At 58.2% G+C, this 57,671-nt stretch carries 44 protein-coding genes, 4 tRNA genes and 1 pseudogene (2 of these 49 running past the window's edge); 28 read left to right on the plus strand and 21 right to left on the minus strand.

Annotated elements, in window-relative coordinates; genetic code table 11:
* On the plus strand, nt 1–145 hold the 3' portion of the coding sequence (locus tag ACX9NZ_RS03420; RefSeq protein ID WP_317440586.1) for an LTA synthase family protein. 2,000 nt of this gene lie to the left of the window's left edge; only the last 145 of its 2,145 coding nucleotides appear in the window; its start codon lies off the left edge, out of view; the stop codon is at nt 143–145.
* Between the two features lie 35 nt (nt 146–180).
* Here ACX9NZ_RS03420 and ACX9NZ_RS03425 read toward each other — a convergent pair whose 3' ends face one another.
* Both ACX9NZ_RS03425 and ACX9NZ_RS03430 read right to left on the minus strand, forming a co-directional pair.
* Nucleotides 181–936 carry an ABC transporter ATP-binding protein gene (locus tag ACX9NZ_RS03425; RefSeq protein ID WP_407495970.1) on the minus strand — a complete coding sequence of 252 codons (756 nt, stop codon included), beginning with the start codon at nt 934–936 and terminating at the stop codon, nt 181–183.
* A 10-nt stretch (nt 937–946) separates the two neighbouring features.
* Complete coding sequence (locus ACX9NZ_RS03430; RefSeq protein WP_407495972.1) at nt 947–1,771, minus strand: ABC transporter permease; 825 nt, start codon at nt 1,769–1,771, stop codon at nt 947–949.
* A gap of 369 nt (nt 1,772–2,140) precedes the next feature.
* On the opposite strand from ACX9NZ_RS03430, the gene ACX9NZ_RS03435 reads away from it, so the two are divergent.
* Nucleotides 2,141–3,106: a hypothetical protein gene (locus ACX9NZ_RS03435; protein WP_407495974.1), complete on the plus strand. Its 966-nt coding sequence runs from the start codon at nt 2,141–2,143 to the stop codon at nt 3,104–3,106.
* A 141-nt stretch (nt 3,107–3,247) separates the two neighbouring features.
* On the opposite strand, the gene ACX9NZ_RS03440 is transcribed toward ACX9NZ_RS03435, so the two are convergent.
* Both ACX9NZ_RS03440 and ACX9NZ_RS03445 read right to left on the minus strand, forming a co-directional pair.
* On the minus strand, nt 3,248–3,859 hold the full coding sequence (locus ACX9NZ_RS03440; protein WP_407495976.1) for an Abi family protein: 612 nt from the start codon (nt 3,857–3,859) through the stop codon (nt 3,248–3,250).
* A 41-nt stretch (nt 3,860–3,900) separates the two neighbouring features.
* Nucleotides 3,901–4,212, minus strand: a complete 312-nt coding sequence (locus ACX9NZ_RS03445) for an Abi family protein (protein WP_407495978.1) — start codon at nt 4,210–4,212, stop codon at nt 3,901–3,903.
* A gap of 441 nt (nt 4,213–4,653) precedes the next feature.
* On the opposite strand from ACX9NZ_RS03445, the gene ACX9NZ_RS03450 reads away from it, so the two are divergent.
* Complete coding sequence (locus ACX9NZ_RS03450) at nt 4,654–5,646, plus strand: IS1595 family transposase (RefSeq protein WP_459389437.1); 993 nt, start codon at nt 4,654–4,656, stop codon at nt 5,644–5,646.
* Nucleotides 5,647–5,704: 58 nt separating this feature from the next.
* On the opposite strand, the gene ACX9NZ_RS03455 is transcribed toward ACX9NZ_RS03450, so the two are convergent.
* Nucleotides 5,705–6,475 carry a hypothetical protein gene (locus ACX9NZ_RS03455; RefSeq protein ID WP_407496378.1) on the minus strand — a complete coding sequence of 257 codons (771 nt, stop codon included), beginning with the start codon at nt 6,473–6,475 and terminating at the stop codon, nt 5,705–5,707.
* A gap of 617 nt (nt 6,476–7,092) precedes the next feature.
* Between ACX9NZ_RS03455 and ACX9NZ_RS03460 the strand changes: the two genes are divergently transcribed.
* Both ACX9NZ_RS03460 and ACX9NZ_RS03465 read left to right on the plus strand, forming a co-directional pair.
* Nucleotides 7,093–8,862, plus strand: a complete 1,770-nt coding sequence (locus tag ACX9NZ_RS03460) for a phosphotransferase (protein WP_118653357.1) — start codon at nt 7,093–7,095, stop codon at nt 8,860–8,862.
* A gap of 3 nt (nt 8,863–8,865) precedes the next feature.
* Nucleotides 8,866–9,807, plus strand: a complete 942-nt coding sequence (locus tag ACX9NZ_RS03465; protein ID WP_118653359.1) for a DMT family transporter — start codon at nt 8,866–8,868, stop codon at nt 9,805–9,807.
* 68 nt (nt 9,808–9,875) lie between these two features.
* On the opposite strand, the gene ACX9NZ_RS03470 is transcribed toward ACX9NZ_RS03465, so the two are convergent.
* The 4 genes and pseudogenes from ACX9NZ_RS03470 to ACX9NZ_RS03485 all read right to left on the minus strand — a co-directional run.
* Nucleotides 9,876–12,944 (minus strand): N-acetylmuramoyl-L-alanine amidase, encoded by a 3,069-nt coding sequence (locus ACX9NZ_RS03470; protein WP_304292371.1) that lies wholly within the window; start codon nt 12,942–12,944, stop codon nt 9,876–9,878.
* Between the two features lie 106 nt (nt 12,945–13,050).
* Nucleotides 13,051–14,436 carry a UPF0236 family transposase-like protein gene (locus tag ACX9NZ_RS03475; protein ID WP_407496381.1) on the minus strand — a complete coding sequence of 462 codons (1,386 nt, stop codon included), beginning with the start codon at nt 14,434–14,436 and terminating at the stop codon, nt 13,051–13,053.
* 55 nt (nt 14,437–14,491) lie between these two features.
* On the minus strand, nt 14,492–14,887 hold the full coding sequence (locus ACX9NZ_RS03480) for a phosphotransferase (RefSeq protein WP_317440064.1): 396 nt from the start codon (nt 14,885–14,887) through the stop codon (nt 14,492–14,494).
* 721 nt (nt 14,888–15,608) lie between these two features.
* Nucleotides 15,609–16,214, minus strand: a pseudogene (locus ACX9NZ_RS03485) (NTP transferase domain-containing protein); the annotation flags it as partial.
* 57 nt (nt 16,215–16,271) lie between these two features.
* Here ACX9NZ_RS03485 and ACX9NZ_RS03490 point away from each other — a divergent pair.
* Together ACX9NZ_RS03490 and ACX9NZ_RS03495 are read left to right on the plus strand one after the other, a co-directional pair.
* Entirely contained in the window at nt 16,272–17,483 is a 1,212-nt protein-coding gene (locus tag ACX9NZ_RS03490) for a lipopolysaccharide biosynthesis protein (RefSeq protein WP_118653755.1), read from the plus strand.
* A 9-nt stretch (nt 17,484–17,492) separates the two neighbouring features.
* Nucleotides 17,493–18,341 (plus strand): LicD family protein, encoded by an 849-nt coding sequence (locus ACX9NZ_RS03495; RefSeq protein ID WP_118653756.1) that lies wholly within the window; start codon nt 17,493–17,495, stop codon nt 18,339–18,341.
* 397 nt (nt 18,342–18,738) lie between these two features.
* Here ACX9NZ_RS03495 and ACX9NZ_RS03500 read toward each other — a convergent pair whose 3' ends face one another.
* Together ACX9NZ_RS03500 and ACX9NZ_RS03505 are read right to left on the minus strand one after the other, a co-directional pair.
* On the minus strand, nt 18,739–19,101 hold the full coding sequence (locus ACX9NZ_RS03500; RefSeq protein WP_158574824.1) for a DUF2304 domain-containing protein: 363 nt from the start codon (nt 19,099–19,101) through the stop codon (nt 18,739–18,741).
* A gap of 1 nt (nt 19,102) precedes the next feature.
* A complete protein-coding gene (locus tag ACX9NZ_RS03505) occupies nt 19,103–19,789 on the minus strand; it encodes a glycosyltransferase family 2 protein (protein WP_118653831.1) in 687 nt (228 codons plus the stop codon).
* 193 nt (nt 19,790–19,982) lie between these two features.
* Between ACX9NZ_RS03505 and ACX9NZ_RS03510 the strand changes: the two genes are divergently transcribed.
* Nucleotides 19,983–21,188: a glycosyltransferase family 4 protein gene (locus ACX9NZ_RS03510; RefSeq protein WP_158574825.1), complete on the plus strand. Its 1,206-nt coding sequence runs from the start codon at nt 19,983–19,985 to the stop codon at nt 21,186–21,188.
* Here the strand turns inward: ACX9NZ_RS03510 and ACX9NZ_RS03515 are convergent.
* A complete protein-coding gene (locus ACX9NZ_RS03515) occupies nt 21,183–21,392 on the minus strand; it encodes a hypothetical protein (protein ID WP_407496460.1) in 210 nt (69 codons plus the stop codon). The genes ACX9NZ_RS03510 and ACX9NZ_RS03515 overlap by 6 nt on opposite strands.
* Here ACX9NZ_RS03515 and ACX9NZ_RS03520 point away from each other — a divergent pair.
* The 3 genes from ACX9NZ_RS03520 to ACX9NZ_RS03530 all read left to right on the plus strand — a co-directional run bounded on the left by ACX9NZ_RS03520 (nt 21,307) and on the right by ACX9NZ_RS03530 (nt 25,562).
* Entirely contained in the window at nt 21,307–23,442 is a 2,136-nt protein-coding gene (locus tag ACX9NZ_RS03520) for a DUF6541 family protein (RefSeq protein ID WP_407496452.1), read from the plus strand. The two genes, ACX9NZ_RS03515 and ACX9NZ_RS03520, sit on opposite strands and share 86 nt — an antisense overlap.
* Before the next feature lie 73 nt (nt 23,443–23,515).
* Nucleotides 23,516–24,595, plus strand: coding sequence for an acyltransferase (locus tag ACX9NZ_RS03525; protein WP_317439995.1), 1,080 nt, complete (start codon nt 23,516–23,518; stop codon nt 24,593–24,595).
* A 7-nt stretch (nt 24,596–24,602) separates the two neighbouring features.
* A complete protein-coding gene (locus ACX9NZ_RS03530) occupies nt 24,603–25,562 on the plus strand; it encodes a glycosyltransferase (protein WP_304292365.1) in 960 nt (319 codons plus the stop codon).
* 59 nt (nt 25,563–25,621) lie between these two features.
* On the opposite strand, the gene ACX9NZ_RS03535 is transcribed toward ACX9NZ_RS03530, so the two are convergent.
* Nucleotides 25,622–25,804, minus strand: a complete 183-nt coding sequence (locus ACX9NZ_RS03535) for a hypothetical protein (RefSeq protein WP_304292364.1) — start codon at nt 25,802–25,804, stop codon at nt 25,622–25,624.
* Nucleotides 25,805–25,963: 159 nt separating this feature from the next.
* On the opposite strand from ACX9NZ_RS03535, the gene ACX9NZ_RS03540 reads away from it, so the two are divergent.
* The 4 genes from ACX9NZ_RS03540 to ACX9NZ_RS03555 all read left to right on the plus strand — a co-directional run bounded on the left by ACX9NZ_RS03540 (nt 25,964) and on the right by ACX9NZ_RS03555 (nt 32,595).
* Nucleotides 25,964–26,254: a hypothetical protein gene (locus ACX9NZ_RS03540; RefSeq protein WP_407496385.1), complete on the plus strand. Its 291-nt coding sequence runs from the start codon at nt 25,964–25,966 to the stop codon at nt 26,252–26,254.
* Nucleotides 26,255–26,820: 566 nt separating this feature from the next.
* Nucleotides 26,821–28,086 carry a glycosyltransferase family 2 protein gene (locus ACX9NZ_RS03545; protein WP_317439997.1) on the plus strand — a complete coding sequence of 422 codons (1,266 nt, stop codon included), beginning with the start codon at nt 26,821–26,823 and terminating at the stop codon, nt 28,084–28,086.
* A 55-nt stretch (nt 28,087–28,141) separates the two neighbouring features.
* Nucleotides 28,142–31,162 (plus strand): DUF4422 domain-containing protein, encoded by a 3,021-nt coding sequence (locus ACX9NZ_RS03550; protein ID WP_407496387.1) that lies wholly within the window; start codon nt 28,142–28,144, stop codon nt 31,160–31,162.
* A gap of 326 nt (nt 31,163–31,488) precedes the next feature.
* Complete coding sequence (locus ACX9NZ_RS03555; RefSeq protein ID WP_317439999.1) at nt 31,489–32,595, plus strand: glycosyltransferase; 1,107 nt, start codon at nt 31,489–31,491, stop codon at nt 32,593–32,595.
* Here ACX9NZ_RS03555 and ACX9NZ_RS03560 read toward each other — a convergent pair.
* Both ACX9NZ_RS03560 and ACX9NZ_RS03565 read right to left on the minus strand, forming a co-directional pair.
* Nucleotides 32,592–35,075 (minus strand): YfhO family protein, encoded by a 2,484-nt coding sequence (locus ACX9NZ_RS03560; RefSeq protein WP_459389430.1) that lies wholly within the window; start codon nt 35,073–35,075, stop codon nt 32,592–32,594. The two genes, ACX9NZ_RS03555 and ACX9NZ_RS03560, sit on opposite strands and share 4 nt — an antisense overlap.
* Nucleotides 35,068–36,033 carry a glycosyltransferase family 2 protein gene (locus ACX9NZ_RS03565; RefSeq protein WP_317440000.1) on the minus strand — a complete coding sequence of 322 codons (966 nt, stop codon included), beginning with the start codon at nt 36,031–36,033 and terminating at the stop codon, nt 35,068–35,070. The genes ACX9NZ_RS03560 and ACX9NZ_RS03565 overlap by 8 nt, the downstream gene beginning before the upstream one ends.
* Nucleotides 36,034–36,476: 443 nt before the next feature.
* On the opposite strand from ACX9NZ_RS03565, the gene ACX9NZ_RS03570 reads away from it, so the two are divergent.
* From ACX9NZ_RS03570 to ACX9NZ_RS03630, 13 genes are all read left to right on the plus strand, one after another.
* Entirely contained in the window at nt 36,477–38,111 is a 1,635-nt protein-coding gene (locus tag ACX9NZ_RS03570; RefSeq protein ID WP_302742556.1) for a DUF4012 domain-containing protein, read from the plus strand.
* Between the two features lie 47 nt (nt 38,112–38,158).
* A tRNA-Arg gene (locus ACX9NZ_RS03575) sits at nt 38,159–38,232 on the plus strand.
* A 390-nt stretch (nt 38,233–38,622) separates the two neighbouring features.
* Nucleotides 38,623–38,886: an HPr family phosphocarrier protein gene (locus tag ACX9NZ_RS03580; protein ID WP_118653769.1), complete on the plus strand. Its 264-nt coding sequence runs from the start codon at nt 38,623–38,625 to the stop codon at nt 38,884–38,886.
* 134 nt (nt 38,887–39,020) lie between these two features.
* Complete coding sequence (gene ptsP, locus ACX9NZ_RS03585; protein ID WP_407496391.1) at nt 39,021–40,724, plus strand: phosphoenolpyruvate--protein phosphotransferase; 1,704 nt, start codon at nt 39,021–39,023, stop codon at nt 40,722–40,724.
* A gap of 160 nt (nt 40,725–40,884) precedes the next feature.
* Complete coding sequence (locus tag ACX9NZ_RS03590) at nt 40,885–41,817, plus strand: 1-phosphofructokinase family hexose kinase (RefSeq protein WP_407496393.1); 933 nt, start codon at nt 40,885–40,887, stop codon at nt 41,815–41,817.
* A gap of 163 nt (nt 41,818–41,980) precedes the next feature.
* Nucleotides 41,981–43,414 (plus strand): CCA tRNA nucleotidyltransferase, encoded by a 1,434-nt coding sequence (locus ACX9NZ_RS03595; protein WP_407496395.1) that lies wholly within the window; start codon nt 41,981–41,983, stop codon nt 43,412–43,414.
* A 184-nt stretch (nt 43,415–43,598) separates the two neighbouring features.
* On the plus strand, nt 43,599–45,296 hold the full coding sequence (locus ACX9NZ_RS03600; RefSeq protein ID WP_407496397.1) for an ABC transporter substrate-binding protein: 1,698 nt from the start codon (nt 43,599–43,601) through the stop codon (nt 45,294–45,296).
* Between the two features lies 1 nt (nt 45,297).
* Entirely contained in the window at nt 45,298–46,311 is a 1,014-nt protein-coding gene (locus ACX9NZ_RS03605) for an ABC transporter permease (RefSeq protein WP_407496399.1), read from the plus strand.
* Nucleotides 46,298–47,203 carry an ABC transporter permease gene (locus ACX9NZ_RS03610; protein ID WP_407496401.1) on the plus strand — a complete coding sequence of 302 codons (906 nt, stop codon included), beginning with the start codon at nt 46,298–46,300 and terminating at the stop codon, nt 47,201–47,203. Before ACX9NZ_RS03605 ends, ACX9NZ_RS03610 begins: the two co-directional genes overlap by 14 nt.
* A gap of 9 nt (nt 47,204–47,212) precedes the next feature.
* Nucleotides 47,213–48,943, plus strand: a complete 1,731-nt coding sequence (locus ACX9NZ_RS03615) for an ABC transporter ATP-binding protein (RefSeq protein ID WP_407496403.1) — start codon at nt 47,213–47,215, stop codon at nt 48,941–48,943.
* Between the two features lie 99 nt (nt 48,944–49,042).
* Nucleotides 49,043–49,116: transfer RNA gene (locus ACX9NZ_RS03620), tRNA-Gln, on the plus strand.
* 25 nt (nt 49,117–49,141) lie between these two features.
* A tRNA-Glu gene (locus ACX9NZ_RS03625) sits at nt 49,142–49,218 on the plus strand.
* Between the two features lie 37 nt (nt 49,219–49,255).
* Nucleotides 49,256–49,332: transfer RNA gene (locus tag ACX9NZ_RS03630), tRNA-Glu, on the plus strand.
* A 400-nt stretch (nt 49,333–49,732) separates the two neighbouring features.
* On the opposite strand, the gene ACX9NZ_RS03635 is transcribed toward ACX9NZ_RS03630, so the two are convergent.
* From ACX9NZ_RS03635 to ACX9NZ_RS03660, 6 genes are all read right to left on the minus strand, one after another.
* Nucleotides 49,733–50,968, minus strand: coding sequence for an ABC transporter permease (locus ACX9NZ_RS03635; protein ID WP_304291914.1), 1,236 nt, complete (start codon nt 50,966–50,968; stop codon nt 49,733–49,735).
* Complete coding sequence (locus tag ACX9NZ_RS03640) at nt 50,965–51,705, minus strand: ABC transporter ATP-binding protein (RefSeq protein WP_304291916.1); 741 nt, start codon at nt 51,703–51,705, stop codon at nt 50,965–50,967. Before ACX9NZ_RS03640 ends, ACX9NZ_RS03635 begins: the two co-directional genes overlap by 4 nt.
* A complete protein-coding gene (locus ACX9NZ_RS03645; protein ID WP_304291918.1) occupies nt 51,705–53,189 on the minus strand; it encodes an efflux RND transporter periplasmic adaptor subunit in 1,485 nt (494 codons plus the stop codon). Before ACX9NZ_RS03645 ends, ACX9NZ_RS03640 begins: the two co-directional genes overlap by 1 nt.
* Before the next feature lie 127 nt (nt 53,190–53,316).
* Nucleotides 53,317–56,496 (minus strand): ABC transporter permease, encoded by a 3,180-nt coding sequence (locus tag ACX9NZ_RS03650; RefSeq protein WP_407496406.1) that lies wholly within the window; start codon nt 56,494–56,496, stop codon nt 53,317–53,319.
* Nucleotide 56,497: 1 nt separating this feature from the next.
* A complete protein-coding gene (locus ACX9NZ_RS03655; RefSeq protein ID WP_294158912.1) occupies nt 56,498–57,178 on the minus strand; it encodes an ABC transporter ATP-binding protein in 681 nt (226 codons plus the stop codon).
* A gap of 220 nt (nt 57,179–57,398) precedes the next feature.
* Nucleotides 57,399–57,671, minus strand: the end of a protein-coding gene (locus ACX9NZ_RS03660; protein WP_294123500.1) for a sensor histidine kinase. Its footprint extends 897 nt past the window's final position; only the last 273 of its 1,170 coding nucleotides appear in the window; its start codon lies beyond the right edge, outside the window; its stop codon occupies nt 57,399–57,401.

Genomic DNA, 57,671 nt, shown 5'->3' on the forward strand with positions numbered 1-57,671 from the left:
AAGCGTGGGGGCAATCAACCTGCTGGGCTATATTGGAGCCGATGGATTGAGGTATGAGCTCGGCACCGATAGCCCCTATCGTGAGACGATTGCGCAGATGCAAGCGATTCAGTACCTAAGGTTTACGGAGAAGCTTGGCCAGTAGTTTAAGTGTGACTGCGCTTGTCTTTCATTCACAGCCTACGCGAACTGCGCCCGATACGCCTTGCAGACCTCGTCCACGGGGCCGTCCATGCGCAGGTCGCCCTTCTCGATCCACACGGCGCGCTGGCAGATGCGCTCCACCTGGTCCATGGAGTGGCTCACGAACAGTACCGTCACGTTGCCGTCCTCGATGAAGTGCTGGATGCGGCGCTCGCACTTCTCCTGGAAGAACACGTCGCCGACGGAGAGCGTCTCGTCCACGATGAGGATGTCGGGCTCGGTGATGGTGGCGATGGCGAACGCGATGCGCGCGACCATGCCGGAGGAGAAGTTCTTCATGGGCATGTCCACGAAGTCGGGAAGCTCGGCGAAGTCGATGATCTCTTGGAAATGGGCGTCGATGAACTCCTCGGTGTAGCCGAGTAGGGCGCCGTTGAGGTAGATGTTCTCGCGCGCGGTGAGCTCGAGGTCGAAGCCCGCGCCGAGCTCGATGAGCGGCGCGATATTGCCGCGGACGATGCACTCGCCCTCGCTGGCCTCGAGCACGCCGGCGATCACCTTGAGCATGGTGGATTTGCCGGAGCCGTTGGTGCCCACAAGCCCCACGACCTCACCGGGCTTCACTTTGAAGGAAATATGCTTAAGGGCGCGGAATTCGTTGAAGAACAGCTCGTGCTTCATGAGCTTGATGAAGTACTCCTTGAGGCTGTTGAGCTGCTCGGATGCCATATTGAAGATCATCGTTACGTCGTTGACCTCGATGGCGTATTCGGAAGATGCGGTGGTTGCCATTGATGTGTCCTTAGACGTAGAGGATGAACTTGTGCTGGGATTTGCGGAAGACGAGGATGCCGATGGCGAGCATGACGACAGACCAGGCGGCGCAGAGGGCGAGGATCTCGGGCGAGGGGTTCTGGTTCCACAGGAAGATGTCGCGCATGAAGGTCACGAAGCCGTACATGGGGTTCGCCTTGACGATGCCGATAACCCACAAGGGGGCACCCTTGTCGATGAGCAGCTGGAAGTCCCAGAACAAGGGCGTGAGGTAGGTCCACGCGGTGAGGATGACGCTCCACAGGTGGATGACGTCGCGGAAGAACACGGCGAGCGACCCGATGATGAGGCCGATGCCGATGCAGAAGATGATGAGGAGACCCAGGCACACGGGCAGCCAGATAAGGTGCCAGGTGGGCATGACGCGGAACCACAGCATGACGAGCGCGACGGCGACGAGCGAGAAGGCGAAGTTCACGAGCGCGAACAGGACCTTCTGCACAGGGAACACGAAGCGTGAGATCTTGACCTTTTTGAGCAGCGGGGCGGCGTCGAGGAACGACGTGAGCGCGGCGCTGGTGGAGTCGGACATGAACGAGAACGTGATGTTGCCCAGGATGAGGTAGAGCGGGAAGTTCTCGATGCCGTTGCTGAACAGGAACGAGAACACGATGCTCATGACAACCATCATGAGCAGCGGGTTCAGCACCGACCAAATGACGCCCAGCACGCTGCGGCGGTATTTGAGCTTGAAGTCCTTGGTGACGAGCTGCTTCAAGATAAAGCGGTTCTTCTCTGTTTCGTTCTTGGCATACGGCTGGATGGTCGTCGCAGAAGTGGGGGAATCAGCCACGAGCGATGCTCCTTGACTTGACGGTTGCAAATTCGACATTCAAGTTTACCATGCGTCCGCTCCAGGCACCGTATCTGCACGGGGCGTTGTGGTAATGGCATCGAGTTAATTCTTTTCATCTGCTGATGCCCCTGCGACTGCAATGGGAATTATTAAGAGTTGGGATTCGGTCCTTCTTGCTTTTAAGAGGCGTTTCTCATATTAAAAAGAAATTTAACAGTCACCTAGATAGGTGATAGATAGCGCGGCCCGCAGGGCCGCGCTACCCTTATGCGTGCCAAACAGAGAATGTGCCCGAGCGCCCACCCGGATCTTTGTTTGGCGACAATCCCTCCGGGTGGGCGCTCGGGCGGATGGGACGATCCCGCCATGAAGCACGCGAACCCCTACGCCGGGCTCGTCGGGTCGCTGACGCCCGCCGAGCTGGAGGACCTGTCCGACGCCGTCGAGGAGCGCAGGCTCCGAGACGAGACCGGCTTCGGCACGCTCGCCGAGGCGGCGGAGATGTTCCGCCCGTCGCCTCCCTGCCCGCGATGCGGCGCCTCTCCGGCCTGGAGGGACGGATTCGAGCCCCCGGGGGTGCGGAGGTGGAGGTGCCCGGCGTGCGGCGCCAGGTCCACGTCGCTGACCGGCACCGTCCTCGAGGGCTGCAAGAAGCCGCTCGCGACCCGGGTGTCCTTCATCAGGCCGGCGCTGTTCGCCGTGCCGCCCGGCGCCTGCGCGGAGGCCTGCCGCATCGGCCGCCACACCGCCCGGGAGCGGCGCCGCCGCCCGTTCGCCGCCGTCGACGGCCACCGGGACCGCATCGTGCTGCGGGGCCGCGTCTGGGTCGACGAGACCTACGTCAACGACACGGACCTCCCCAAGAGATACGGGCAGGCGCGCAAGCGCGGGCTGTCCAAGCAGAAGCTGTGCATAGCGGTGGGCATCGACGCCCGCAGGGAGCCCGTCGCGGTGGTCTGCGGGCACGGCAAGCCCTCCGGCGCCCGCATCAGGGCGGCGCTCGGGGGTCACGTCGCGGAGGGCGCGACGCTCGTCCACGACCGCGAGAGGGCCCATAACGTCCCCGTCAGGGAGAACGGCCTTGCGGACGAGTCCTACAAGGCGGACGCGCGGGACCCGGAGTACCTTGAGGCGATGGAGCTGGTGAACAACCTGCGCTCGTGGCTCAAGCGCTACCTCTGGCGCTTCACCGGCATGGACCCCGAGAACCTGCAGTCCTACCTGAACCTCTACGTCTACTTCTTCAGGGTCAAGCGCGACGACGAGAGGTGGCCCAAGATCGCAAGGGTGGTCCGCCATCTGCTCATGGCCGAAGCGAGGTTCCGCAGGTGAGGGGCGTTCTCCTATCACCTATCTGGGTGACTGTTAGAAAAAGAAAAAGGGAGATCGACTGGTCAATCTCCCTTACGGCTATTTGCCGTTTATTGATGATGACTCTAATTCAAGAGTTCCGAGCTGTCAAGTTAAGAACTATTATCGACTCATGAGATATCGCTCGGTTGCGACGAGTTTCTGTCTGTCTCCTGTACCAACAATTCTAATATATCTGTCGGTTCCAATTTCCTCCTGTAAATCTCTCAACAGGTTTCTGCAGTCTCTCAGAAATGACCTTGCGGGTGTCGTGCGCTGAGAGACTTTGAATCCGATAATTGTGACGAGAGAGATATAGTCAATGAGTGTATCGAATCTGGGCTCATATGAAAGTCCTAACTCGTTTTTTAGAAGCGCGCCGGTAATGTGAAGATGCTTGTTCTGTTTTCCCAATTTGGCATGCGGGCTAAACCGCGCATCGAACACAACCAGATTATGAGCAATCGCATTTCTAAGAGGGCGAAGGGTTTCAATAATGGATGCGAGAAGTTCAAGATTGGAACCGTCGAATCCAATGTCTTTCAATATGACCTGAGTGGTTTGTGGAGGGAGGCTTTGGCAGAGCTTGTATAAATTTCCGAGAGTCATGCTTTCAAAAATACTCCAGAGGGGAGCGTCATCATCTCGATCGACATAGTGTTTTACATGGCTATCTGAATACCTGTTCTTGACGATACCGATTAAGGTGGTTTTGAGCTGTAATTTATTTAGCATTGCGGTCTTATTGATTGTGCCGTTGGGTAATTTGCAGTCACTCAGGCCATTTTTAGAAATGATGACAGGGAAGGGTCTTGTAAGTTTTCTACAATGCGAGCAAGAATAATGTTCTTAAGTGCGGTTTCGATATACATAATCTGTGGGTAGAATGCTGACTTAACCCGAGCATCGAAATGATAAACATATTCAAGGTCTGCAAAAGATCTAAGCTCAAGTTTTGCATCGGGTCTGCGAATATAGCGGTAGCCCTTGTATCCATGGAAGTATCCCATGTTGCGTAGACGAATCTTGCGGCTGCTGCCGTACAGGTCTTTCATGCCGTGGTCATCTCGGAGGTGTTTCATGAGCATATTGAGAGTGTTTCCTCGTTTCATTTTCACTCCAGTCTCCGAGAGTGTCGCCAATTACAATAGCAATGGGTGTTTCTGTTCAATCCTATTTGCAGTATAAGATTCGATTGAAGAAAAATAAATCGATTCGATGCGTAAAGGGATGCGCTGTGCTTCATCTTTATGTCTCTCCAAGTCCGATCTCGTGTCGCGCTTCGAGTTGGGGTGGATGTGATGGGGTTGCGGAAGTGTGAAAGAGTCTTTGTTTGGAGCCTCTCTTTTGGCTAGGTGGGCAATACTTAATAAAGCAAACCGCTATTAGACCAAGTTGGATACGGGTGACCCCCTAAACGTGTCCGCGCGCCCCTCTAAGATGGAAGTCGCCAGACAAACCCATCGGAGAAGGAGCGCGCGTTGTACGACATGATACTACAGGGGGCACGGTCCCTGGGCGTCGAGGGCATGGAGAGGCTCGTCGCCGACCTGAAGGCCTCGATCCTGTCGGCGCTGGCCGGCGGCTCGCCGGGAGCCTGGCCGGACGCGTGCCCGAGGTGCGGGTGCGCCCGCGTCGTCAGGCGCGGGCGCGGCGCCGGCGGCTCCCAGCGCTGGCTGTGCCGCGGCTGCGGGAGGTCGTTCTCGGCGTCGACCGGGCGCGTGCTCGCGCTCTCCAAGCTCCCCGCCGCCACCTGGGCCTCCTACGTCGAGGGGATGGCCGCCGGCGAGAGCCTGGCGCGCCTCGCCGCGCGCTGCGGCGTGTGCGTCAAGACCAGCTGGTTCATGAGGATGAGGGCCCTCGAGGTGATGCGCTCGCAGCTCCAGCCGATGCGCGGCGGCGACGGGGTGTCCGCGCAGGCCGACGAGCTGTACCTGAACGAGTCGTTCTCGGGCAGGAGGTCCGGGATGCCGAGGGAGCCGCACGCCAACGGGCACGGGGTGCGCTCCCGCGGCATATCGTCGCTGAAGGTCGCCGTCGTCACCGTCGTCAACGACCTGGGCGACTGCACCGCGGTCCTCGCCGCGCGCGGCCGCCCCGGCGCCGAGCAGATCCGCGCGGGGCTGGCGCCCGCGTGCGTGGCGGGCTCGGAGGTGTCCACCGACATGCACTCCTCGTACGCCGCGCCGCTCTCCGAGGCGGGCGCGGCGTCGCACAACCGCTACGGCGCGGCAGACGCGGGCGAGGACGAGCTCGGCATGGTCAACGCGCTGCACGAGCGGCTGCGCGGCTTCCTCTGGAGGTTCAGGGGCGTCTCGACCCGGCGCCTGCAGAGGTACCTGTGGTGGTTCTGCTGGGAGGAGCAGGTCAGGCGCTCGGACGCCTCGCGGGAGGCGATGCTTCGCTCCCACGTGGCGAACGGCTCGTACGAGTCGACGCGCCGGGACCTCGAGGAGGAGCCGCAGCCGTTCTGGGACTTCTGGGAGTCACGGGACGAGTCCGACGTATCCAAATTGGTCTAATAGCGGTTAAAGCAAAAGCGCGTGCTTTGCCTAACGGTGTCCCAGCTGCACAAGCTGTTTAACTCATATCGGCGAAAAACTGACTCAAATCCTGGAGCTCAATACTTGCACTTAAACGTATCGGGAACTCGCGCGGTTCTGCAATTTGTTTCTTGGTCAGTATAAAACGATATTCCTGCTCCTTGTCGAAGAACACGTCTTTGCACAGTAGGGAGCGAAAAACGTATTGGGATTGAAAGGAATAGGTAATTTTTCCGTCTTTCTTTAGTGGGGGCACATCCTGCATCAGATACTTGAAGTAGTCCAAACTGTTTACAGGTCCATATTCACTCTGGATGCCAGTCAAATCATAATATTTCACCAAGTCGGAAATGCATCCTTCTCCAACAGAAGAGCAAACGTCTTTAACAAAGCGTTCAGGTTCTTTTATGATTGCTACTGTATCTGCTTTGGGAAAATGAGAACTTATGTTTTCTCTTATTTCGTGCGATAACCGAATAAAAATACTGCCGTCTTCTTTTTCCATGCTGTCTTTTTCAAAGCAGGCAAAAACACAGAAGACCGGAAGTAAGTCGGCGGGTTCGAAATACAGGGGTATCGCACCATTTTTCATGGGCGGAAGCAAAACAGAGGCATCACCTTTAGCTAGCTTAATTTGATTGGCTATAAGCTCCGTGCCGCCTTCTAAGCGATCTCCCTGGCCTTTGATGGCATGCTGCATCTCAAAAGCACGTAGTGTTTGAGCGTTGGAGAAGTATAAATTGCCTTGCTGCATTCGTTCTAGATACCTACGTTCACCAAACTTTAAAAATGCAATTATTCTCTGCATACATTCCTCCGTCATTACGCGTCTATCAGTTCAGTTGATGTTGTATTGATGCTATGAGGGTGTTCGTTTAAGAATTTTATATTAATGCGCTTCCATTCAATAAGCGCTATCTAGAAACGATAGTACCTACAGTTCCTCGATTTCTGGCTTTATTAAAGGGCTGAATACTCAAGCGGTATGCAAGTCATCGAGTTTTCATGTGGAGTTAACCGAAGCCGTATCATATAACCGCACTGATGCTTTCCCTGCTTTGCGTGCATTTGGACGTCTCGAAACCCATCGACTTGTTCTCCGGCGCTTTTGCTTTGATTTTTGAAGTAATGATTGAACAAGTTAATTTGATGATGGAGGTTCATATGAACGATTCGATGATGCTTCTCATGTTGGCGGCTGGCTTAAGTGGAGGTTCCGGACGTGATGCCGTTGGGCAGGATTAGCGTACTTAAGCCGTGGGTTCGATGCCCAAGCCTCCACCACTTTTGGCAAGATGCCATTACCCACGTCATCCGTTGTGCTAAATTCAGTTTAACTGTTCAAATCTATAAATCTAATATTGATATCTGAACACTGTTCAGTATACTGAACTGAGATACTAGTTCTGAACATAGGAGTCCGCCATGCCCCTCTCGAGAAGATCATTTGAGGTTCTAAACCGTATTCGTGAGTGCTCTGGATGTGGCCAGCGAGAGATCGCCGAGAAGACTGGTCTATCTCTGGGTACTGTCAACGCTGCAGTCAGAGATCTTGCGAAACAGGGCCTTATTGACGGTGCTGAGATAACCGATGCTGGATTCGAGGCCTTGCATCCATACAAAGTCGATAATGCCATCATCCTGGCTGCCGGCCTCTCTAGTCGCTTTGCACCCATCTCCTATGAAAAACCCAAAGGTCTCTTGCGGGTTAGGGGAGAGGTACTTATTGAGCGTCAGATTGAGCAGCTCCGAGATGCAGGTGTCTCCGACATTACAGTCGTGGTGGGTTATAAAAAGGCGTATTTCTTCTATCTTGAAAGTAAGTACAGCGTGAGTATTGTCGTTAACGATGAGTATGCTTCGCGCAACAACCATTCTTCGCTCTATCGGGTTCGCAATCGGCTGGGGAACACTTACGTCTGTTCCTCTGACGACTATTTCACGACTAATCCTTTTGAGCCGTACGTCTGGCATGCATATTACGCTGCTCAATGGTCGGAGGGCTCAACGAGCGAGTGGTGTATGAAGACGGGTTCTCATGACCGTATCATTGACGTCTCCGTAGGCGGCTCCCACGCTTGGTACATGCTTGGGCATGTTTATTTCGATCGAGCCTTCTCTAAACATATGGTTGAAGTGCTCGAATCGGAGTATGACAAGCCCGAAACGATTGACAAGCTTTGGGAGGATTTGTTCATCGACCATATCAAGGAATTTGATATGGTGATTCGTCCGTATGATGATGGCATTATTAATGAGTTTGACTCTCTCGATGAGCTTCGTGTTTTCGATCCGGCTTTTATCGAAAATGTCGATTCCGATATCTTCGATAATATCGTCCAGATTCTAGGCTGTTCAAAGAGCGAGATTCATGATGTCTATCCGCTTAAGCAGGGGCTTACAAATCTTTCCTGCCATTTCGCGACAGACTCCGGTGAGTATGTGTATCGTCATCCAGGCGTGGGAACTGAATTGCTGATTGACCGCGAGGGAGAGGTTGCAGCGCAGAAGGTTGCGCGTGAACTTGGACTTGATGGCACGTATATTTTCGAGGATCCCAAGCGTGGTTGGAAAATAAGCAAGTTTATTCCTAATTGTCGAAATATCGATCCACATGATGCCGGGCAGGTCGCAAAAACTATGCGCATGGCTCACGATCTCCATGCATGCGATGTGATTGTCGACAGGCATTTTAATTTCTTCCGAGAAGCCAAGCGATACGAAGCCTTGCTGCTCGAAAAGGGTCCGATTGATATCCCCGGCTATCATGAACTTGCCGTTCGCTTCGACAGGCTCGCATCGCATGTTAATGAAGACGGGGCACCCGTTTGCCTTTGCCATAACGATTTCTTTGAGCTTAATTTCCTCGTTGACGAGGACGACGCCTATTACCTTATTGATTGGGAATACGCCGGAATGAGCGATTATGCCAACGATTTCGGTACATTCTGCGTGTGCTGTCAATTGTCCGAGAAAGAAGTGGATAAGGCTCTAGTTGCGTATTTCGATCGTGAACCCACCTTGGAGGAGCGTCGTCATAATCTCGCACATATCGCGCTTGCCGGCTGGTGTTGGTATCTTTGGTCGCTTCTCAAAGAAGCCGAGGGTGATTTTGTGGGTGAATGGCTTTACATCTACTACAACTACGCAGTTCTTTATATCGACAAGGCGCTTGCTCTGTACGGGGAGGAGTAGAACATGAAGTACGGTCTGTTCAGCGGTGTTCTATGGGGACTCGATACAGTGATTCTTGGAATCGGGCTTGCCCTTGCACCATATATTGGATCAGTGGAGGCGCTTGCTTTTGCCTCCATCGTCGGTTCGTTTTTACATGATGCGTTTTGCGCTATATGGTTGCTTGGTTATATGGGCGTACGCCATCGTTTTGCCGACACCCTTAACGCCCTCAAAACAAGGTCGGGGAAGGTCGTGATGGCTGGTGCCCTGCTTGGAGGCCCTATTGGAATGACGGGGTATGTGGTTGCCATTGCCAATCTGGGGGCCGCTTACACTGCCATCATCTCTGCTTTCTATCCAGCAGTTGGTGCATTTCTCGCGTTCCTGCTGCTTAAAGAGAAGATGACCAAAGGTCAGATTGTTGCCCTATTTGTGGGTCTCTTTGGCGTAATGGCCATGGGACTGTTGTCTGCCGGTGACTCTCAGGTTGTAAATGCTCCATTCGGATTGCTTGGCGCTCTCTTGACCGTTGTCGGTTGGGGTTCTGAGGCTGTCTTATGCGCATGGGGCATGAAGGACGACTCTGTTGATAATGAGACGGCTTTGCAGATCAGAGAGACGACATCCGCCCTTGTATACGGGCTGATTGTTTTGCCCGCCATGGGGGCCTGGGGCTTTACTTTGCAGGCCATTCCAAGTTTGGCGACTGGCTACATCGCGCTCGCTGGCTTGGCGGGGGCTGCTTCATATCTCTTCTACTACAAGGGTATCGCGGTGATCGGTGCCTCTCGTGCGATGGCGTTGAATATTTCTTATTCTGCCTGGGCGGTACTGTTCGGCCTTATTCTGCTGGGGGCGGTTCCAACTATTTCTACTATTATCTGCTGCATGGTAATTCTTGTGGGTACGATCCTTGCAGCGTGCGACTGGAATGAGCTATTTGGAAAGAAAGCAGTTCGGTAATCTCGAATTGAGGAGTGGCCTTAGGACGGGGCCGTCGTGCGATGTACGCGACGGCCCCTGTTGGTAGCCTAGAATATTGACATGATCATCGTGACGATTTTAATCCCATATTCTTTGCTTGACGCCCATCCAACATGATGGGGGTTTTCTTGGATGCCAAGATGTTGGACGTAGGGGGAGCTTCCTTTTTTAACCAAGTTGAACCGTGGATCAACGCAGGCGTTAGTGAGCACAGGATTTTCCTGAGCATATGCTTTGAGGTGCTGTACTTGCGCCCTGAGCCCAGTTTTTACATCTTTAAAGCTTGCTGGCTTTCCACCCCCGTCTGTTGCTCCGAGTCCACCAAAGTTGTATTGGTCGATGGTAACCGCTCCTCCGAATCTAAGGTAACCGGTCTCTAGCATCGCCTGACAGAAAAGGACACGAGGGTCAACGCCTTCTGCGCTTGCCTCATCGTACAAGATGTTGCAAAAGGCCAAAATGGAGTCTGCTCCGCCCTTAGAGAGTGCTTTTGTTGGATATTGAGCAGCTGACATCGTATATGCGGCGACCATCTTTTTGACTGTCGCGCCTTTGTTGGGGCTCGAGGCAATAATGGGCATCAAGGCTTGCGATTTTTGCGAGTCCCATTGGCCGCCGGCTGAGAAGTATTCATACTTTCCGTTTATGAGATTCCAGCCAGTTGCCATAGCTCCGCTCGCGTGCATATAGTAACGCGAGTCGTTGTAGTCTTGCCAGCCTGTTAGCATTGCTCCATTTTGGTCGTGGTAATACCACGTTCCGCCTAATAGCGACCAACCCGTGACCGGAATCCCCACATGTAAGAAATACCACGTGCCATCGATAAGCTGCCAGCCTTCCCCATAGCCGATCCAAGCGCCCGAGGGGGCGAACTGGGACCATGCACTGCCGTCGAACCCCCATCCAGTTGCCATGGCGCCAGATGAACTAAAGAAGTACCACGTACCGTTTATGGTGTGCCAGCCGGTTGTCATTGCGCCAGAATCATGAAGAAAATACCACGTATCCCCAAGCTTGAGCCATCCGGTCGCCATGGCGCCGGACGCGTAGGAGTAATACCATGAGCCGTCAGCGATGTACCAGCCCGTTTTCATCGCACCGCTTGCCTGATCGAGGTAATACCACGTTGGCCCTTGGTTGAGCCATCCAGTTGCCATAGCTCCTGAGCCGTGGAGGTAGTACCATGTTCCGCCTATGCTCTGCCACCCGGTAAGCATCGCGCCAGACGAATTGGAGTAGTACCAAGAGCCATCAACGATGTACCACCCGTTGAGCATCACATTTGTTTGAGGGTTGAGGTAGTACCAAGTTCCCCCTATGTTCTGCCACCCGGATAGTGCCTCGCCGGATCCGTCAAAAAGATACCAATTATTGTCTACAAGCTGCCAGCCCGTTTGCATCGCGCCAGAAGGTGCAAAATAATAGCGTTTGTCGGCAATCGTTTTGAGCCCGGTTGCCATGGAGCCGTCACTGCTCAACCAATACCAATTTCCACCTTGGAAGAGCCAGCCGGTTCTTTTTTCACTGTTAATGTAGTAAAACCACGTATCGCCTTCAAGATGCCAGCCATTCTTGATGATGAGCACACCGTCAGACCCGAACTCCCATTTCTTGCCATCAACGATCTGGACGCCCGTTGCCATGTGTCCATCGGGGAAGAAGTGATATCGTTTTGCATCGATATTTTTCCAGCCAACAGCCATGTCGCCATTATAGTTGAGGTAATAGGTGGTTTTGCCTTTGGTGAGCCAACCTCGGTGCATGAAGGCATTTACGGGATCGAGGTAATACCAATTCCCGTTAATGGCTTGCCATCCGGTCAGACAATTGCCGCTTCCATCAGCGTAGTACCAAGAGCCTGCCGCCATAAACCAGCCGGTTTGGACTTTACCAGCAACATGGTACTGCCATGCGCCGTTCGTGTACCTCCATTCTGAAGACCCTCGTTTTGCAAGGCCATAAGTTTGGGCTAAGCCCTCCGCATCCGCTTCACCCATATTGTGCAACCATGTGTCGCTGCTGAGCTTGTTGATGTCTGCAGGATTATCAATAAACGCATGTTCAACTATGATTGCGGGTATGCCGGCGCTGCGAGCATGGCGGAGAATTGCGTAGTAATCTGCCATCGATCCGTCGGCGTACGATCCGCCCGTGCCGTAATCGCGCATCTTAATACCGCGGTTGGTCAGGCCTAGACCAACCAGTTTATCGAGGATGTTCTGTGCGAGAGTTTTTCCCTGGCCATGCGTCTCTTCATATTTCCAACTACTGGTGTTTGGATAATAAACTTCGGCTCCGTTGCCCCCACCGGAGTTGATATGAAGACTTACGATGACATCTGCGCCGTTACTAATTGAATTTGTGACACGATTCTGTAGATCCTCAGACGTGTTTGATCCTACGGAGGCGTCCGTTGTTCGGGTCATGTAGACCCCCACGCCGCTGTAGGTATCGAGCGCAGATTTGCAATAGCTGGCAATTTTGAGCGTAAGATCTTTTTCACGCAAATTGAAATATACGGCACCTGGATCATAGCCGCCATGTCCGGGGTCTAATGCAATGATGAGATTGTCTTTTGAAAGAGAGCGTGTTGTCTTTTCAGACGACGCCGCAGCGAGTACTTCGTTTGCATCCTCTACAGAGGTACTTAGCTCATTGTGCTCATTGAGGGTATACATGACAAGCTCATCGCTTGGTGCAGTAGACAGTTTGGTCTTTCCGTTAACTACACCATCGAAACTAACGCTTTGTGTCTCGCTGTCGGCGATACTGATTTCCGCTTGCCCTTCGATGGACTCGAATGTCACGGAATCAAGATAATAAGGTGCGCTTTTGTCAATAGGTATGCTGAACAGGGCGGCATTCCCGTTTATTGCCGATGCGGCCGTTCGATACGAATCGTCGTAGACACGATATCCAAGTGAGGCATGGGTAAGCTTTATATCTTCATCAGCTATGATGGCGATATTCTGAATTCCTCCCACTGGGACTTCCGCATGATCTATGTATACAAAACCAATACCAATATCTTGTGCAAAAGCTTGGTTGGGGAGAATGGTTAGAAGCATGAGCAGCAGTGGGATAAAGGCGGCTTTGGCACGATTTCGTATCTTCATTCGATGCTCCCATTCAATGGTCTCGGATGCGAGACTAATTATACGGCACCGCTTCGATCGGGGGATATGGAGGGGCTATACTTAGTCGGCATAAAGCAAGTGTTGGTCACCATCCCAGCGGGGCGCCGACGGCCTCGTAGCGGACGTCGGCCCTGAAGCCCTTGAGGGACGCGGCGAGCGGGTACTCCCAGCCCTTCCCCTCGGATTCTACGCGCCCGCCCGCCCGCCGGGCAAGGTGCCTCGCGAGCTTGCGCTCCCGCCGCTGCCGGCGTCGCGGGGACTGCTCCGACTCGCGGGTGCGGGGAGGCAGCGCGAACCCCGACCCGAGCCAGCTGCGCAGCCGCGCCATCGCGTCGGCGCCGGCGGGCGACCACGCGCACGGGAACGAGCCCATGCGCACCTTGCACATGTGCTGCTGCTCGGCCTCCATGGCGCCCATCGACGGGCCGCCCCCGATCTCGGCGGCGTGGCGGCGCAGGTAGGCGGCGACCCCCTCGGCGCCGGACGCCGCCGTCCCGGCCCCGACCATCGCCTCGATGGCGCCGGCGCACGCATCCGCCCCCTCCGACCTCAGGACCGAGACCAGCCGCGACCCGTCGGGCGACGGCGCGCAGCGGCCCACCGCCCTGAAGACGTGGAACGGGTCGATGAAGCCGGCGACGTCGGCGAACGGCATGGAGGCGGCGCCGTTGACGTACTGCGCCTCGCCGTCGGTCCCGAGGCGCACGCGCTCGACGCGCGCCAGGTCGAAGCGCGAGCCTACCTGCGCCACGGCCCGCCCCCGGAAGTCGCCGGGCGCCTCGCCCACGCACCCCAGCCTCACGGGCTCGACCCCGCGCCCCTCCTCCTTGCCGGCGTAGGCCACCACGGCCTTCACCTCGGCCATCGACCCGTCGCGCATGCGCACCCACGTGCCGTCGGCCTCCACGAGCACCTCCTCGGCCGCGGAGTCGGCGCGGGGCGCCACCCCGTCGCGGAACAGGTCGCGCGCACGGGCCCGCTCGATCCCGGCCACGGCCTCCCCGGCCGACCTCACCGAGTCCATCACCGTCGTCGCCGACACGGGAGAGCCGCCCGCGATGGCCATCAGCTCGGCCGTGCGGGCGAACGGCACGTCGGCCCCGCAGGTGGCCAGGAACGAGCGCGCCGACGGGCTCACGCGGTCGCCGGCGGGCAGGTCCAGCTCCTCGTCGAGCGGGTAGCGGGTGAGGCCTGCGCCGTCGACGAGCACGGTGCGGCGGAAGCGGACGTCGCCGCACATCGTGGCGAGGGCGCGCGGCCTGCGCGAGTGCACGCGGAGGCCCTTCGGCCGGGACGCCGCGAGCTCGCGGTCGCGCGCCTCGAGCGCGCGGGACATGGCCTCGGCGCAGCTGGCCAGCGCGACCGACCTCGCCTCGGACTCGAACGCCCCGAAGCCGCCGGGCCCCTCCCTCAGCATGTCCAGGAACGCGGCCTCGAACGCCGCCACGGCGGCAGGTGCGGTAAGATTCATCTCGGGTCTCCTCTTCCTCGAATCTCGACAATCCGAAGGTAAGGGAGGCCCGCCCTCATTTCAAACCAACAAAAACTTTATGCCGTCCTTCGAGGGCGGCGTCGACTTCCTGTTCGCCGAGCTCGCAGCAGACGCAGAAGGTTCCGAAGTCGTTTGCGTAGTCGCTCATGCCCGCGTACTCCCAGTCGATGAGGTAGTACTTGCCCGATGCGTCGATGAGAAAGTTGAGCATGAAGAAATCGTTGTGACAAAGACAGGCGGGGGGCGTTGTCTGCCCGGATGAAAGCTTCGAGTCGATCGACCTTTGCCGCCATCTCGTGGTATCCGGGGATATCGATCGGGCCCTTTTCGAGTAGTAGACGCTTGTATCGCTTGGCCTCATCGTAGAAGTCGAAAGTGCGCTCCACGGCCACATCGCTGTCGTGCAGGGCCCGTGCCATCTGCATGGCATGGGCTACTTGCGCGCAATTGCGGGGATCGAGCTGCGAGCAGTCGGGGATGAAGCGGCTGATCTTCCAGCCGCGGGTGGGGTCTTCGTAGATGAAGGTATCATCAAGGCCGAGTTTCTTGGCGACGGTTTGCGCGGCGACCTCGCCTTCGCGATCGATGAGGAGCTCCGTTCCCACGCCTGGATGACGGTACACGTATTCACCGGCATCGGTTCTAAAGTGGCAGGACAGGTTGGTGAGACCCTGCTTGAGTGGGTACACGTCGCGTATTTCTGCCTTCGTGCAGCCAAGAACCTGCACGATGCTGTCGAAGATGTCAGTATCGACGTTCTCTATGAAGTGGGGGTCGAACGCGCGCAGCTCGTCAAGGGAGTCGAATTCGTTGATGGCGTCTGTGGGGTATCTGCGCATGGTCATGGAGAATTCTTTGATATGGTCGATATAGAGCTCCTCCCACAGTTTGTCTTTTGTTGCAGGTCGATTGTATTCGGCTTCGAGGATTTCGACGAAACGCTTCGAGAATGCGCGATCGAAATAGACGTGGCCCAGCATATACCATGCATTCGATCCGCCGATTGAGACGGATTTGATGACGTCTTGGGCACCGGTGGTCATGCACCACTCCTTCGTGGCCCCTTCGGCGAACTGAGCGGAATAATATGCTGCGTAAACGTAGGGCTTGAAGGGGTTGATGATGAAGTAGTCATCGCTTGAGCAAATATAGGTGTTGCCGAGGCGCTCGCGGACTTTCATCAGGGAAGCATGGTTGTTACGCGATGCGTATTCGTCGTTGATGACGGTCGAGACGCCGTACTTGCTTTCAAGGTAGAAGAAGTATTCCTTTTTATATCCCACGACGATGGTAATGTTGTTGATGCCCGCTTCGCGCAGTTGCTTGATCTGGCGCTCGATGAGGATCTCACCCCGAACGCGAAGCAAGCCTTTTGGCTTCTCGTAGGAGATTGGAGCGAAGCGGCTTGAGAGCCCCGCTGCCATAATAATGGCGTTATCAACTTTGAAGGGATGGAGGGCTTCGAACCCCGCAGGGGTCACCGTGCCATCCTTCGTCAGGCCTTCGTCTTCGAGTTCCTTCACGATGCGGTTGACGGTTCCTAGCGAGGCGCCCGTCGCTTGGGCGATGGCACGCTGACTGGGATTTTCTGCAGTTCTTAGGACGTTTAGAACTTCGAATTGCTTCTTTGATATATTCATCGATGCCTCTTCGTGGTCATTGGTGTCCCGCTGCCTTATGGTGTTCGTTTTAGTACAACAAACGAATGAAACTGAACACTTCACAGGGCTGTTCCAAGATGTAGCCGCAAGGTGCATGTTCAACGCGTTTGTTTGGGGGATGGCTTGGGTTCCGAGCTTTCTGTAAAAGCCAATATGGCCTGGAACTCCATCGGTTCGCTCTTCTATTCGGGCTGTCAGTGGCTCACGACGGTCCTGATCGTGCGCCTTACAACGGGATATGACGCGGCCGGCGTGCTGGCGCTCGCCATGGCCGTCTCGAACGTCTTTGCCCCCGTGGCTCTCTATAAGATTCGCTCGTATCAGGTTTCCGACATCCATGAGAAGACTTCCAGCGGAGAATACGTCGGTTTTCGCATTGTAACCATCGGGTTGGCAGCGCTGCTTACCATAGGCTATATGGTTGCCACCTGTCCTGCGAACGCCTATCTCGCCATCTGCCTGTATAGCGCGTTCAGATTCATCGATTTGTTCATCGATGTCCTTCACGGAATCGACCAGCAACATGCGCGTATGGACTACTGCGGTAAATCGATGCTTGCCCGCAGTATACTGTTCACCCTGTCGTTTGCGCTCGCGTTGTATTTCACCAACAACCTTGAAATCGCTATCGCCGCCATGATCGTCTCGACGCTCCCCGTCATGTCCTACGATCTTCGCCGCGCGGGAAGCCTATCGTCGGTGGTTCCCGTGTTCTCCGGGAACGGTGTGCGGCGCCTGCTCGTCGAATGCTTCCCCGCGGTGCTTGGTACTGTCGCTTGCTCACTGGTCGTGACCGTGGCCAGGCAATACCTCGGCATGACGGAGGGGGAGTCGGCCCTTGGCATCTACGCTACGGTGTGCACGCCCATCGTGCTGATCCAGGCATGCTCTTCCTATGTCTACGCCCCGCTTCTGGGCATTTTTGCCTCCAAGCTTGATCGAGGGGATTTGACGGGCTTCGTAAAGCTTCTGGTACGGGTGTTCTGCTCGTTTGCAGTTATCTTTATTGGCGGGGGTATCCTTTTTCTTCTGTTCGGTGACGCATTTTTGCGACTGGTCTTCGGTAGCGCAATCGCCGAATACGGATTCTTGATGTATGCGGGTTTGGCGAGCTCTGCCTTCGCGGCATGCATCGCGTTCGTGACGGACCTTTTGATTGCGATGAGGGATATGAGGGGGACGCTCATCGCCAATCTTGCAGGGTGCGCCATCTCGCTGCCTGCCTCGGTTGTGCTCGTAGATGCATGTGGAATGAACGGTGTGAGCTATTCCATCGCGTTTGCATACTGCGTCGCCGTCATACTCTCTTGCTGGCGGATCGCGCACGGTCTTCGCGAGCTGCGTCAACGTACGGTCGATGCATAAGGAGTAAGTGTGAATAAGGATGAAGCGCTGAAGAAGCTACAGCTCAACGAGCTTGAAATTCTCAAAACAATCGCCGCACTCTGCGATGAGCACGGTATCGCCTGGTTCATCGATGCGGGAACGCTACTGGGGGCCGCTCGGCATCAGGGCTTTATCCCGTGGGACGACGACATCGACATCGCGATGCTCCGATCTGATTTCGATCGCTTCATCGAGGTCGCACGGGGCCATCTTCCCGATGGGTACTCGCTTCATACGTTCGGCAACACCCCCGGTTTCGCGGGGATGTTTGCGAAGGTCTACCGCGATGGTACCGTGTTCGCGACAAGGGAGACCCAGGAGGCGGGCTGCGACCAGGGTATCTTCGTCGATATCTTTCCCTATGACTTTCTTGAGCCGGATGAGCGCATTGAGGCGAAGCAGCGTCGCACGGCGAAACTATGGCAGTCCGCTTCGTACCTTTGGCATTCGAAGACCATTGTCGTTCCGCATGGAGGGGGGTTAGGTCGCATCGAGGCAGTGGGCTGTCGCGCGGTTCATTACCTTGTAAAGGGCATCTTCTCTCGTGAGGGCATCAAGCGGCGATTCGATCGTGCCATCGTGAGGAGGGAGTTGCATCCAGACGATGTCGTGCTGGAGTTGGCATGGCCCAATGTTCAAGGGTATCGGGTGGGGGATTTACTTCCCGTCTCAACTCTTTCGTTTGAGGGGATTGATCTTCCGGTTCCGCGAGAATGGGAGCGCTATCTCGTTCAGATGTACGGTGATTGGAAAAAGCTGCCCGAACTTGAGAACCGTCGCACGCATCTCCCGCTGCTGCTGCGATTCCCGGATGGGACCAGCTGGTCGAGCGAGTAGCGGTTTTTCTTTGCTTTTCAGAGTCCGCTCGTCGGTCTGAGTTACATCGGGGTTCGACGCTTCCAGGCGTCGTGCCCCTGTTGCCATTGAGGGGGCGAGCCGGCATGACGAGTGGAGTGTCGTGATTCTTGCTCCATCCGAGTCAGCCATCACCTACGGTCTAGACTTTTGCCAGGCCTGTGAGCACCGTTTTTCCCGTGATGCCTGCGTTTAGCGCCGAAGGGGGCCGCGACCTCCACGTCGGCGACAAGTTGATTCGATCGACGGACGGGGCTTCGTCGTCTAGGCAAAGGCCGGGCGAGGACTGCCAAAGCTAGGAGGCGATTGCGATGATCCTACGCTCCCGTTTTGATAGCTGGGATCTTGTTCTGGCTGCTGCTCGGTTGGGTCATTACCGTCACTTGGTCTTCTTCCAGGATGCCTGGTGCTCGCTATCATGCTCCCGCAGCGCAATCTCCTGCGTGAGTGCCGTTACCTTGCGGCGCAGCCTAATGAGGTCGCTCTGCAGCCTGAAGTCTCTGATGAGTAGCAGGGCGATCATCGCGAGAAAGATGAAGTTCGATGGCGACTGGAACCCAAGCATGTTGGAGAAGAAGAATGCGATCTCGGGGAAGGCGGCGAGCACGACCAGACTGGAGCTCAAGACGAACCAATACAGTGCGTCAGCGGTCTCGAATGCCGATTTCTTGATCTGCTTCGCTACGAATAACAGGACAACGACGGCGTTTGCAAAAAGGAAGATTCTGAGGGCGAGAGACATGCTACCTCCTAAACCAGAGTGAGAGCAGGATGCTGGAGCAGGCGACGGACATATAGCTGATCGATTTGGACAGGGTGAGATAGCTCTCACCGGCATGTCTGTCACGCATGGAAACCTGGCGCTCGACCACGTCCATACCGCAGCGCTTGATAAGGAACGCAAGCGTATCGGGCTCGGGCGATAGGTCGTCGCGGCTGGCGAACAGCTCGATTACCGAGCGGTTGTAGATACGCATGCCCGAAGTGGGGTCCTTGATGAGCTTTCCGGTGGTAAGGCGTATGAGCGCAGAAATAAGGTTCGATCCCAGCATCCTGAGCGAGGCGGGCTTGTTCTGTGTGACGAATCGTGAGCCGATAACGACGTCGGCGCCCGTCTGCTCCATATCGCGGACGAGGTTCTCGATATAGACAGGGATGTGCTGGCCGTCCGCATCGAACTGGATCGCATGGTCGTAGCCGTGGCGGTGGGCGTATTTCATTCCCGTCTGGAAAGCGCCGGTTAGGCCGAGGTTTGCGGGAAGGTCAATGATGTCGTATCCGCGCGCGCGACACAGTTCGGAGGTCCGGTCGCGCGACCCGTCGTTGATGATCACGTAATCGTATTGGGGCGCTTGTTCACGAAGCTCTTCGACCGTGGCTATTATCGATTCCTCTTCGTTGTATGCGGGGATGATGACGAGCGTTGACATTCCTAATGCAATCCTTTTTTTAATATTCCGTAAAGCGCAGTATTATATGATACGGCAGAATGTCGATGTGCGGGTGTACCATATGCAAAAGCGCAGAAGCGTGCATCTCTTTATTCGCGAATCGTTTCAATTCACCGGAAATGGGGTCTCTTTGTCGGCTTTCTGCATATTCTCTGCACTGTATGCACCAAGCATGGGTGGTGTTGAGCGCTTTACGCAAAGTCTTGCGATGGAGCTTGCGCACAGGGGGCATCGGGTCGTCATCGTGACGAACGATACGGGCGACCTGGGCCCCCATGAGCTCATCGACGTGCGGGGCGTTGCTGCGGCCGATGGCCGTGAGGCTCTCGACGGAGCGCCGCCGGATGGTCGCACGGGCCATATTGAGGTATTTCGCTTCCCCTGTATGTCGCTTCTAGGTGGCCGTTATCCCGTCCCCATCAAGAATGCTTGCTTCAGGTCCATCGTCTCTGCACTCGATTCGATGGCGTTCGACGGCGTTCTCGTGAATACGCGATTTTACATCCACTCCCTTCTCGGTACCGCATTTGCGCGTCGTCGCGGTCTTCGCCCCATTGTCCTCGATCATGGCTCGGCCTACCTCACTTTGGGGAGCAGCTTTGCCGATGCCGTGATAGCGCGTTACGAGGATGCTGTTACGGCGCTGCTCAAGCGTCAAGGTGTCGATTTTTACGGTATCTCTCGTAAGAGCTGCGATTGGCTGCGTCATTTCGGTATCGAGGCTAGGGGTATCATCAGCAACTCGATCGACGCGGATGCGTACCGTGCCCAGGCGTCCTCGCGCGACTTTCGTTCCGATTTCGCCATTCCGCGCGAATCCATGATGGCGGCGTTCACGGGGCGCCTGATACCCGAGAAAGGCATCTTCGTCTTGCTCGAGGCCTTCAAGCTTCTTCAGGACTACGCCGGTGTTTCAAAGGACGGCGACGACGGAATTCCTCATCTGGTCGTTGCCGGCGATGGCCCGCTGCGCTCGGAGGTGGAGGGGTGCGGGTTGGACAACGTTCACCTTGCCGGCCGTCTTGATAGCGGCGACATCGCTGCGCTTCTGCTCCAGTCCGACGTATTCTGTCTGCCGACCCGCTCTGAGGGTTTTTCAACCTCGCTACTCGAGGCATCGGCTTGTGGAACCCCGAGCGTAGTTACGGATGTGGGGGGTGCGTTTGAGGTGATACCCGACGAATCCTGCGGCCATATCCTCAGGAAAGCCGATGCGGCCGAGCTCGCCGAGACGCTTCGGGGCATGTCCGGCGCACGCTCCGAGCTCGCTTTGATGGGGGAGCGCACGTACGCTCATGTTCGCGTCTCCTGCTCATGGGCCTCGACAGCCGATCAGCTGCTCGCGGCGTTCCGGGCTTGCGAGCCTCCTGTTCTATAATTCTGCAACTTGTTCGTTTCGTTCTTCGTCTGTGTATCGTCTGTGTATGGTGATGGGTTTGTCCTGGTTCGCATTTTTTATGCTCGTTGCTTTCGATATCGCGGTGCTGCTGATCCCGATGCTGTTTTTGCGATCCTTCGGGTTTTCGACCCCGGTATCCATCGGTGTCGCCCCCTTGGTTTCCATCACGGTCCTGTGTGCCATTGGCATCTTCTACGATGTTCTCGGTGCTCGCGTTTCTGCCACCGTGATGGTTGCGTCACTTGCGGTGGTTTGCGCCGTTGCCGGTCTGGTTGCCGTCGCCTTTCGCTGTGTCCGCTCGCGCAAGGGGCCCGTAGCGACTACGGCGGCGCAGTCCCTTTCGGGGACCCATTTCGCGTCTGAAGGGTCTCAAGTCGACGCTCCCTGCGAATATAGCACGCTGCCACGCGCATACACTGTCTCGCGCTGTCTGTCCGCTGGCCTTGGCGGCCGCCTGCGCTCGTCTCTCACGAGTTCGCGCGTCGACCGCTGGGGAGCTCACTTGTCGGAATTACCGCTCTACGTCGTTATCGGCTTCCTGGTATCGACGGTCATCTTCGTCGTGCCGCTCGATGGCCCAGAATCCTTCGTTCAGTATTCCGATAATCTCGCGCACATGGGCCGTATCGAGACGATGGCTGTAGACGGGCAGTATTCCATTCTCAATACGGGATACTATCCGCTCGATCTCCCGATAGAGTCGTGTCCCACGCCGGATAACCGAGGTTTCTATCCCGCCGCGTTCACGCTTTTCGCCGCTTTGGGCGTCGATTTGTTCGATTATTCCGTCACCGCTGCTGAGAACGCGTCGCTCCTCGCCTTCATGGCGTTCGTATATCCTGTGGGATCGTATCTGCTGCATTCGGTATTGTTCCGGCAAAGGCGGGGCATCATTCTTGCAGGTGCGTTCACGTCAATGATGTTCGTAGCCTTTCCGTTTGGCTTGCTGCTCTACGGTCCACTCTATCCGAACATGGCTTCGATGTGTTGCGCCCCCCAGGTCGCGTTTCTGTTCATCTCGACCTGGTCCCCGGCAAGACCGGTTGGGCAACGGTTGCTGTATGCCTTCCATTTCGTAGTCGCATCCATCGCTTTGGCCGCATTGCAGCCCAATACGGTCTTTTTGCTTGCGGTCTTCCTCGCTCCGTTCTGCTGCCACGCTCTCTTTGGGTTCGCCTCGCGCGCGGCCAAGGGCGGCGCGTTCGCATCTAAGGGGGCCGGTGTTGCCGCGGCCCTCGCCTTCGCCCTTTTCACCGTTGCCATTTGGATCGTCTGCTTCAAGCTGCCTGCATTCGAATCGGTCGTCACCTTCAACTGGGAGAGTCTGTATTCTGTCCCGTACGGAATTTGGACTCTGCTGAGCCTCGCATTGCGCCGCGACCTGCCCCAGTATCTGGCCGCTGCGCTCGTCGCAGTAGGATTCCTGCTCGCTTTCAGGCGGGACGACCGTTGGTTAGCCGTGAGTTATGCCATTATGGGCGCAATCTACGTTGTGGGAATCACCATGGAAGGTCCGCTCAAGCAGTTGCTTGCCGGTTTTTGGTATACGGACCCCCATCGCACGGCGGCGTCGGTCGCCTTGCTGGCGGTTCCGTTGGCCTCGTTGGGGCTGGGTTCGCTGACCGATGCACTCTATCGTGCTCTTCCCGAAAGGGTTAAGGCACCTCGCGCCGCGCATTTCAGCGTGGCGATCCTGTTCGGCGTTGCCGTATCCTATGCGAACGTCATGTTTCCGAATTACGGCTATCCCCAGGGAGCGTTCCATGAGGCGTATGCGGAGCTGACCGCTGAGAACAAGCAGACGAAAAACAAGCTGCTGACGTTTGATGAGAGCGCGTTTCTCAAGCGTGTTGCCGAGGTCACCGGCGATGACATTGTCTTCAACAACCCCTTCGATGGTTCGGTTTTCGGCTACTCCCTTTATGACGTCAACGTCTACTATAAATCGTTCATGCTGGACGATGAATCGAGCGACTCGATTGTGCTTCATAGCAAAATTCACCAGTACGGATCGAACTCTTGCGTCCAGGAAGCGGTTGCGCGCACTGGTGCGCGCTATGTCCTTGTGATGGGCACCTCGAACTTCAAACCGTTCCAGGAGCATACGTTGTGGTCTCCCTATACCCTGTATCCCTTCGTGCATTGGACCACCTTCGATAAAATTGATCCGTCGGATCCGCATTTCAAGCTCGTGCTCGATGATGGGGAGAACAAGCTGTACGAGCTGATGTGATGATACGCGCGGGACAATCGCCTCGACGATCGCCCCGCCGAGTTATTGGGACGCCTCGAGTCTGGAGAGCATGATGGCGCGTCGAACAATCTATATGGATGTGCTGAGCATCTTATCCTGTATGGCGGTGGTCTATCTCCACTGCTCAACCGTTGTCTTTTTGAACGAGGGCAACCTTCTGTGGTTCCTGTCCGTTATCGTCCAGTCGCTGTTCAGTTTTGCCGTTCCTGTCTTCTTCATGATGAGCGGCGCGAATCTGCTCAGCTATCGCGAGAAGTACGACACGAAGACATTTTTGAAAAAGCGTCTGAAGCGTGTGGTCGTTCCACTGGTGGGGTTCAGCTTGCTCTATTACGTGCTTTCCTGCTGCGCGCCGGGCGCATTCGGCCTTTCGGCTCGCGAGCCAAGTGTCTCGGACTTCGTAAGTGAGCTGCTGACGAATCAGATCTGCGATGTCTATTGGTTCATCTATTCGATTATAGGGCTCTATCTAGTGACCCCGCTGTTATCCTACGCCGCGCGGAATAAGCAGCTCCTCCGCTATCTGCTCGCGCTCAGCTTCGTCTCGACAGCCGTCATTCCGTTGATCAACCGGTTCGCGCCGACGCATACGTTGCTGAGTCTCTTTGCCATTCCGTATCTTACAGGACCCATCTTCTTCTATCTACTTGGGTATTACGTCCAACATCATGTCGAGATCGATAGGAGGGCACGTGGCGTCTCGGCTCTCGTCATCGTTGGGTCGCTTGCCATCATGGTCGGCATGACCTTGAAGACCAATATCGGCCATACGGTTGCTTCGGGCGAATTTGCAGACTTTGACAACTTCTACCTGAATATCCAGCACGTGTTCTGCGCCTGCTATTCCTGCGCGGTCTTCGGGCTGCTGAAGGGCGCCGAGCCGTGGTTCCAGAAATGCGGTGTATTCCGCAGCGCAGGCTTTCGCTTGCTTTCCTCCGTCACGCTGTACGTATACCTGATCCATATGCTCGTCATCAACATGCTTGATGTCTATGTGCCCCATAGCGTTATATGGGATCTTGGCGTCAGGCCCCCGGTCGTCGTCCTGGTCTCTGTGATGTTCGGGCTTCTTCTGGTCGCTGTTAAGAATGTCGCCAACGGGCTTTGTGCCCGTTTTGAACGCAATGGTTAGGTGAAAGATGAAAAAGCCACGCGTATCAGTTCTTGTGCCCTTCTATAATGTCGAACGTTATTTGCCGAAATGCCTCGATAGTCTTGAAGCGCAGACGCTGAAGGATATCGAATTCATCTGCATAAACGATGGGTCGACCGATTCTTCACTCGAGATTGCTCAGCGGTATGCCGCACGCGACGACCGATTCCAGATTATAGACAAAAGGAACTCGGGCTATGGGGCGTCGATGAACTGTGGAATGCGCGCCGCGCGCGGCCATTACATCGGTATCGTCGAGTCGGATGACTTCGTCTCTCCCGATGCATTCGAGGAGCTCGTTGCGCGCTCTCGGTTCGGGATGCTCGATATTGTGAAGGCTGATTACTTTGAATATGACGGTGCTGATGTCCGTTCGTTCCCGTTTGCATCGTTTCCACACGGATGCGTCATTGATCCCCGCCGCTATCCCCAGATTCTGCGGACGGTGCCCTCGATCTGGGCGGCAATCTACAAGCGCTCGATGCTCGAGGAGAACGGCATCAGCTTTATCGAGACGCCGGGGGCATCGTTTCAGGACACCTCGTTTACGCTGCGCTCCTGGATGGCCGCACGGCGTGTGCGCCTTGTCGATGCAGCGTATCTACACTACCGCGTTGACCGTGTCGAATCCTCGGTGAAGTCGGACAACAAGGTGTTCGAGGTTTGCGGTGAATTCGCGTGCGCTCTGGAGTTCTGTCGTGCCGATCCCGCTCGATCTGCTGCCTTCCTCTGTGACCTCTTTGGACAGCAGTTCAGTACATATCGGTGGAATTACGACCGTATTTTCGCAGCGCACCATCTAGAATTTGCCGAGCGTTGGGCCAATGAGTTCCGAATCCCCTTTGAAAACGGGGAGCTCGATGAATCTAGATTCGAGCCTGGTGACTGGGCTCTTATGCTCGAGCTGTTGCGTGATCCTGCTGCCTTTGCGGTTTCACGCGGATGACATCGCGATCCGCGTGAAAGGGGATGCGGGCGGGTCGATCGGCCCGCCCGCTCTTTGCTTTAGCGGCAGGGCTCCTTGATCGCGCCCAGCCAAACGTCGGTTGGGTTGAGGATCTCCTCTGGTACGATGGGATGGTTGCGCTGCTCAATGCTGGTTGCCACTATGGCGGTGACATCGATCTCGAGCTCCCTGTCTTCGATGGGATGATCCGGATAACGGCAGGTTTCCGCCAGATAGCGCATCGTGTTCGGATAATGTGCATAACTCGCTGCGCATGCGTAAGATCCTGGGATGCCCAAGATGCTCGCGATGAGTGCGGAATGACGTTTGCACGAGAGGTAGATATCTCAGCTTGTGAGCGCAGGCTTCGATAGGCCCGTCTCGCCGTCCGTGATTTCGATATGATCCGTCAGCGTGTCGTTTGCCGCGATCTGGTCGAGAAGTCCGTGGTGATAGCGATGTCCTTCATGGCGAAGTTTGATGAAGGGTGCGAGTTGGATGTGGTGGTCGGCGTCTGCACAGCATGGGTCGGTGAGAGCCGCGGGGTAGTGCCCGCGCGTGGATTCGATGCGGAGCGCGACGAAGTCGATCGCGATGAGGCGGCCACCTTCTCGTCCGTCCTTTTCTCGCCGGGATGCTGTTTGCATGCGGTCGGAGCGAAACTGCTACAGCCCGTTGCTCGCGTAGGCTAGATTGTGACAGGGCTCGACCTTATCCATGTAGACCCTGCGTTGCTTTAGTGTCTCGATGGGTAGGAGGCCACGCAGCGAAAGGTTTCGCATCCCGTGTTGACGACTTTGAGTTTCCGTGCGAATTTCGACTCACCGAGGTCCTCGCTCGTGCTCATTTACAAGGATCTCTCCCGAGCTCGAGGAACGCCTGCAACGTCGCAATTTCGAGGTTCACGTATTGGGCGTCGTGTTTTTCAAATTCAAACCGCGCTTTGGTTTCGTTGGCCGCTCAATGCGTGCCGGCAATCGCTGCACGCTTTTTCGATGCGAGATCCATGTTCATCCGGGTATCTTGTTTGAGTCGATGAATGTGCGCTTGAAATGATCAGCTGGTAGGGGTGGCTGCATGAGTCGGTTGATGAATTCCATGGCTCCTCTGAGTCGACGCTCGATTACTCTATTCGGTTCATGTGCGGAGAGGCGCAGTGGTTCACCGCGCATCTGTCAATTGTCAGCGGTCTAGTACAATGGCGATGTCATCATCTCGTTCTTCATCTTTATGAAGTCGTTCAGCCTGGAGGGTTTTCGTGCCCCGATTCTCTATCTGCATAGCTTCATACAACGACGGGGACTATCTCTCCGACTGCCTTTCAAGCTTGTTTTCTCAGGATTTCGAGGATTTCGAAGTCGTGGTCGCCAACGACGGCAGCATCGATGCGACTGAGTCCATCTTGATGGACGCTTCTGTCCATGACCGGCGCGTGGTGCCTGTCATGTTGTCAGAAAACCAAGGGACTCATTGCGCCCGAGCTGCAGCCGTCGAGCGCGCTCGCGGTGACTACATCTTGTTTCTCGACTCTGATGACAAGTTGCTGCCGGGGACGTTGACGGCGCTGGACGAGCGCCTGGCTCGGACGAATTCTGATTACCTTCATTTCGGTATGGAAATCGTTGCGTCTTTTGCGATCGATGCCGCTGAGGTCACTGACATGGAATCGCAGGCGAACGCCCGGCTGCACGTCGCAGACCGTACCGATATCCTTTCGCTCGCGTATACGCTCGAGGGTGGGTATCAGCTTGATTGGCGTGTCACGCAGCGCGTTTTTGCCGCGTCCACCGTGAAACGGGCTTTTGAATCTCTTCCCTATGAGCGCATTGGTTTCGCAGAGGACGGCCTCGAGCACTTCGCAATAGCTTTGCACACCAGCCGCCCAGTGATCGCGAACGACATCAAGGGCTACCGTTATAACTATGGCACCGGGGCGACCGGGGGCAAATCGTTCTCGTTGCCATTGTGGTCGCGGGTCGCCGCCTCCTTTGGCCTGGTGTCCCGGGTCTCCCGTCAACTCGCCGAGCAGCTTGAAGGACAGTGCGATCCGCTTCTCGCTCGTGTGGCGCTCGATGCGGCGGACGGGTTCTCTAGCCGTCTAGGAGAGCTCCTTTTTGCCCAGTGGGACGTTCGCGACGACCCTGTCCTTTCTCAGGAGGTCTTCGAGCAGGCGTCCAGCGCTTTCGGGGTCGTTCCCACAGCGGCGCAAGTTATGAGACTCGTTCGCGATGAGGCGTACGCCGTCTGGGATGCTGGGGGTGTTCCAGGTGACAACAGACGGTTTCTCGCGTGGTATGCATGGGCAGAGCATGCGGTTGAGGTAGCTGGTGTCACTGCGACATCGGACGCGGCGTATCGGCTGTATCAAGAGTATCGCGATGTTGCGGCGGGCCATATTCGCGATCTTGGGCTTCGTGAGCAAGAGCTTAAGGCAGAGTTTTTTCCTCAATCAAAGGCTGAGGGCGATGAATCGGAGACATTGCTGCATCACGTGCTCTGCCGTCTAGTCAAGAAGATTCGTTGAGCTCGCCTTCTGGAAGGTATTATTTAAGTAACAATGTCAGTAATGGGAGGCTTTTGTGCCACGTTTTTCTGTTTGCATCCCCTCGTATAACAACGCTTGCTATTTGGATGCCTGCGTTAAGAGTGTTTTGTCTCAGGATTTCCGCGATATCGAGCTCATCGTTATCAACGACGGTAGCACCGATGATACCTGCATGCTTCTGAATCGGATCGCTTCTAGTGATGCCCGTGTGATCGCTGTCAATCGCGCCGACAACCGCGGGCTGCACCGCACGCGCGCTGAGGGTGTTGAGCTTGCTACTGGCGACTACACCGTGTTTCTTGATTCAGATGATGAATTCCTTCCTGGCTTTCTTACGAAGCTGGATTCCGCCCTTCGGGCGAATCCTGTTGATTTGCTGCATTTTGGTATCAAGGTGGAGGACTGCGGCGTAGGGACTTCCGAGGCCAGTCAGTTCGAGAGCTATATTAACGCGCCTCTCGAGGAGTTGACTGGTGAGGGCATCATGCGCGCCGTCTTCTCTCCGGGCGCGGGAGATTATCGACAGGATTGGCGTTTCACACAACGTGCATTTGCGACGCCGCTGTTGAAGCGCGCGTTCGATTCCATGACCGGGGCTGATTTGGGCCGTGCCGAGGATGCGTATGAGAGCTTCGTAACGCTTGCCATGGCGACCCGTTCGGTCACGCGGAACGATATCGTTGGACTGCTCTACAACTATGGCCGCGGGGTCAATTCGGGCTCCTCGCTTTCTATCGAGGACTTTGCCGAGGATGCTCATGAGTTCTGGTCCTCCGTCTGCGCAATCAAAAATCATGCGGAGCGTATGGGCACGACCGTTGCCAAGGAATGCTCCGATGGTGCTCGTTGGAAGCTTTTCGACTTGCTGTTCAATGACTGGTCGAATCGTGTCGCGGACTGCGATAAGGTCGAAGCGGCGCGTGCGGCTGGCGTCCGCTCCTCGTATATCGCTTGCGCTGTCCAGTTGATGCGTCTCGCCCGCGATGCTGCGTACTCCGCATGGGAGGCGGATGAGTCCCTGGACGAGGGCGCGTCGTTCCTCGAGTGGTACGAGGCCGCTCGGGAGCTTGCGGGCAACGAGGCGGCGCATTCACGCCGGTATCAGGCGTTTTACAACGCCGCCCATGGGCATATCGACGATTTGCGCCGTCGCACCAGGCTACGCACTTTCGATGAACAAGACGTTCGCATCTTTGTTTCCACCCATAAGCGCGTCGACCTTTTCGATAGTAAAGTCCTGCAGCCGGTACAGGTCGGTTGCTCCATGCGCGACATGCGCTACGATTGGGCTCTGCATGATGACGAGGGTGAGAACATCTCCACGCTCAATTCCATGTATTGCGAGCTCACGACTCAGTATTGGGCGTGGAAGAACATCGATGCACCCTATATCGGTTTCTGCCATTACCGTCGCTACTTCGATTTCTCCCCCGAGCTCCATGAGCAGAATTCGTATGGCGAGATCATGGATGGCCGCATCGACCAGGTTTCCCAGGCAAAGTACCATTTGGATGACGCGTCGATCTACAAGGCGCTCGAGGGTGTCGACATCGCGACCACGGTGGTCCAAGATATTCGTTCCTACATGGGTCCCGAAGCGACGCTGCGTTCCCAGTATGATGCCGCCGACCATCTCTACGTCGAAGATCTCGACCGTGTCGTCGACATACTGGTAAGGCGTCACCCCGAGTACTCCCAGGACGCCCGCGCGTTCCTCTCCGGTCATACGGGCTGTTTCTGCAACATGTTTATCATGAGGCGCGATATCTTCCGCGCTTATTGCGAGTGGCTCTTCCCGCTTCTCGAAGAATTCGTGAACACCACCGATATGAGCAAGTACAGCCGTGAGGGCGTCCGCACCCCTGGCCATCTGTCTGAGCGGCTTCTCAACATCTACCTGCTCCATCAACAGCGCATGCATCCGGAATTGTCGATTAAACGCCTGCAGTGTGTCCATTTCCAGGAGCCTGATTATAAACCGGGACTCAAGATGCCCGTGCGCCTCGACGACCTTCGCCAGATCGTTCCCGTGGTCTTCGCATCGGATAACAACTACGTGCCGATGCTCACTACGACAATTTACTCGATGCTGTCGAACGCCTCGAACAACTATCGCTACGATATCACCGTCTTGCATCGTGACATCTCCGGTGCGAACCAGGCGATCATGCGCGAATTCTTCTCAAGTTACGACAACGTCAACCTTGGCTTCTGTGATGTCTCGCAGGTTATCGAGAAATATAACCTCACGACGAATAACCCGCACATCAGCGTCGAGACGTATTATCGCTTCTTGATTCAAGATCTGCTGCCGTATTACGACAAGGTTCTGTATCTCGATTCCGACTTGATCATCAGGGGGGATGTCTCCGAGCTCTTCGCTACCGATCTGGGCGATTCGCTGCTGGCCGCCGCGCACGATATCGATTTTGTCGCCAACGTTAATATGAAGCGTGGCGATCGCCTCGCCTATGCCAAGGAGATCCTTGGCATGAAAGACCCCTATAGCTATTTCCAGGCCGGAGTCCTCGTCTTGAACACGAGGGCCATGCGCTCGCGTCACACGATGGAGGAATGGCTTGAGTTCGCCTCCGACGACCGATTCATCTACAACGATCAGGACGTCTTGAACGCGCATTGTGAGGGAGAGGTCGTATATCTCGATTACAGCTGGAACGTCATGATCGACTGCTTTGGCCGTATCAATAAGGTTTTTACCTTTGCTCCAGCCTACATGTTTGATGCGTTCATTGAGTCCCGTTCCAACGAAAAGATCGTTCACTACGCTGGTTTCGAGAAACCTTGGAAGCTGGCGGGATGTGATCGTGGTGAGCTCTATTGGCGCTACGCACGCGAGACGCCATTTTATGAGTCCCTTCTCCAGCATTCGATTGCGGGTAATCGTTCTGGCCGCCTACCTGATTACCTCATACATGAGCCTGCCCTATCCCCCAGAAGTCCTCTTCGTAAGATTGTTGACCCTATCGCGCCGTTGGGATCAGCTCGTCGAGAGCTTGGTAAAAGTATTATTCGCGCGATTCGGGGTATCCGTTAAATTGCTTGAGGCGACCCAGTTCCCTTTGAGAGGCGTGGGTCGCCTTTTATGGATATATGGTTGAACATCGGGCTTCTCGATGTGATGCAAACTGCGTTGGTAATCGCTCTTTATCGATGCTGGTCCATGGACATCAAGAACGAATTGAGTCGACTGGAGCTCGCTAATCAGTCTTCGCCAAAAGCGCCAGCGAAGTAAAGAATATGTGGAGATCCCTGATTCAGTTGGGTGCGAGACTCTCAAATAGTTCGAGTATTTGGGTGGTGCTCGTTTTATCATAATGAGACCAATTGGACAGTATGTTCGCTCGATGCGAAGGCGGAAAGATGCAAGCGACTCAAGCCAATCAACTCGTCTCGGTCATTGTGCCGATTTACAACGCGGAGAAGTATCTCGATCAGTGCTTAAGCAGCATTAGGGAACAGGCATATAGCAATCTTGAGATTATCTGCATCAATGACGGAAGCACCGACGACTCGCTTGCAATTGTTGCAAAGCACGCCGCCCTGGATGATCGTATTCGTATCATCGACAAGGAAAACGCTGGATACGGTGCCGGGTGCAACCGTGGCATGGACGAGGCTCACGGGGAGTGGCTCGCAATCGTGGAGCCTGACGACTGGATTGAACCGGGCATGTATGCCGACATGCTTTCTTTTGCCAGCACATATGACGAGGCGATCGATGTCATTAAGACCCCCTGGTGGAACATCAATGATTGGGATCGATCGGACTCTGAGCAAACGCGCACAAGGTGTCCGTTGACGGTGCGCATGGGGGCGTCTTTTGGTCCCTTCACCTTGTCGGAGCATCCAGTGCTTATAGAACATCATCCTGCGATATGGTCAGCCATATATAGGATTGATTTCCTCCGCGAGCATCATATTCGCTTTCCTGAATACCCCGGGGCTGGCTGGGCGGACAACCCGTTTCTCATCGACACGTTATGTCAGGCCCAGTCGATCGTCTATTTAAATAAGGCCTACTACTGCTATCGAGCCGACCTGCCCGGCTCAACCCGCAACCATGCAACCAATGCGGCGATTCGCCTCCCGTTTGATCGTTGGCTCGACATGCTCGGCTGCATGCAGCGAATCGGCGTGCGCGACAGTGCGATTATCGAGTCCCACTATATCCGGGGATTCAGATATCTAGACGGCGCTATGTACGACGACGGCGCTGACAACCCGGTCGTGCTGGAAGGCATGCGATCCATGTTCTCCGCCATGGATAAAGACATAGTGCTATCGAGCGTTAAGATCTCTCCAAAGCACAAGCGCTTGTTCTGCGAGACGCTTGGGCTTGACGCTCGCGTCACGTCGTCATTGGCGCACACCGCATACGCCGCCCGTGAATTCTGGCTGTCGCTGCGCACGCTTGGCGCATGTGGCGTCGCCAAGCGCGCGCGGTTTAAGCTGACGGGCAGGCGTTAACGGGTCTGCCCGCCTCGCTTCTGCACCCTTGCCACGACAAGACATGCCGCCAGTGCGGCGATGCTCGCCGCGCACCCGACCGTAAAGCCGGGCGACTGAAAGCGCATCTCAATACGGTGAGAGCCCTCGGGAACCTGGATTTGCGACATTCCGCCGCCGAAGGCAGGGGAGAGCGCGACCTCCTTGCCGTCGATTATTGCGCTCCAGCCTTTGTCATACGGGATGGACAGCACAAGATCGGTCTGCTTTTCCGCGTTGTATACGCCCTCGACATGCCCGTCTTCAAACACGTCAGGGGTAAACTGTCGCGATTGCAGCCGCTCGATGCCCTCCTCAAACACGTCGATGTTCAGCGCATAGAACAGGCATTGGCTCTTGGGGGGAAGCTGGGTCTCAGGAGAGCCCTGCACCATGCTGATTTCATGCTGGGTGCTCTCGTCGCCGGACTCCCCAAAGGCGCGAACGTTGTGCGAGAAGCGCGTCGCCTCGCTGCTGATCATCTCGCCGCCAACGATCAGGCCGACGCTTTGGGACCAGTCGGACTCAACGCCGGTTTGCGCGTAGGTGTAACCGATGGTGTGCGCGGGCAGCTTGACGGCCCAGGTGATGCTCGCATCCGATCTTGCCTGCTCGACACCCTGGAGCTGCGTGTACAGCGGCCTGTCAATTCCCGTCAGTTCCGCGAACAGGGCGTTTTGGCGCTCAAAGGGGTCGTCGCCCTGGAGCGACGACTCGCTGTTTGTACCATTCGCGCACGGATAGCCCAGCGAGAGCGCGTGGGGATTGTAATACACGGGCGAGGTGACATTCGAATGGGGCAGCGTCGTCTCAGTCGATGCGACCGGTTTGCTCCACGTTCCTATATACCGCACGCCCAGCAGGCTGTCCATGACGAGGTTGGGGGCGGCGTAGACGCTCGAGAACTCCCCTTCGGAGCTGTAGCCCAGCGAGTTGAGAAACGCGACGGCCTGGGGGTTGTTTGCCGAGGAGTACGTCGACAGCTGGTTGAATCCGTGCGATATGCCCTCGTTGAACGCGGCGCCGGCACGGTTGTATGTCTTATCGACCCGGTAGAAGGCGTCCGCGTCGAGTTGCTTGAGCTCGCGTACCTGCGTGTCGGCATCGTTGACATACGTGTCATGCGTGTCTTGCGGGTAGTTGATGTAGAGCTGGTTCCAGCACACGTGGGCGTTGAAGCCGAGGTCCGCGAGGACGAGCACGAGCGTACCAAACGGTGCGAGCTTGCGCGCGATGGGGGCGGCGCATGCTGACCGCCCGCCCGCCTCGGTCCACGAGACGGTGCGGGTGTTCGAACCTTCGGCGCGGCAAGCGGCCCGTCTCATGAGAAGGAACGCCGCTGCCCAAATCTCCAAAAAGCTCAACAGGAAAGCGATGCGGCAGTAGAACCCGTTGGGCTGGCGGAAGCCGCACCAGACGTACATGAGCGGCCCTAGCACCGAGCTCACGACGAGGAACCCGGCGAACACGAGCGTCAGCGCGCGAAGCCTCTTGTCGATGCGCTTCTCAAACAGCATGGAGATCGCCAACACAAGGGGGATCAGGCCCGTATAAAACTGGGGTGCGTGGTCGATATTCCATGCAAAGGGAAGAAATCCCCTGATGAGGGCCGTCGGATACGTCTGGAACATGCCAACGGCGGTTTTTGCGCCGCCGCCCATCATGGCAAGTACGGTGGGGACGAACGTCCACGCGGAGAGGCCGAGCCCCAAAAGAATCGCCACGGTGAATCTCACCGCCCGCCCCGCGATCCACGAGCGCGCGGGGCGCACCTCATCGTCATATATCATGACGGCGAGCTCGAACAGCACGAACAGGCAGCAAAAGAGCAGCGTGATGTAGGCCATGTACCAGCAGGTGATGACATCGGCTGCCACGAGGAGCGAAAGCCCGATAAAGCGTCCCGTGCGCAGCAGCTGCCGGCAGCTCCATGCCATGAGCGGCAGCAGGATCAACGCGTCGAGCCACAGGGGATTGCGCAGGTTGGTCGCGGTCCAAGTGGACCAGGTGTAGCACAGGGCGAGCGCGAGCGCCCAGGTGCGCTGCAGGGTGAAGCGGCGACGGAGATACCAGGCCATCGCGGTGTTCATGCACGCGAGCTTGAGGGCGACGATCACGTAGATCGCCAAGGTGAGGTGCGCCTCGTCAAACAGCAGGATGATCAGGTTGAACGGGCTCGCAAGGTAGTAGCTGTACAGTCCCCAGGTGTTGGACCCCATGCCCTGTGCGAAGGAGTAGAACACATTCGCCTCGCCGGTGAGCACATGGCGAAACCAGGTGAAGAAGTCGATGTACTGGTATTTGAGGTCCTCGGTGAGGAACGATTCCGGTCCAAAGGGATACACTTCGCCCCATATGGAGAGGACAACCAGGACCATAACGGGCAAAGCTAGGCAGGCTGCCCAAAAGAGAGTCGTTTTCAGCCGATTGCCGGAGGCTGGGTGATGTAAACCACTATTCATCGAGGTTTGACTCCCTCACGATGTAGAGCGGGCGGTTCTTGGTCTCAAGGTACGTCTTAGCAAGGTACTGACCCATAATTCCCAAGCACAGCAGCTGCACCCCTCCAATAAAGATGATGATTGAGGCAAGCGACGGCCATCCATCGACGGGGTCACCAAAGAGCAGAGCCCGAACGACAATGAAAATCAAGGCGAAAAAGGCGACGATGCAAAAGAGCGTGCCCATGACCGAGGCGATGGACAGCGGCACGGTGGAGAATGCGACGATCCCATCGATTGAGTACAGCAAAAGTGAGAAGAAACTCCATTTGGTTTCGCCGGCAACCCGGTTGACGTTGACGTAGGGGAGCCAGACGGTCTTGAAGCCGACCCAACCGTAGATGCCCTTGGAGAAGCGGTTGTATTCCCGCATGGACAGGATGGCGTCGACCATCGGACGCTTCATGAGGCGAAAATCACGGGCTCCGTCCACGATGTCGGCTTTGGAGATCTTGTTGATGATGCGGTAGAACATACGCGCGAACCAGGAGCGAATCGGCGGTTCGCCCTCGCGCGTTGTGCGGCGCGTGGCGACGTTGTCGCAATCCTCATCCTGCAAGATCCGATACATTTCCGGTAACAGCGATGGGGGGTCTTGCATGTCGGCGTCCATCGTCGCTACTAGATTTCCTGTCGCGTGTTCCAGTCCTGCGTAGAGTGCAGCCTCTTTACCGAAGTTACGCGAAAATGACACCCATTTAATACAATAATCATTGCAGCAGACGTTTGCCTGCTCCTTCATGATGGCAAGAGTACTGTCGCTCGAGCCATCGTCCACGAGCACTACTTCAAATTCCAGTGGCTTGGCGGCTCTCATGCTACGGACAACTTGGGCCAGTTCGTTTAAAAACAAGGGGAGGCTGGCTTCTTCGTTGTAGCAAGGGACCACGATGGAAATGTCGGGCGTTTGATTTGGCATGTGTCACTCCGGTGCTTGGCAGTGCGATGGTTCACTGTGGTTAGTTTAGTAGAGTTTTGCGGGGTCAGGATGGCAGCTTAAGGCTTCGGCTAAAATACAGGGTCGAATGCGACTGACATTGAGGAGGATAATCCAGCATGTCTGATGTGGATAACCAATCACGAGGCCGTCATTTTAAGACGGAAGAAGAGCGGCATCCGGAGCCACTTCAGCCTCGGAATCCTTATGTTCCCAGCAGCGTCCACGATGCTTATGATTCTTCTTATAAGCCGGTCTATGGTCTGTCCTCTTCCTCTCATGCTCAGGGCCCTCGGCGCAAGGATCGCAAGAAGGCTCCTTTTGTTCTGTTGGGTGCAATCCTTGTTCTGATCGTCGCAATATCCGGTGTGGGCGTGTCCGCGTTTTTCTCTGCCAAGAATCTCAAAGCAAAGGCCTCGGGCGCGATGTCCGCAATTTCTGCCATTACCGATTCGGTTAAGGCGCAAGATTTTTCTTCCGCCTCCCAAGCGGCTCAAAGCCTCGCCGACCTTACAAGAGAAATGACTGACGGCCTTGATTCTCCGCTTTGGACGGCGGTCTCTCTCATGCCGGTCTATGGCCAAGATATTACATCTGCCCGCACGCTCGTCGGCTCCTTGGACAAGGTCGCCACCGATGCTCTTGTGCCCGTGCTCGATGCTCTCGAGGCGAATCCTCCTGCGGAACTCATTTCATCTGATAAGACAATTAACGTGGCAGCAGCAACCCAGCTGTTCGAGGCGGTGGGGGACGCCGCTCCGTCACTCGCGGAATGCGCTGAGACCGTCGAGTCTCTTCCGCAGTTCGCGTTGCCGCAGCTGGAGGAGATTATGGGTCCGGCTCGCCAAAAGCTTTCTGAAGTTAACGCGCTTGTTCAGGGGGCTGCGGATTTCTCCCCGCTTGCTGCGCCCGTTCTGGGAGCCGAAGGTAATCGAACGTACTTAATTGTTGCTCAAAATTCCGCCGAGATGCGTGCTTCGGGCGGTTTTCCCGGATCAATGGGAACCCTGCGCATTCAGGACGGCAAGATCGAGCTCGACGAGTTTTCCAAGGTGTATGACGTTATGGAGGAGGCCACTCCCGCCTCCATGGGCATCACCGATGCCGAGCGTGCATTGTTCGGTGGTTTTATGGACGTTGCGCGCGATGCGGGTATGGATCCCGATTTTCCGCGCGTTGCGGCGATTTGGGCTGCTGCATATGAAGAGAAGACCGGCGTTCAGCTAGATGGTGTTATCTCCGTGACTCCTGCCGTAGTTCAAGATTTGCTTGCCATTGCGGGCTCCATCACCCTTGAAGACGGAACGGTTGTCGACGGTTCGAATGCCACAAAGGTTCTCCAGCACGACCTGTACTGGAATTATCTGTCTAAGGAGACCTCCGCATCTGGTAATGGCGACCTAACGGATGCGCTGTTTGCCCAGGCTGCCGACCTTGCATTCGAGAAGTTTTTCTCGGGCCTCAACTCCGGTACCCTCATGCAGTTTGCAGAGCTTATGGCCAAGGGCGTCGACAATCGCTCTGTCATGTTCTGGCTCTCCGATGAGACCGAGCAGGATGCACTGAGCGCTCTCGATTGCTCGGGCTCAGTGCTGACCGATGCTTCAGAGCCTGCAGTGGGCACGTATTTCTCGTTGTGGATTGGCTCGAAGATGGGCTGGTACATCGATATCGACAATCAGGTGCTCTCCTCGAGCGATAATGCCGATGGATCACGTACATATCACGTGCAAACGACCTTTGCGAATACCGCTACGTCCGATATTATCGAGACCGCAGGGGACTATATTTCGGGCTATTTAGACGGCTTCGATCGAGACAATCTTTACCCCGAACTGTACATCTATGCTCCTTCTGGGGGTTCCATCTCGACTCTTGAGGCGTCGAATGGAGCAGAGTTTGTAGAGGCTGAGCATGAGGGTCTGCAGGTTTTTCATGCCTCTCGACCCAACTTGCGCGCAGGCGAGTCAATCGTATGCACCTATGAGGTGACAACTGCGCCTGGAGCTGCTGAACTCACCTTCATGAGCACCCCAACACTCACGAAGTATCGCGAGTAGGCCTCATTCGTTTATAATCATCCCTGCCGCGATGCGGTTCATATGACGCGCCATTAGCTCAGCTGGATAGAGCACCGGACTTCTAATCCGATGGTCGAGGGTTCGAATCCCCCATGGCGCACCCTTACATCCAATGCCCGGATGCCATCACGGCATCCGGGCTTTTATCGGGTATGTGCGGGGGATTCGAACCCATTAGGGTCGCGAGACTGAGAAAACGCGTGAGCGTTTTCCAGCGAGCGTGCGAGGGCGCGTAGCGCCCGGAGCTGCGGACGCCGTAGGCGGACGCGAATCCCCCATGGCGCACCCTTACATCCAATGCCCGGATGCCGTCACGGCATCCGGGCATTTTGCGCTCTGAGGTCAAGCCCCGACCACTCCGCCTCACGATAAATCGTTTCATTCCAAACCTACTCCCCAAACTTCCGTAAAGGGTATACAATGAGCGAGTCGTGTTTTTGTGCCGCGTGGATAGTCATGCCGCGCGAGCATCACTCAAAGGAGTCAGGTTATGGTTTCTGAGAAGGCTACCCTCGTCAACCCCCAGGGTCTCCACATGCGTCCTGCCGGCCTCTTCGCCTCCACCATGGGCAAGTTCGCCTCCGATGTCACCGTTGTCGCCCCCGACAAGGAGGTCAACGGTAAGTCCCCGATGGCCCTCATGGCTGCCGGCATCCCTTGTGGCACCGAGGTCGAGGTCAAGTGCGACGGTGCTGACGAGAAGGAGGCCCTCGCTGCCGCCATCGAGCTCATCAAGAGCGGTCTCGGCGAGTAGTTCGCGCCCGCGAGCATTGTCTTTGATGACAGACATCTAATCATATAGGTGTAATTGCAGGTGTCCGCGAACTCGTGGGCGCCTGCTTTTTGTTTCCCTCGCGCACGGGAGGGAAACGGGAGAGAGGAAACGTAATGTATCAGGGAGTTAACGCCTCGGAGGGCATCGGTATCGGCAAGGTCATGGTCGCCGTCGATCCCGACCTCACCTTCGAGCCCCACGAGGTCGCCGACACTGCCGCCGAGAAGGAGCGCTACCAGGCCGCGCTGGCCGTCTTCTGTGAGAAGACCCAGGCCCAGGCCGATCACATGAAGGTCGCGGTAGGCGAGAACGAGGCCGAGATCATGGCCGGCCACATCATCCTTGCCCAGGACCCCGGCATGACCGACGCCATCAACGGTGCCATCGACGGCGGCGCCTGCGCTGAGCAGGCCCTCGTCGACGCCAGCACCATGTTCGAGAACATGTTCCTGTCCATGGACGACGAGATGTTCCGCCTGCGTGCCGCCGACATCGCCGACATCCGCACCGGCATCCTCGCCGAGCTGCTCGGTGTCGAGGTCGTCGACCTCTCCGTTCTCCCCGAGAACACCGTCGTGGTCGTGCACGACCTGACTCCGTCTATGACGGCGACCATCGACAAGGAGCACGTCGCCGGCATCGTCACCGAGACCGGTGGCCGCACCTCCCACTCCGCCATCATCGCCCGCGCCCTGGAGATCCCCGCGGTGCTCTCCGTTGCCAACAGCTGCTCCGCGTTGCGCAACGGCATGACCGCCATCGTCGACGGCTCCAAGGGCGTTGTCATCGCCGAGCCCGAAGGTGACGTCCTCGCCGACTACCAGGCCAAGGCCCAGGCGTTCGCCGAGGAGAAGGCGGCCCTCGAGGCCTTCCGCGGCCAGGAGACCGTCACCGCCGACGGCATCAAGAAGATCCTCGCCTGCAATATCGGCAGCCCCAACGACGTTCCCAACGCGCTCGATCACGATGCCGAGGCCATCGGCCTGTTCCGCTCCGAGTTCCTGTTCATGGACGCCACCGAGCTTCCTTCCGAGGAGGAGCAGTTCCAGGCCTATCGCAAGGTCGCCTCTGCCATGAAGGGCGCCCCGGTCATCATCCGCACGCTTGACGTGGGCGGCGACAAGGCGATTCCTTACCTCGCCATGGAGCCGGAGGAGAATCCCTTCATGGGCTTCCGCGCTGTGCGTTACTGCCTTGAGTACGTCGACCAGTACAAGGTCCAGCTCCGCGCCCTGCTGCGCGCCGGTGCCTTCGGCGACGTCAAGATCATGATCCCGCTCGTCACCTGCGTTGAGGAGGTCCGTGCCGTCAAGGCGCTCGTCGAGGAGTGCAAGCACGAGCTTGAGGCCGAGGGTCTCAAGTATGACGAGAACATCGAGGTCGGCGTCATGATGGAGACTCCTGCCGCCTCCCTCATCGCCGACAAGCTCGCCGAGGAGGCCGACTTCTTCTCCATCGGCACCAACGACCTCATCGGCTACACCATGTGCGCCGACCGTGGTAACGACCACATCTCCAACCTCTATCAGGTGTACTACCCGGCCGTGCTCCGTTCCATCAAGAACATCATTGAGAACGGCGTCAATGCCGGCATCATGGTGGGCATGTGCGGTGAGGCTGCGGCCGATCCGCTGCTCGAGCCGCTGTTGATCTCCTTCGGTCTGGAGGAGTTCTCCATGTCCGCGCCGTCCATCCTTCGCGCCCGCAAGACCATCTCCCAGTGGTCCAAGGCAGAGTGCGATGAGCTTGCCGAGAAGGCGCTTGCCTGCTCAACTGCTGAGGAAGTCAAGGCGCTGCTCGAGGCCGCCGCTCGCTAAACGCGAGCAAATTTGCCGGCTGCACGCTCCACCACCGCGGTACGGGCTGCAGCCGGCCATCGTATATTTGCCGATAAATCGATTTATCACCTATGTGGCTGATGTTCTGCTTTCATTTGCGCTACGCTATGGAGGTCAGTGCGTCTGATTAGGAGGCTGTATGTTTTACACTCTGACTGCCAATCCCGCCGTTGACATGACGGTCGCCGGCCCCGCGCTCGTTCCCGATGAGAACGTTCGTGCGAACTCCGCCAGCTATACCGCCAACGGCAAGGGTCTCGACGTGTCGTTCGCCCTCAAGAAGTTCGGCGTCGACTCCGTCGCCCTCGGTTTCTTTGGCGGCTTCACCGGCAAGTTCATCGTCGAGGAGACCATGAACCTCGGCTGCCTGTGCCGTCCGGTCTGGATTGACGGCGTGACGCGCATCTGCGCCTATATCAACGACGGCGAGCACGAGTACGGCGTCCTCAACCCCGGTGCCCCGCTTACCCCTCAGTACGAGCAGGAGCTCTACGACATCCTCGACACCAGCACCGGCATGGACTGCCTGGTCGTCTCCGGTTCCGTTCCGCCCCGCGCCTCCAAGGACTTCCTCGATCAGGTCATGGAGCATGCCCAGGAGCGCGGCGCCGACGTGGTCCTCGACCTCTCCTCCGACAAGCTCAAGACGCTTGCCTCCAAGAAGCCGTTGCTCATCAAGCCGAACCATCACGAGATGCGTGAGATCTTCGGCGTTCCGGTGAACACCGACGACGAGGTCCGCGTCGCCATGAAGCTCGCCCATGAGGCCGGCGTCCAGAACGTGCTGCTCACCCGCGGTAGCCGCGGCGACGCCTACTTCTCCAACGGCGAGGACATCTGGTACGCCAAGCGCGAGTTCAACATCAAGCTCGTGTCCTCCGTCTGCGCCGGCGACTGCACCCTCGCCGCCTTCCTGCTCAAGTGGTACAAGGATCGCGACAATGTCGAGGAGGCCATGAAGCTCGCCATGGCCACCGGCGCCAACGTTGCCGAGAGCGTTGGTCTGGGTGACTTCGGCCGCGTTGACGAGTACTCCAAGCGCGTTACCGTTCGCAAGCTCGAGCGCAAGTAATTCTCGACCTGGATCTTGCCTCTTTTGGGCGCCGTCGGCCTCTCGCCGGCGGCGCCCTTTTGGTTCAACTGGTGCAATTGGGGTACGCCCCCAATTGCACCATTAGATTGAGGATAATGGGGTCTTATGCTTGGTATACTGGGGCGCAGGAGCAAGGAGGACCATGCAGCATTCCACGGACATGTCTTTTGCGGGGAGCGCCCTTAACGGCGCGGTGCCGAGCGATGCCGCGGTCATGGTCTTGCGCACGCTCGAGGCTTCCGGTCTCGAGGCGTGGATTGTTGGGGGTTGGGTTCGCGACGCGCTTATGGGCACGTCCGGTCACGATATCGACATCTGTTGCAGCGGTTCGTGGGGGGAGAGCGCGGCGGCTCTGCGAGGCGCGGGGATCTCAGTAATCGAGTCGGGCATCAAATTCGGGGGCATCACTGCCGTCGTCGGCGGAGAGCGCATTGAGGTCACGGCATACCGTTTGGACGGATTCTATACGGATGGCCGTCACCCCGAGGATGTGCAACGAGCCTCCTGCGTTGAAGACGACCTGGCGCGCAGGGACTTTACCGTCAATGCGATGGCATGGCATCCCGAGCGAGGGCTGCTCGACCGCTATGACGGTCGTGGTGATTTAGAGCGTAGGCAGATTCGCGCGGTGGGGGAGCCCCGTCGTCGTTTCGAGGAAGATGCGTTGCGTATGCTGCGTGCCGTGCGCTTTGCCTGCCGCCTTGACTTCTCCATGGATGCTGCCACGGCGATGGCACTGGCGTCTTGTGCTCCGTTGCTCGACCAGGTGGCACGTGAACGTGTGGGTATTGAGCTCGAGGGGATTCTCGTTACTCGCCGCGGGGGTGACGCCCTCGTGCGGTATCCCGAGGTCATGTGTGCGGCGATCCCTGAGCTCGCTGCCGCGCGCGGATTTGACCAGCACACCAAATATCATGCCTTCGACGTGTACGAGCACGTTGCGCGCGTTCTCACGGTTGCAGGGGAGTTGTCGAGTTTTCGCATTGACGGCGGGGACCCCAATACCCCCGTCTCAGCGTCGCTCATGTGGGCGGCTCTGCTGCACGACATCGCCAAACCCCAGACGTTTACCCTTGACGACCGGGGGCGTGGACATTTTTACGGCCACCCGGAGCGTGGCGAGGTCATGGCAAAGACGATTATGCGGCGCCTCTCATGCGGCAACGATTTGATTCGCGACGCGACCCTTCTCATCCGGTATCATGATCAGCCGCTCAGGCCGCAACGCGTTGACTTGTTGCGCATGATGCAACGCTTCTCGGCACCGGGGGTCGACACCGCTCGTCTTATGGGCGAGCTGTTCGACCTCAAGCGCGCCGACACCCTCGGCAAGGCCCCGAGTTGCTTTTACTACGTGGACGAGATTGAGCGCATGCGCGAGATGTGCCGCGAGCTCATGGCGAATCACGAGGCATTTAGCATCAAGACGCTCGCTTTGACGGGCGGGGACCTCATCGCGCGCGGCATGACGCCTGGGCCGCACGTCGGGGCGGCGCTCAAGCGCGCCTTGGAGGCAACGATCGTCGGGACCGTTGCCAACGACAAGGCCGCGCTCCTCGAATTTCTCGGTCTGTAGCGGGATTTGCTGGGCCGGGTCGTGGCGGTCGAGTCGATCGGGCGGCGGGTTGAGGTGGCACCTCGGGTCTGCGAGGCGGCGAGGCGCCTCTCCATCTTTTCTCTCGAGGACAATCCATCAGTGGTATCATGGCACTTGCCAGTATTACGAATATACATATGCGTAACACTATTGAGGAGCTATCGTGACCCACCGCGCTTTGATTACGCCCCCTGCCCGTCCCGAGTTTGCTGATGGACGATGTCCGGTATGTAGCCGCAGAGGGCTTCTCGCCGGTTCCGCCGCCGGAGCGGTCCTTGCCGCGACGGGCGCGCTTATGGGATGCGCGTCGTCTGGTGAAGCCTCGGGGAGCGGCCCGTCCACCGATTCCAGTGGGCACTCGCAGGTCGTCGTCGCCATGAACGCGACGAGCGAGCCTGCCGCGGGATTCGATCCGCTCGTCTCGTGGGGCTGCGGCGAGCACGTGCATGAGCCGCTTATTCAGTCGACGCTCGTGACAACCGATGAACAGCTCAACATCGTGAGCGATTTGGCTACCGAGTACCTGTGCTCGGACGATGGCCTTGTTTGGACGTTCACCATTCGCGACGATGTCTTGTTTACGGACGGCGAGCCTCTTACCGCTCGCGACGTCGCCTTTACGGTCAACGGCGTTATCCAAAGCTCGGCCTCGGAGGCAGATCTTTCCATGGTCGACACCGCCGTCGCCGTGAGCGATACGGTTGTCGAGCTTCACCTCAACAAACCGTATAATGCCCTGCTGTACACGCTTGCCGTTCTCGGTATCGTGCCGGAGCACGCATATGGCGAGGGGTACGGTGCGCAGCCCATTGGATCGGGCCGGTATGTCTTGGAGCGTTGGGACAAGGGGCAGCAGGTCGTGTTCGCCTCCAATCCCGATTACTACGGTACGACGCCGACTATGGAGCGCGTGGTCGTGGTGTTCATGGATGAGGATGCCGCGCTCGCCGCGGTGCAGAAGGGCGAGGTCGACATCGCCTATACGTACGCCACGCATGCCCATCAGTCCTTTGATGGATATGAGCTTGTGGCGTACGAGACGGTCGACTCGCGTGGTGTCTCGCTTCCGACGGTGCCTTCCGGCCAGACCAAGGTGCTCGAGGGCGACATTGCGTATGAGATGGGCAATGACGTGACCTGCGACCTTGCGATCCGTCGTGCCATCAACTGCGGTATAGACCGTGAGTCCATGATCGAGCAGGTGCTAGACGGGTACGGCAAGGTTGCGTATTCGGTCGGCGACGGCATGCCGTGGTCGAGCGACGACATGCAGGTCGATTTCGATCGCGAGCAGGCCAACCGTCTGCTCGAGGAGGCGGGTTGGCTCCGCGGCGAGGATGGTGTTCGGAGCCGTGATGGCGTGCGCGCCGCCTTCGACATATGGTATTCGTCCGACGACTCCGTGCGCCAGGCGCTGGCGAATGAATTCGCCAATCAGATGAGCGAACTCGGCCTTGAGGTGACGCCTCGAGGCGGGAGCTGGGACGAGATCTATCCTCGGCAATTTAGCCAGCCCATCCTGTGGGGCTGGGGCTCGAACTCGCCGGTTGAGGTCTATGAACTGCATTATTCCACGGGCTGGGGCAATTACAGCTGCTATGAGAACGAGACTGTCGATGCGTACCTCGACCAAGCGCTCGCGCAGACGGATGTCGAGGCGTCGTATGAGTTCTGGAAAAAGGCGATGTGGGACGGAACTGAGGGCGTGGCACCCAAGGGCGCCGCGACGTGGGCATGGATCGCCAACGTCGACCACCTGTATTTCAAGCGCGAGGGGCTGGATGTCGCCCATCAAAAGCCGCACCCCCATGGGCACGGCTGGTCGCTGGTGAACAACGTGGACACGTGGAGCTGGGCATAACGTGAGGCATCTGGATGTGGGCCTTGCGGGGCGGTTCGCTTTGCGCGAGGTGCTGAGGTTCTGCGCGCTGATGGTCGCCGTCAGCTTCGTCACGTTCGCGCTCGTGGCGGCTTCTCCCATCGATCCGGTTCAGGCGAACGTGGGACAGCAGGCGCTCTTGGGCATGAGCGCCGCCAAGCGGGCCCAGCTCGCCGCGCACTGGGGGTCGGGCGCGCCGTTTTGGGAGCGGTATGTCCTGTGGGCTCAAGGCGTGGTCGTGGGTGATTGGGGCACGAGTCTTCGGTATAACGCGCCGGTCATCCACGTGGTAGGGGAGCGTTTCGCAAGTTCGTTCGTGCTCATGGTGAGCGCATGGTTGCTGTCGGGTGTCCTTGGCGTGACCCTCGGCATTGCGGCGGGCGCGCATCGTGACGGCCCGGTTGATCGAGTGGTCCGCGGAGCGTGCATCGCGCTCTCGTCCACGCCCGCTTTTTGGGTGGGAATCGTCGCGCTTATGGTCTTTTCCGTCGCCCTCGGATGGTTTCCCATTGGTTTCTCGGCACCCATTGGCGCAAGCGTTTCGGACATCTCCCTGTTCGAGCGTGTGCGTCATGTGGCCCTACCGGTGCTCACCCTCTCGGTCACCGGACTTCCCAGCATCGCCCTCCATACGCGTGAAAAGGTCGTTGACGTGCTGGAGAGCGATTACGTTCGCTTTGCGCGTGCTCGCGGTGAATCGGGTCGCGACGTTTTGCTGCGCCATGGTTTTCGCAATTTGATCCTCCCCGCCTTGACGCTTCAGTTCGCCTCTGTTGGAGAGATTTTTGGAGGCTCGGTATTGGTCGAACAGGTGTTTTCCTATCCTGGGTTGGGTCAGGCGGCGGTGACGGCGGGTTTGGGCGGTGACGCGCCCTTGCTCGTGGGTATCGCGCTTGGTAGCGCCGCATTTGTATTCGCGGGCAATGCGATTGCGAACGTGCTGTATGCCTTTGTCGATCCGCGCATGCGAGAGGGGAAGCCCCATGCCGCCCACTGATACCTTGCGCACGGAGGGCTCGGGGAGCTCCCGTCGCGACGGTCCGACCGTGTTCCATCGTCCCGCATCACGTGCAATGGACAATCGCGTGCGCCTTGTGGCTGCGTGCACGCTGTGCATCTCCGTGCTACTCGTCGTCGCCATTGCGGGGGGAGTGGTGGCCGCCCGAGCCTCCGTCACCGACTTCGCGTCTAAAATGCTGCCTCCGTCATACGCGCATCCCTTTGGGACGGATCAGATGGGCAGGGACATGCTGCTGCGTACCCTCGCAGGCTTGTCAACGTCCCTGTTCGTCGGGCTGTTGGCCTCGGTCGTCACGACCTGTATCTCGCTTGTCCTGGCCGTACTCGCCGCCTTTGGGGGGCGAGCGGCCGATGCGGCCGTCTCATGGCTCACGGACCTCGTAATGGGCGTTCCGCATATCGTGCTGTTGTTGCTCATAAGTTATGCGCTCGGACGTGGGTTTTGGGGCGTGACGATTGGCGTCGCGCTCACGCATTGGCCGAGTTTGACCCGATTGCTGCGGGCGGAGTTGCTGCAGGCAAAGCGTGAACCGTATCTTGAGGCGAGTGCTGCCCTGGGCGTCTCTTGGCCGCGCGTGGTCGTGCGTCACCTCATTCCGGCGATTGCCCCGCAGCTCATTGTTGGGGCGGTTTTGGCGTTTCCTCATGCGATCTTGCATGAGGCATCTATCACGTTTTTGGGATTTGGCCTCTCGCCCGACCAGCCCGCCATTGGCGTGATCTTGTCCGAGTCGATGGGATATCTCACGGCTGGCGCTTGGTGGCTTGCGGTCTTGTCGGGTGCGGCGCTGGTTGCCTGCGTCGCCTTGTTCGATATGCTCGGCTCAAGCTTGAGGCGTCTCATCGACGCACGCACGTCGCAGGAGTAAGGGGGAGAGATGACCGACCAATCTGCCGCTCCGTGCTTGCGTCGCTCCGCTTGTCGGGAGGGCGGGAATTCGCCGTGTGGCACAGGAGAGCATGGGGAGCGCCATGCCGACACTGAGCGGCACCATAACCATACGCACGCACCGTCATCTCATCATCCGGGCAGCTACCATCTTCTCACGGTCGAGGGGCTAACGGTTTCATTTGACCGGTACGCCGCCGCTTGCGTTGAGACGCGCGATTCACGCGGTGAGGCTCGCGCGGGCAACTCGGGGCCCTCGTCCCGCCTGAGCCGTATCTTTTCTCAGCGTTCGAGGGGCGAAGTCCTTCATGGTCTCACGCTTTCCGTTCACGAGGGGGAGATGGTGGCGGTCGTGGGCGCAAGCGGTTCGGGAAAAACCGTGCTCGCCGATGCGCTACTGGGGCTCTATGAGCCAAATTCCACGGTCTCGGGTGACATCTGGTTCGATGGCGAGCAAATGAATGCCCGCTCGCTTGCACGTTTGAGGGGCAGCGGTGTAAGCCTCGTTCCTCAGAGTGTGTCGCATCTCGACCCGCTCATGCGGGTGGGCAGGCAGGTTCAGGGCGCTCCGCGAGGCGTTACGCGTGCGGAGCGGCTGCGCGACCGTTGCCGCCGCGAGGTTCGTCAGCGGGAACTGTTCGAGCTGTATGGCCTGGCACCCGAGGTCGAGCAAATGTATCCCCATGAGCTCTCGGGCGGCATGGCGCGTCGCGTACTGCTCATGTGCGCCCTTATGGAGGAGCCGCGCCTTTTGATTGCCGATGAACCCACGCCTGGACTTGACGTCGAACTTTCCGTACGGGCTGTCGATGATCTTCGGGCATTTGCCGATACCGGTGCGGGCGTCATCCTCATCACGCACGATCTTGAGCTGGCGGTGCGTGTTGCGGACCGCATTGCGGTGTTCAAGGATGGGCGCGTGGTTGAGGAGACTGCGGCCCGCTGCTTCGCCAACCCGCATTTGCTCGAGGATCCGTTTTCGCAGGCCTTGTGTCGCGAGCTCATTGCCCTCCATGGGGTAGGTGGGGGAGTTGGTGACCCGGATGACGCCGTGGGGGCTTCGTTGCCACCTGGGAGCCCCGATGCGGCAGAGCCGGTGCTTCTGGAGGCTCACGGTCTCTCCTTCGCATACGCTGCGAAGGAGCCGCTCTTTGCCGACGTTGAGCTTACGGTTCGCGCCAACGAGCGCGTGGCGCTTCTGGGGGCATCTGGTGCAGGGAAAACGACCCTCTGCCGCGTGCTTGCGGGGTATATGGAGCCCTCAGCTGGATCGGTGCGTGTCGAGGGGGCATCTGCAGGGGAGAGGGGGCGTTCGCCGCGGCGCGTGCAGCTCATCTCCCAGCATCCCGAGAAGGCCTTCGATCCCCGTATGCGCATGGAGGCATCACTTGCCGAGGCGGGTGATTTCGATGCTCCGTGGACGCAAGAGCTTCTTGAGCGCTTTGGAATTCACAGGGGCTGGCTCGACCGTCTGCCTCATGAGCTCTCTGGTGGGGAACTCATGAGGTTCTGCCTTGTGCGCGCTTTCATGACGCGCCCGGCGATTTTGATATGCGACGAATCGACGGCGATGCTCGATCTGGTGACGCAGGCGGAGCTGTGGCGTCAGATCCTGCATCTGCAAGTTCAGATGAGGTTCGGCTTGATTTTCGTCTCGCATCACCCCGCGCTCGTTCGCCGGATAGCCACAAGGTCGTATTCTGAGCTGCTGCGTTCGTAATACGTCCACAAACTCAAAAAACTTTGTGTTTGGGGCTTGCGCGAAGAGAGACGATTCCGTATAGTATTTCCTCGCGCTGAGGCGTGACGCGCATCACCTTGGGATGTCGTCTAATGGCAGGACAGCGGATTCTGGTTCCGTCAATGGGGGTTCGACTCCCTCCATCCCAGCCATATGCGCTGCTTGCTTCTCGCTTTTGGCCCGTTCGTCTAGCGGTTCAGGACGCCGCCCTCTCAAGGCGGAGATCACCGGTTCGAATCCGGTACGGGCTACCATGAGTTCTCGGGGCACTCGTAAGCTCCTCTACATAACGGCCCGTTCGTCTAGCGGTTCAGGACGCCGCCCTCTCAAGGCGGAGATCACCGGTTCGAATCCGGTACGGGCTACCAAACTTTTCTTTTGGCGAACCATTCTTTTGGTTCGCCAAATTTTTATTCCAAAACTCGTGTCTACGCGTTCATCACGACCGCTATCGATGAGATCGTTCGCTTTTTCGGTGCAGGGATGCTGCCCGCCAACTCAGATTACAAAAAACGACAATGTGTACCAAAATCGCCGTCAACTTGCAGCTCGGAGCACGATTCTTCTGCTCCGACGGGCTATATCAACGCCGATTATCGAAAAATAATAAACAAATGTCCTTGAACAGGTTCGCCGGTGCGCATGGATCAAGCGAAGACGGTACACATAGTCGATATTTGTATGTGTGGCCCAGAATGTCTCACATTCTGGGCCACACAGGGGCTGATCAAGGTTCAGTTGCCGCGGGTTCTACACTCTCGGGCGATGTCACTGATATCGCAGGCACTCGACGGGATCGAGTTTGGCCGCACGCCGCGCTGGGTAGTAGCCGAATACCAGGCCAATAAGTATAGATATGCCGACGGCAAGTGCGATGGCGCCGGGTTCCACTGCAGGGGTTAGCGCCGCTCCGGTCGAACCCATCCCCGTCATGCTTCCCAGATCGAAGCCAAGGGCGCCGGCACCGATCGCAAGTCCCCAGGCGATTCCGTATCCGGCGAGTGTGCCCAAGATGCCGCCGGCAACGCATAGCGTCGCGCTCTCTGCCAAGAATTGCAGAGTGATATCGCGTCTGCGGGCGCCGAGCGCACGGCGCACGCCGATTTCGCGAATCCTCTCGGTCACGTTGGTGAGCATCATGTTCATGATGCCGATGCCACCCACAAGCAGGGAGATCCCCGCTACAGATCCCATCATGAGTTGGAAGGACATCATGAACGTATCAAGCTGGTCGATCGATGATTTCATGGACCATACGGAGACCATCGATTCGCGGTCCTCCTCGGGGATGTTCTTGAGCGTAGCGATCTGCTCGACCGTCTGGGCTTGGATGGACTCGATGTCAACACCTTCGCGTGCTAGGCCCACGACGCTCGAAAGATATTCCCAGTCCTGGGAGAAATCCTGTAAGACGGTGGCCTTGGGCATGTAAATGTTGCAGTAGTCCGTGCCCGTCGTGCCGTCGTCGAGGATGCCGAGCACCGTGTAGCTCTTGTTGTTGAGCTGGATGGTCTTGCCAACCGCTTCGGCACCCGGGCTGCCGAAGAACGCCTCGACGCCGTTGCGCCCAATGAGGGCCACGCGGCTGCTCGCGTCTGCCTCTGCGGACGTGTAGATGCGTCCCTCGGCGAGCTTGGAGGCAGCACCGGTCATCTCGAGGAATGTGGGGCTGGCACCCGTGATGCCCGCGCTCACGGTTTTATCGCCCATCTGCACCTGCGTATAGCTGTCGCACGTCCCCTCAATGGCCTCGTAGTCGGGCATAAGGCGCTTGAGGTCCTCTAGGTCGTCGTCCGTGAGCGGATAGCCGCAATTGATGTAGACGATGCGCGCTGCGTTGAGGCCCATGCCGCTTATGAGGCTGTTACGCACGCCTCCGATGAGCGATGTCATGGCGATGACGGCGGCGATGCCGATGACGATGCCGAGGATGGTGAGCAGGCTGCGGCCGCGGTTGGCTTCGAGTGAGCGTAACGCCTCGCGCGCAAGGTCGGTGAAACTCATCGTGCACCTCCGATCTGAAGTGAGGGGGAGGAAGGGCTGGGCGAGGGGATATAGGCACCCTTGAAGATGCGTCCATCGCGGATTTGCACGGCGCGGTCCGCCTCGGCCGCGATGCCGGCGTCGTGCGTGATGAGCACGATGGTCTTGCCGGTGCGCTTGAGCGCGTGAAAGGCGTCCATGACCTGCCGCCCGGTGGTGGAGTCGAGGTTTCCCGTCGGCTCGTCCGCAAGGATGATCGCCGGGTCGTTTACGAGCGCGCGGGCAATGGCGACGCGTTGCATCTGGCCGCCTGAGAGCTCGTTCGTGCGATGGTCGTAATGGTCCACCGGCAGCCCCACGGCGCGCAGTGCATGCACGGCGCGCATTTCACGCTCGCGGCGCGGCACATCGGTATAGGAGAGCGGTAGCATCACGTTGTCGAGCACGGTCATGCGCGGCAGCAGGTTGAAGCTCTGGAACACGAACCCGATGCGCAGTGCGCGGACCTCAGCAAGCTCATCGTCGGTGAGCTCCGCCACGTTGAGGCCCTCGAGCAGATAGCGTCCAGAGGTGGGTGTATCAAGGCAGCCCAGGATGTTCATGAGGGTCGACTTGCCGGAGCCCGAGGGGCCGGTGATCGCCACGAACTCGCCGGGCATCACGGAGAGCGAGATGTCGTGCAAGATGTGAGCCAGCCCTGCGTCGCTTTCGAAGATGCGGTGGATATGGCGTATATCAATGACGGGGCGGACGGCCATTAGAGCACCGCCATTCCGCCGCCGGACTCTACCCCGTCAGCCATGACCTCGGGCATGCTCCCGCCTGCTATTACGAGGACATCACTGTCCGAAAGGGGAGATTCGGGCATGTCGGGGTTCTGGTCTGCAGGCGCGTCGGCGGGTTTGCCGATCACGGCGAAGTCGTCGTTCTTGGCGATGACATCGACGTCGAGACGCTCCATGGCGTGCGTCTCGGGGTCGGTCTCGACGTTGACGTAGTAGCTCTGCCCGTCATCGGTGAGAAGGGCCGTCACGGGTACCATCACGACGTTGTCGAGTTGCTGTGTGGTGAGTGAGACCTCGGCGGTCATTCCCGGCTTGAGGCGCGCGTCGGGAGCATCTATGAGGATATCGACGGCGAAGGTGGGGGAGCCGCCCATGTCATAGGACATCGTCGATGTGTCGCCCGAGGCGATGGAGGCGATTGCCGTGACGCGTCCGGTGAGCGTGAGGTCGGTGAAGGCAGGACAGGTGATGGTCGCGGTCTGGTCCACGGCGACGCTCGCGATATCCTGCTCATCAACCTGGATAGTGACCTTCATCTTGGAGAGGTCGGCGATCTGCATGAGGGGTCCGCTCGTCCCGTTCGTCCCGCCCAGGCTCTCGGCGACGTCGGCTCCCACCTGTGCGTTGAGCGCGACGATGGAGCCGCCTGCGGGTGCCTTCACCGTGCGCAGCGCGGCTTTGGAGACCGCGTCGTCGTACGCTGCCTGCGCAGCCTCTACGGCAGATCGTGCGCTGTTGACGGCCGACTGCGTGCTCGAGGTGTCATCGACGGAGGCCGCATTCGGATCATTTGTGGGTGCCGCGGCGATCTGGCTGGCCTGGTTGAGCGTCTGTTGGGCAAGGTTTAAGTCGGACTTCGCCTGTTTGAGGTTTCGCTCCGCCTCGGCGACGGCGCGGTCGAGGTCCGGGTTCTTGATGGCCATGAGGACGTCGCCCTCGTTCACGTGCTGCCCGGCGACGACGTTGATGGACTCGATCTGTCCGGTCACCTCGGGCGTGATGACCGTCGAGGACATGGGCTGCAGAGTGCCCTTTGAATCGATGACCGTGGAGAACGTGCCCTGCGTCGCGATGTCGGTCACGGCTTCCATGACCTGCTCGGGCTGTTGGTTGAGCACGTTCACGGCAACGACGCCGCCGATGACGAGGGCACCCGCTATGCCGGCGATGATGGCGCGGTGGATGAGCTTCTTCTTGCGGCGCTCTGCGCGCTTGGCCTTGAGGGCCGCGTATGCCTCTGCATCGGAGCCCTCAAGCGGCGTCGCGTCGGCGTCCTCAGCGTAGGGCGAACCGTCGCCCGTCGGCGCACCGGTTGTACCGCCGTCACTGCTCGGTCCGCGGTGAATCACCGGTATGACCTCGGGGAGCTTGAGTTTCCGCGTGGGCTGCGGAGCGTCTTCGAGCGTGCTCGGGAACTCGTCGGTGGGGTTGGTGTTCTCGGGCGTGGAATCGGACACGGTCGATCCTTTCGTCGTGTTGATACGGTCGTGGGGCGAAGGAGGCGGGTGCAGCCTGCGCATCACTCACATTTGAGGATGCGCGTGGAATGCTCGGCGCGCCCACCCCCGGCGCATCCCTCGCTCATTAGATGGCGTCCTCGCGCAGGGTCTGCACGATGGACCCGACACTTGACTTCCGTAAAGCGTAAATGGTCGAGAGCGCGAGCACGAGCACGACCACGCCAACGGCGGCGAATACCCAGCCAGCGGGCACCACGAAGTCAAGCCCCGCAAAGCTCATCATCATGGCCTGGTAGATGAAGAACGTCACGATGCCGCCGAGTGCGAGCCCGAGGGCAAGCCCGCGCCATGCGTAGGACAGGCACTCGAGTGCGATCATGCGCCAGAATGCGCGGTTGCCCATGCCGATGCTCTTGAGCATGGCGAACTCGCGTCGGCGCAGGATGATCGAGTTCGTGAGCGTGTTGAATACGTTGGCCACGGCGATGGCGCTGGTGATGAGGATGAAACAGGTGATGAACAGCTGCACGGTCTCGGCCATGAGATGGGAGGTTCGCACGTTCTCGGCATTGTTGGTGAGGTGCGTGGTGTACCACTCGGATCCGCTTAAGTCGCTGGCGACCATCGTGTTCATCTCGGTCTCGGCGGCGCGCGAGTCCTCCGCGTCGTAGGAGAGGTAGGCGTACATCGCATTGCCGTACGACCCTTGCGCCGAGTGGAACGCGAAGGGCGCGGCGAGGCTGCCGGTGTCGACGTCGGTCTTCACGTCCTCCGTGTTGGCTGCCAGCGCGGGCAGGGCGCTCACGGGCAGCACGAGGGTGGGCCAGATGGACGCGTAGGACTTGATGGAGTCGGGGAAGGTCTTGACGATCGCGCCTACGGGCAGGTCGTACGAATCGAGCAGAACCTCTTCGAGCGGGCGGGTCACGTTGCGGAAGATCGGGTTGCCGTCTTCGTCGTAGCGCGCCTCGTCGCCGCTGCCGTAGCCCTCGTAGCGCACGATGGGGGCACTATCTTCGACTCCAACCTCGACGAGCGAGGTGTCCTCCACGGTCGAGATGTTCGTGAAGATACGCGCTGAGCCCGTGCCCTCGAACAGGTCACGCACCGAATAGCGCCTGCCGTCGTTGGTTTGCGTACCGTTGAGCGCTACGGCCACGGGGCTGTCGGGGTCGTCGTAGCGTGCCTCGTCGAGCCCGTTGGCCTCGAGGATCTCGCGCCAGGAGTCCTCGTCGACGAACAGGACCGAGGTGGGCGCGTACACGGTGCCGTCCGCCGTCTGCCCACGGTCGGGCATATCGTATTGGTCGCTTTGGCTGGACAGCTCGTCGTAGTCGATCATGCCGGCGTCGAAGCTGGCGAAGAGCGAACTCATGATCATGTAGCCGTTGCCGGTAGCGGTCTTCGCGCCGCCGAGCTCTCGATACGCCTGGTCTATCGCGGCGACGCCGTCAGCGGTGGTCTCTTCGTCCGTCAGCATGCGGCTGAGGTTCACCTCGATATCGCCACCGCCGCTGTCGACCACTTGGGTGAGAAAGCCGAGGTAGTGCGAGATGCCACCGGAAATGATGATGAGCGCGACGGAGACTGCGAGCGAGGCGACGGCGACGCGTCCCTTGGAGCTGGCACGCGTGAGGTTGCGATGGGAGAGCAGCGCCGGCACGCCGCCCATGCGAAGGCGCAGGCCGTCGAGGGTGCGCGCGATGGGGTGTGCGTTAGCTCCGGTGCGTGCGGCTCGTCCCATGCCGCGTATGCCGCGGCGTTCACGGCGGGTGAGGCGCACATCGCGGCTCGCGCGGATGGCGTCCACGGCGGACACGCGGCTCGCGCGCCACGCCGGAATGGCGGCACTGACGAGCACCGTCACGAGTGCCAGCAGGGCGCAGACGGCTAGCACGATGGGGTTCACGGTGATGGAGGTGAGACCCGTGCCGGCGAAAGCCTCCTGGTCGATGAGCATGCCTATGCCCTCGCCCGCGACGTTGAACACCACGAAGGTGCCTGCGAGCCCGACGGCCAGGCCTATGGGGATGCCAATGCCGGCGAGCATGAGTGCCTCGGCGTAGACCGTGCGGCGCAACTGGCGCTTACTGGCTCCGAGCGAGGACAGCAGCCCGAACTGACGGGTGCGCTCGGACACCGCGATGGCGAAGGAGTTGTAGATGAGCGATATGGAGGCGACGATCACCACGGTTGAGAGGATCGCGGCAAGCGTGTAGAGGGTTCCCCAGATGGAGCGGTCGTCCGTCATACCCTGGTAGCGCAGGAGGGAGTCATGCGAATACGCGACGGTCTGGCCAGTTACGGTCATGTTCTCGAGGTCGCCCCGATTGCCGCCGTTGAAGAGGGCGTGGTCGAGGCCGGTGTAATCCCCGATGAACTTGTCGATCGCGGCGCGACTGGTAAGGTTGGTGGTGAGGTACACGCTCGTCTGACGCACCGGGAGGTCTGACGAGGAGACGAAGCCCAAATATCCAGGCAGGGAGTAGCCCCACACGTCCATGGCTTGCGCGTTCTTGGGTGCATAGAAGCCCACGACCTTGTACGTCCGAGCGGGTTCGATGTCGGCCAGGTACTCACTGATCACATCGCCCTTATCGGTCGTGGTGGTATAGAGCGACTCGTCGTAGAGGCAGGGAATCTCCGTGCCGCTCTCGGCGTCCACGAACATACGCTGGCCGAGTGCAAGCTCAATGGTGCTACCGATCTCGAGGGCACCGTCCCAGCTGGCACGCGGGGCGTCAGCGTCCTTAACGGTCGAGGGCGGGGCGTCGTAGAGTTGTCTGCCGTTCTCGACGGTCATGCCCTTGAGGTCGAGGTCGAGGACGATCTCGTCGGCGGCCTCGGGCGCGCGGCCCTCGGGGATGGTGGGGAGCGGCTTGAGATCTCCCACGGCGTCCGCCGTGGGCCATTCCTGTACGCTCAGGTAGCGGCCCCAGTACCCCTCAAAGCTCTTGGGCATGAGGGCATCGCCGTATGAGATGCGATCATAGCTTTCCTCCACGCGCGCGTCGGTATGCACGGCTTCGAGCTCGTCTTCGGGCACGTTCACCAGTTCGACCTGCCAAGTGCCGTCAGTGACGATTTCAGCTTTGAGCAGGCCGCCGTACAGGGTGACGACGCTCGTGAAGATGGCCGTGATGAGCGCGCACGACAGGGCGATGCCGATGATGGAGACAACGGTGCGCGTGCGGTTGAGCCTGAGCGAGCGGGCGGCGAAGTGCCAGAAGATGCCGGTATGCGAGGCGAGTGGGGAAGTGCGCGCCGCGTCCGATGCGGCGTGAGGGGCGCGGTTCGTCAGCATGTTAGATCCTCCGCTCATCACTCACGACGCGGCCGTCCTCGATGGCGATCACGCGGTCGGCCATAAGCGCGACATCCTCGTCGTGGGTGATGACGATGAGGGTCTGCTTGAATTGTTTGTTCGAGGCCCTCAACAAGTTCATGATCTCGGCGGAGTTTCTCGAATCGAGATTGCCGGTGGGCTCGTCGGCGAGAACAACGGAGGGGGCGTTCATGAGGGCTCGACCGATCGCGACGCGCTGCTGCTGGCCGCCGGAGAGCTGGTTAGGAAGGTAGTGCTCGCGACCGGTGAGGCCGAGCGCGCGCATGAGCGCCGAAAGCCGCTGCTCGTTGATGGTGCGTCCGTCCATGAGGACGGGAAGCGTCATGTTTTCGACTACATCGAGTACGGGAATGAGATTGTAGAACTGGTAGACCAGCCCCACCTCTCGACGACGGAATACGGCCAGCTGCTCATCGCTACGGGCGAAGATGTCCTGCCCCTGCAGCTTGACGGTGCCGGAGGTGGGGCGGTCGACGCCACCCATGAGGTGCATGAGGGTCGATTTGCCCGACCCCGAGCTGCCGATGATCGCGATGAACTCGCCTGCTTCGACGGAGAAGCTCACATCGTCGAGGGCGGTCACGGCCGTGTCGCCCGATCCGTATACGCGGGTGAGATGCTCGACTTCGAGTATGTTCATGGCCGTCCTTTCGCCTAGCGGATGCTTGTCTACGATACTGGACGAGTGTCCTTTCCATGCCATGACCGCGGGGTGACAGATATGTCACGTGCGCAATGATCCCGTGGCGTTGGGGGGCGGTGGCAGCAGGCATTGGGCGGTGTTGCATGTCGCAAGGGCGGTTCTGGAGCGAAGCGGTCCGTGACACAAAGCGTATGGATCCGCAATCGCTCGTTGCCCCCTACACGACTGTCTTGAAGAAGACGATGGTGAATGCGGCCCCCGTGACCGCGCCTGCCTCATCTCGAACGTTCTCGGCGGTGAGGGTGCCTCCTTGGGCCGTGACGAGGCTTTTGGCGAGCGAAAGTCCGATGCCGACTCCCGCCGGATTCACCTCGGTCGAGGGCTCGTCTTCGGCACGACCTCGTTCCCCGCGGTAGAAACGCTCGAAGATGTGGGGAAGGTCGGCCTCGGCGATGCCCGGGCCGGTGTCCTCCACGCGTATGCGACACGC

It is taken from the genome of Collinsella sp. BM28, assembly GCF_054551995.1.

Bases quoted from the DNA above. Each gene is read 5' to 3' on its own strand.
- ACX9NZ_RS03570 (WP_302742556.1), top strand. From the start codon at position 36,477: ATGTCCGCAATTTCTGCCATTACCGATTCGGTTAAGGCGCAAGATTTT.
- ACX9NZ_RS03465 (WP_118653359.1), top strand. From the start codon at position 8,866: ATGAAGTACGGTCTGTTCAGCGGTGTTCTATGGGGACTCGATACAGTG.
- ACX9NZ_RS03505 (WP_118653831.1), bottom strand. From the start codon at position 19,789: ATGTCAACGCTCGTCATCATCCCCGCATACAACGAAGAGGAATCGATA.
- ptsP (WP_407496391.1), top strand. From the start codon at position 39,021: ATGTATCAGGGAGTTAACGCCTCGGAGGGCATCGGTATCGGCAAGGTC.
- ACX9NZ_RS03635 (WP_304291914.1), bottom strand. From the start codon at position 50,968: ATGAGTTTCACCGACCTTGCGCGCGAGGCGTTACGCTCACTCGAAGCC.
- ACX9NZ_RS03520 (WP_407496452.1), top strand. From the start codon at position 21,307: ATGCTGTTTTTGCGATCCTTCGGGTTTTCGACCCCGGTATCCATCGGT.
- ACX9NZ_RS03435 (WP_407495974.1), top strand. From the start codon at position 2,141: ATGAAGCACGCGAACCCCTACGCCGGGCTCGTCGGGTCGCTGACGCCC.
- ACX9NZ_RS03425 (WP_407495970.1), bottom strand. From the start codon at position 936: ATGGCAACCACCGCATCTTCCGAATACGCCATCGAGGTCAACGACGTA.
- ACX9NZ_RS03595 (WP_407496395.1), top strand. From the start codon at position 41,981: ATGCAGCATTCCACGGACATGTCTTTTGCGGGGAGCGCCCTTAACGGC.
- ACX9NZ_RS03580 (WP_118653769.1), top strand. From the start codon at position 38,623: ATGGTTTCTGAGAAGGCTACCCTCGTCAACCCCCAGGGTCTCCACATG.
- ACX9NZ_RS03515 (WP_407496460.1), bottom strand. From the start codon at position 21,392: ATGGCACACAGGACCGTGATGGAAACCAAGGGGGCGACACCGATGGAT.
- ACX9NZ_RS03540 (WP_407496385.1), top strand. From the start codon at position 25,964: ATGATCCGTCAGCGTGTCGTTTGCCGCGATCTGGTCGAGAAGTCCGTG.
- ACX9NZ_RS03640 (WP_304291916.1), bottom strand. From the start codon at position 51,705: ATGGCCGTCCGCCCCGTCATTGATATACGCCATATCCACCGCATCTTC.
- ACX9NZ_RS03615 (WP_407496403.1), top strand. From the start codon at position 47,213: ATGACCGACCAATCTGCCGCTCCGTGCTTGCGTCGCTCCGCTTGTCGG.
- ACX9NZ_RS03475 (WP_407496381.1), bottom strand. From the start codon at position 14,436: ATGAATCTTACCGCACCTGCCGCCGTGGCGGCGTTCGAGGCCGCGTTC.
- ACX9NZ_RS03440 (WP_407495976.1), bottom strand. From the start codon at position 3,859: ATGCTAAATAAATTACAGCTCAAAACCACCTTAATCGGTATCGTCAAG.
- ACX9NZ_RS03650 (WP_407496406.1), bottom strand. From the start codon at position 56,496: ATGCTGACGAACCGCGCCCCTCACGCCGCATCGGACGCGGCGCGCACT.
- ACX9NZ_RS03480 (WP_317440064.1), bottom strand. From the start codon at position 14,887: ATGCCATGCAGATGGCACGGGCCCTGCACGACAGCGATGTGGCCGTGG.
- ACX9NZ_RS03490 (WP_118653755.1), top strand. From the start codon at position 16,272: ATGGCCTGGAACTCCATCGGTTCGCTCTTCTATTCGGGCTGTCAGTGG.
- ACX9NZ_RS03470 (WP_304292371.1), bottom strand. From the start codon at position 12,944: ATGAAGATACGAAATCGTGCCAAAGCCGCCTTTATCCCACTGCTGCTC.
- ACX9NZ_RS03445 (WP_407495978.1), bottom strand. From the start codon at position 4,212: ATGCTCATGAAACACCTCCGAGATGACCACGGCATGAAAGACCTGTAC.
- ACX9NZ_RS03565 (WP_317440000.1), bottom strand. From the start codon at position 36,033: ATGCCAAATCAAACGCCCGACATTTCCATCGTGGTCCCTTGCTACAAC.
- ACX9NZ_RS03590 (WP_407496393.1), top strand. From the start codon at position 40,885: ATGTTTTACACTCTGACTGCCAATCCCGCCGTTGACATGACGGTCGCC.
- ACX9NZ_RS03610 (WP_407496401.1), top strand. From the start codon at position 46,298: ATGCCGCCCACTGATACCTTGCGCACGGAGGGCTCGGGGAGCTCCCGT.
- ACX9NZ_RS03560 (WP_459389430.1), bottom strand. From the start codon at position 35,075: ATGAATAGTGGTTTACATCACCCAGCCTCCGGCAATCGGCTGAAAACG.
- ACX9NZ_RS03530 (WP_304292365.1), top strand. From the start codon at position 24,603: ATGAAAAAGCCACGCGTATCAGTTCTTGTGCCCTTCTATAATGTCGAA.
- ACX9NZ_RS03500 (WP_158574824.1), bottom strand. From the start codon at position 19,101: ATGTCTCTCGCCCTCAGAATCTTCCTTTTTGCAAACGCCGTCGTTGTC.
- ACX9NZ_RS03655 (WP_294158912.1), bottom strand. From the start codon at position 57,178: ATGAACATACTCGAAGTCGAGCATCTCACCCGCGTATACGGATCGGGC.
- ACX9NZ_RS03455 (WP_407496378.1), bottom strand. From the start codon at position 6,475: ATGCAGAGAATAATTGCATTTTTAAAGTTTGGTGAACGTAGGTATCTA.
- ACX9NZ_RS03450 (WP_459389437.1), top strand. From the start codon at position 4,654: ATGGAGAGGCTCGTCGCCGACCTGAAGGCCTCGATCCTGTCGGCGCTG.
- ACX9NZ_RS03535 (WP_304292364.1), bottom strand. From the start codon at position 25,804: ATGCGCTATCTGGCGGAAACCTGCCGTTATCCGGATCATCCCATCGAA.
- ACX9NZ_RS03555 (WP_317439999.1), top strand. From the start codon at position 31,489: ATGCAAGCGACTCAAGCCAATCAACTCGTCTCGGTCATTGTGCCGATT.
- ACX9NZ_RS03460 (WP_118653357.1), top strand. From the start codon at position 7,093: ATGCCCCTCTCGAGAAGATCATTTGAGGTTCTAAACCGTATTCGTGAG.
- ACX9NZ_RS03525 (WP_317439995.1), top strand. From the start codon at position 23,516: ATGGCGCGTCGAACAATCTATATGGATGTGCTGAGCATCTTATCCTGT.
- ACX9NZ_RS03510 (WP_158574825.1), top strand. From the start codon at position 19,983: ATGGGTGGTGTTGAGCGCTTTACGCAAAGTCTTGCGATGGAGCTTGCG.